We start from the raw sequence: 57,671 nt of genomic DNA on the forward strand, positions 1-57,671 counted from the left end.
GGCGCCCAGGCGGCCGGCAGCCTCCTGCTCGCCGGTGCCGGCGTCTCGCAGGGCATCGACGGCGGCGGTCTCGAAGCGGCCCAGCAGCTCACCGACCGGCTCGTTGATGGTAGTGATACCGGCGACAGCCACGGGACCGGGGATGATGCGCACCTGGTCGGCGGTGTAGCGCGGGTCCTGGGACTGCCACAGGGAGTCGGTGCCCCACCAGCGCAGGATGTCGGCGTCGACTACGGGGACAAAGGGCACGGGCTTGGGGTGCTTGCGGCACAGGTCGACGAACCAGGCGGCGTCGACGGGCTCCACGAGGGTGGAGGCGGCTGACGGGTAGCGCTCGGCCAGGGCGGCCAGGGCGGCGTCGGAGTCGATGACGGCGTCGTAGTCGGCGAAGAGGGTGGGAATCTCGCCGTGGTCGGCCTGACTCAGACGGGCCTCGATACGGTGCAGCAGGTCGATGAAGCGGTCGTACCAGCCCTCGTCGGCCCAGTCGGCGCGGGTGGCGGAGCGCCCATCGTGGGGGGCGACGCACAGCTCGGCGTAGCGAGTGGCCCACTGAAGGTAGGTCATCTCCTCGACGTCGCCGAAATACGGCTTGGCGGTTTTGGCCAGGGCGTCGATCATCTCCTGACGGCGGGCGGCCATGGCGGTCTCGTCACCGGCGAGCTCCTGGATGAGACGCGAGGCCCGGGCCGAGGAGTTGTCGATCTCGTAGAGGTCGGCGCGCAGGTGGGACAGGCCCGAGGTCATGCCGCCGATGGACTCCCCGGAGGCGACCCAGCCGCCCTCGATCCCGGAGTCCTCGGGGATCCCGGGGGTGTCGACGAGGAGCTGCTTGACGTCGTCGTTGGTCTTGGCCTCCAGGCACGTCATAGCGGCGGTGCCAATCATGACGCCGTCGACGGGGGCTGCGGCCGTTCCATAGGCCTCGGCCCAGCGGCCGGTGAGGTAGTCGGCGGCGCGGGCGGGCGTGCCGATACCGCCTCCGACGACGAGCACGGCATTGTTCACGGCGCGGATGGCGTCGTAGGTGGCCAGGAGCATGGTGTCCAGGTCCTCCCACGAGTGGTGGCCACCGGCGTGCCCGTCCTCGATCTGGATGATGACGGGGCTGTCGGGCACGGCGCGCGCGATGGCCAGCACCTGGCGGATCTGGTCCACGGTGCCGGGCTTGAAGGCGATGTAGGGGAATCCCTCGGCGTGAAGGCGCTCGAGCAAGGCGGTGGCCTCGTCGAGCTCGGGGATGCCGGCGGAGATGGTGATGCCGTCGATGGGGGCGCCACCGGCGCGCGCCTTGGACAGCAGACGCTGGGTGCCCAAGTGCAGGTTCCACAGGTAGCGGTCCATGAACATGGCGTTGAAGGCCGCGGTGCGCCCGGGTTCGAGCGCCTCCTCCAGGCCCTCGAGGTTCTCGGCCAGGACGGCGGGGGTGGTCTGACCGCCACCGGCGAGCTCGGCCCAGTAACCGGCGTTGGCAGCGGCCGCCACGATGGCGGGGTCCACGGTGGTGGGGGTCATTCCCGCCAGGAGGACGGCGCTGCGGCCGGTCAGGCGGGTGAAGGCCGTGTCCAGGGTGAGGCGCCCGTCGGGCAGTCGGGTGATGCGCGGCGCGAAGCGGGAGCGGTCGACGCTGGGCTGGGGGGCGGCGCCGGCGCGGTCGAGGTCGTCGATGGCCTTGGCGGTGCCCGCGGGCACGACGGTGGTGCCGGTTCCTGCCACGACTCCCTCGGTGAGCCGGACCAGGACGTTGCCCGGTCCCAGGTCCAGGACGGTGCGCACCGGGGCGGCCGATCCGGTCTTGAGTGCCCCGGTGACCAGACCGGGCCAGTCCACCGGGTCGATGAGCACGGCGGTGGCGAGATCCCGGGCGAGCTTCTCGTCCAGGTCGCAGGCGGCCGCCCATGCGGCGACGTCGTCGACGGCGCTGGCCAGCAGCGGGGTGTGGAAGGGGACCGAGGTGGTGAGGAACTCGGTGACCGGGGCCAGGACAGCGCCCCCGCGGCGGCGGTCCTTGCGGGCCTTGGCGCTGCGGGCAGCGGCGGCCTCCAAGGCGGTGACCACGCGCTCGAGGTCGGCCGGGCGCCCGGAGAGGATATGGGCCTGGAGCCCGTTGGAGACGCCTACGGAGATTCGTTCGGAACCCGGCACCCGGGCCAGGACGGCGTCGAGCACGCTGCGGGTCACGCCGCGCACCGAGAGCATGGGGGTGACTCCCCCACCGTGCCCAGGTCGAGGCGGCGGGTGGTGCGGGTGGCCGCGGCGCCGATGAGGCGGGCGATGGCGTGAACCTGGATGACGCCCTCGCGGTCCGAAGCCCGTACGGCGTCAAGGAGGCTGACGCCCAGGACGCCCTGGGAGTGGCCGATAGCGCCCACCGGGGCGTGGGCGGCGGTGTCGATGCCGGCTGCCGGAAGCGAGGCCAGGACGGCGTGCTGGGCCATGAGGATGCCGGGCACGGAGACGTCGGCGCCGTCGGCGGTGGTGCGGTGCTGCGCCACGACCGGCGCGGCCGCATCGTCCAGGAGCCGCGAGCCGCGCGGGGTCACGGTGAGCAGATCGGTGGCCACGGGAGCCAGGCGTTCGGAAACAGCCCGGTCCACGGCGACGACGTCGTCGGCCAGCGTCTGGTCCAGAGAGACCAGATCGGCGAGCGCCTGACGCCAAGGAGTGGCCTGGCCACCGAAGGTGATGATGTAGGGCTCGCCTCCGCTCAGGCGCTCAGCGATCGTGGTCGCGGGGCTGGGGGCTTGCGAGGTCGTGTGCACGGTAGTGGTGTCCTTCGGTGTTGCGACGGCGTGGTCGGAGGTCTCGGAACGGTTACCAGAACTGAGTTCGGATGAAGACGGAGGAACTGACGACGAGTGGGATCTAGAGGGGGATGTTGTCATGTTTCTTGGGCGAGTCGGGGCGGGCGTCGTTTTTGGCGCGCAGCGCGGCAAGTGAATCGACGATGACGCTGCGGGTGTCCTCGGGGGCGATGACGGCGTCGATCTCCCCGATGGCCACTGCCTTGTCCGGGTTGATAACGGCATCGGTGTACTCGGCCACGAGCCGCTCGTGCTCGGCGGTGGCGGCCTCCTCGCCCTGCTCGTCGCGGACCTTGATCAGGTCGCGGCGGTGGATGATGCCGACGGCGCCGGCGGCGCCCAGCACGGCGATCTCGGCCCCCGGCCAGCAGAAGTTGAGGTCGGCGCCGATGGCCTTGGAGCCCATGACGATGTAGGCGCCGCCGTAGGCTTTGCGCAGGACGATCGTCACCAAGGGAACGGTGGCGGTGGCGTAGGCGTTGATGACCTTGGCGCCGCGGCGGATGATGCCGGCGTGCTCCTGCTCGGCGCCGGGACGGTAGCCCGGGACGTCGACGAAGGTGACCACCGGCAGCCCGAAGGCGTCGCAGAAGCGCACGAAGCGGGCGAGCTTCTCGGAGGCGTCGACGTCCAGGGTGCCGGCGTCCACCAGTGGTTGGTTGGCGACGATCCCCACCGGGTGGCCCTCGAAGCAGGCGAAGCCGACCACGACGTTTGCGGCGAACTCCTCCTGGACCTGGACCAGCTCGCCGTGGTCGACGACCGCCGAGACCACCTCGACGACGTCGTAGGCCTGGCGGGTGGAGGCCGGGACGATCTCGCCGACGCTGCGGGCGGCCTCGGCGTCAGCCTGCGCGTCGGCATCGTCGTAGGCGTACAGCGGGGCGTCGACCTCGGCCGATGAGGGCAGATAGGCCAGGAAGCTGCGTACCTGTCCCAGTGCGTCCTCTTCGTCCTCGGCCACATAGTGGACGACACCGGAGACCGAGCCGTGGATCTTCGCACCGCCGAGGTCCTCGGCGCTGATCTGCTCGCCGGTGACGGCGCGTACGACGTCGGGGCCGGTGACGAACATGTGCGAGGCCTGGCGGGTGGCGATAACGAAGTCGGTCAGGGCCGGGCTGTAGACGGCGCCGCCGGCGCAGGGACCGAGGATGACGCTGATCTGCGGGACTAGGCCGGAGGCAGCGCAGGTGCGGTTGAAGATGCGCCCGTACTGGCGCAGGGCGCCCACGCCCTCCTGGATCTTTGCGCCGCCGGAGTCGATGAGTCCGATGACGGGAATGCGCAGGCGCAGGGCGTCGTCCAGGAGGCGGACGATCTTGTCCCCCTCGATGGTGCCCAGGGCTCCGCCGGAGACGGAGAAGTCCTGGGAGTAGACCGCTACCTGGCGGCCATCGATCTGTCCGAAGCCGGTCACGACGCCGGAGGGGCGGGCCTTGTCCCCCGCCCCGGAGCCGGTGTAGCGGCCGATCTCCAGGAAGGTGGAGTCGTCGAGCAGGTCGTTGATGCGCTCTCGGGCGGTGCGCTTGCCTTTGGCGTGCTGGCGGGCGGCGGCTCGCTCCTCGGCCTCCCGGTCGACGCGGGCGATGCGCTGGCGGAAGGCAGTGGTGGAGGGCGAGTCCGCCATGGTGGTTCCCTGCGCCGGTGTATCGGCGGCCGGGCCGGCGCCGGCGTTGGAGTCGGTGCTCACGGTTCAGGCCTCCTCGGAGTTGCTATCGGGGGTGCTCATGCGCACCAGGACATCGCCGGCGGAGACGGTGCGTCCAGCACCGACGGGGATCTCCGAAATGGTCCCGTCGCTGGGCGCGTGGACGTAGTTCTCCATCTTCATCGACTCCAGGACCACGAGCAGGTCGCCCTGGCACACCCGCTGGCCGGGCTCGACGCAGATACGGGTGACGATCGCCTGCATGGGGGCGGCGATGACACCGGGTTCGGAACTGGTGGCCTCGGTCTCGCCGGGGGTTCCTGCGCGGGCCGAGCGCGCGGCTCCGCCGGAGCGGCCGCGCAGCGGCTGGGCCCGGTTGCTGCGCGGGCTGAAGCCTCGCGCCGGGTTGGAGGGGGCGAGGATCCCGTCGGGCAGGGTCAGCTGCATGCGCCGGCCGTTGAGCTCGATGATGTAGCTGGAACGGGTGCGCGGATTGGCGACCGTCTCCGAAACGGCCGGGGAGTCGTCGGAGTCCGACAATGCCCCAGCCCCGGCCAGGTCGGGCAGAACCTCGTTCTCGATCCATCGGGTCGTTACCATCAGCCGCCCGGTCTCGTCGGGGGCGGTGAAAGCGGGGCGTCCCAGGACCTCTGCGTGCAGAGAGGTGCACACGGTGACGCCTTCAACGATCGTCTCGCGCAGTGCGCGCCGGGCCCGGGCGATGGCCTGCTCCCGAGTAGCGCCGGTGACGACGATCTTGGCGAGCATCGGGTCGAACATGGGGGTGACGACGTCACCCTCGGTGACCCCGGACTCGATACGGATGCCGGGCCCGGCCGGCCAGCGCAGGCGGGTGATGGCGCCGGTGGAGGGGGCCAGGCCACGGGAGGGGTCCTCGCAGGTGATGCGCAGCTCGAGGCTGTGGCCGCGGGGCTCGTTGAGATCACCGAGATGGCCTCCCTCGGCGATGCGCAGCTGGACCTCGACCAGGTCGGTGCCGGTGACCTCCTCCGAGACGCAGTGCTCCACCTGGAGGCGGGGGTTGACCTCGAGGAACCACAGGTCGTCCTCGGGGGTCAGGAGGAACTCGCAGGTGGCCACCCCGACGTAGTCGACTGTCTCCAGGAGGCGGCGGGAGGCCTCGACGAGACGGTCGTGAACGCCTTCGGGCAGGAAGGGGGCCGGAGCCTCCTCGAGGAGCTTCTGGTTGCGTCGCTGCAGGGAACAGTCACGGGTGGAGACGACGGCGAATCCGCCGTGGGAGTCCCGGGCGCACTGGGTCTCAATGTGGCGCGCGGCGGTGACGAATCGCTCCAGGATGAGGGTGCCGCCGCCCAGCGCCGCCGATTCGAAGGCTGGGGTGGAGCTGACCTCGTCGTCGTTGTGCAGGACGGTGATGCCGCGCCCTCCGCCGCCGTCGGTGCGCTTGAGAGCGACCGGGTAGCCGTGGGCGGCGGCGAAGTCGATGACGGTATCGGCATCGGTGACCGAGTCGGTGATGCCGGGGACCGGAGCTACTTCGGCCCGCTCTGCGGTGGCGCGGGCGCTCATCTTGTCTCCGAGGGCGTCCATGGCCTCGGGCGAGGGGCCGACCCAGGTGATGCCGGCCTCGATGATCGAACGGGCGAAGTCGGCGTCTTCGGACAGGAAGCCGTAGCCGGGGTGGATGGCGTCGGCGCCGGTGGCGCGGGCCAGTTCGAGAACGGCCGCCGCATCGGTGTAGGACGAGCCCTCGGGCAGTGCGTAGGCCTCGTCGGCGAGCTCGGCGGCCGGGCTCATGAGGTCCTCGGGCGTGTACGGGAGGATCGATGTCGCCCCGAGATCGCGGGCGGTTCGCACGATACGCAGTGCGATCTCACCGCGGTTGGCGATGAGGATGCGGGAGAGGGTCACCAAGAGTCTCCTTGCCTGGACGGTGCCGGGTTGGCGGCGGGGCCCTCCTTGGGCCGTGGATGATGGATCCGTGCCTTCCCTACAAGCGCAGGCGGACAGATCCGCTGAACGACGACGTTACGTGGTCAGGGCACCACAATCCATTTGTGGAAACCTCACAAAGACTGGGAGTTGCGTTGGTGTAACAACCGAGACCCCAGCAATGCTGCGGCATAACGGGCGCCTGGCAAAGGTGTCTCTCACCTCCTGAAGGCCTTTGAGGTTTCCCACAAGACTCAAGGTGAAGATCATCGCAGTGCACCCTTCGTCTCATCTACCTCATGAGTATCTCCTTTCTCGGGCCTGGGGCGGAGGCCATCATCAATGGTCGTGACTGCGATCGTGCCGGTGGGAAGAAGCCGCCTCACGCAGCTCGCGGATGGCGGCCAGGGCATCCTCGGCCCGGTATACCGCCGATCCGGCGACGAAGACATCGGCCCCTGCCTGCGCCGCACGCTCGATCGTCTGCGAGGTAATGCCGCCGTCGACCTGCACGCGCAGGTTGAGCCCCCTGGCTCCCACCAGCTCGCGTGCCCGGCGGATCTTGGACAGCATCGACTCGATGAAGGGCTGCCCCCCGAAGCCCGGCTCCACGGTCATGAGAAGGAGGAGGTCGAACTCCCCCAGTACGTCGGCGACGGCCTCCAAGGGGGTGGCGGGCCTCAGCGCGATCCCTGCACCGGCGCCGAGGCGGTGCAGCTCTCGGGCCAGACGCACCGGGGCCGTCGTGGCCTCCGCATGGGGGGTGACGATCTGGCAGCCGGCCTCGGCGTAGGCCGGGGCCCAGCGGTCGGCGTCGCGGATCATCAAATGGGCATCCACGGGCAGCGAGGTGTGGGCGAGCACCGCCTCGACCACGGGCAGTCCCCAGGACAGGTTGGGCACGAAGTGGTTGTCCATGACGTCGACATGGATGCCGTCGGCACCCTTGCCGGCGCCGGCGGCGCCCGTGACCCGGTCGAGCTCGTCGGCCAGATGGGCGATGTCGCAGTTGAGGATCGAGGGGTGAATGGCCGTCATCGGAATGCTCCTCAGATGTGCTTCATATGCATCAGCTAATACGCCGCAGCAGGGCGCAGAACATGGCGTCGGTACCGTCGAGGTGGGGCCAGAGCTGAAGCATCTCGCGGCCGGCTCCGGCCGGCGGTTGAGGGGCAAGGCGGGTCGCGATGTCTCCGGCGTGCAGGATCTCAGCGCTCAGGCCTTCATGCTCCAGGCGCCGGGTGACGTCGCGCACCACGAGAGTCGTCTCCAGCGTATGTGGTGAGCAGGTCACGTAGGTCACCACTCCCCCGCGCCGCACGGCGCGCAGTGCGCTGGCCAGCAGCTCTCGTTGGAGCTCGGCCAGGACGGTGACATCCTCCGGTCTCCGGCGCCACCGGGCCTCCGGTCGACGGCGCAAGGACCCGAGTCCCGTGCAGGGCGCGTCGACCAGAACCCGGTCGTAGCCGCCGGGCTCCTCACGCCCGAGGTCCCGTCCGTCCCCGCAGCGCACCCGGGCCACGTCCTGCGGCACTGCACGCAGGGCTGAGCGCACCAGGTCGGCCCGATGGGGGCTCACCTCGTTGGCGAGCAGGTGGGCGCTCTTCTGAGCGGCCCGTGCGGCCAGCAGAGCGGCCTTGCCCCCGGGGCCAGCGCACAGGTCGAGCCAGCGCTCGTCGCGACCCTCGAGCGGGGCCTCGGCGGCGATGAGCGCCACCAGCTGGCTGCCCTCGTCCTCAACCCCGGCCCGGGAGTCCCGGATCGCCTCGATCCTGGCGGGGTCCCCTCCTACCAGGACGACGGCGAGCGGGCTGATCCTCCCCAATCGGGGTTCAACATCGTGGACCCGGTCGGCCTTGCGAGCGACCTTGGCCAGGGCCTCAGGGGCGATGAGGCCGGGCCGGGCGCACAGGGCCACCTCGGGGTCGGCGTTGTCTGCATCTAGGAGCGCCTCCAGCTCCTCGGCGCTGCGGCCGTGGGTGACCAGCGCCTGGCGCAGCGCCTTGACGATCCACTTCGGATGGGACCGGATGCGAGCCAGCGCCGTTGTTTCATCGGGGGCGTGCTGACGCAGATCAGTCATCCAAGTGTCCAGGTCCTGGTCACTGAGCCGGCGCATGATCGCGTTGACGAAGGTGGCGGCGCCGCGCCCGCAGGAGTCGGCCGCCAGATCCACGGTGGTACTCACAGCGGCGTGCTGGGCCACCCTCATACCCATGAGCTGATGGGCCCCCAGGCGCAGCACATCGAGCACGGCCGGGTCGATCCGCTCCAGGGGCCGGTCCGTGCAGGTGGCGATCATCGCATCGTAGCGCCCCCGCAGGCGCAGGGTCCCATACGTCAGAGCGGTGGCGAAGCCGGCGTCGCGCCGGTCCAGATCGGCGGCGCCCAACAGCTCGGGCAGGAGGAGGTTGGCGAAGGCGTCGTCGCGGCGGACACGGGTGAGCACCTCCAACGCCACTCGACGAGCCGGGTCCGAGCGGCGCTGGGGCGAACGCTCGCTCCCCCTAGCGCCGCCCGGCCTACGGGGGCGTCGTCCCCGGCCACGTCTGTCCTCTTGACCGCCTCGGCCGCCGCGGTATTCGCCGTGACCGCCTGCCGTACTCCGGCGCGCCGGTCGCTCCCCCATCAGTTCATCCCCTCGCCGTCGTCGTTCGCGGGAGGTGGAGTCCCCAGGACGGTACCCGCCTCCGGACGGGCACCGCGGGCCCAGGCGTCAGCAGGCATCCAGCTGCGCCCGGCGGGCGCGACCAGCCCCAGGCGGACGGCGCAGCCACCGGTTCCCACGAGCACCTCACGCTTGGTGGCGCGCACCTGACCAGGGAGAAGGTCGGTGACATCCGGAACCGGGGTGACCGGCCCCAGACGGAACCTGGCTCCGAGGTAGGTGGTGTGAGCACCCGGTGCCGGGCTCACCCCCCGGATTCGACGGTCGACGGTCAGCGCCGGATCATCCCAACGGACCTCGCCATCGGCCGTGGAAAGCATCGGCGCCAGGGTGGCCAGCGCATCGTCCTGGGGCTCAGGACGCGCACTCCCCTCCTCGACCGAGTGCAGGACGTCGAGAACCAGAGGGGCACCGGCCCGCGCCAGTCGCTCCAGGAGGTCGCCACTGGTGTCGCCAGCGCCGATCGCCTCAGTGATACGGCCGTAGACGGGACCGGTGTCGAGGCCCTCCTCGAGGCGGAACACGCAGGCGCCGGTGATCTCCTCGCCGGCGATGATCGCCCGCTGAACGGGGGCGGCACCGCGCCAGGCCGGGAGCAGGGAGAAGTGGAGGTTCAGCCATCCGTGCCCGGGCACGTCCAACAGGTCCGCCGGAATCAGACGCCCGTAGGCGACCACGACGGCCACGTCGGCCCCGAGGCCGTGCACCCAGGCGCGCACGTCGGCAGCCGCCTCGCCCTTGAGGGTGGTCGGAGTGCGCAGGTCCAGTCCCGCCTCGCGAGCCGCTGTGGCCACCGGCGAGGGGTGTAGCGCACGGCCGCGGCCCTTGCGGGCGTCGGCCCGGGTGAGGACCCCCACGACGTCGTGCTCACTGGCGATGAGGGCCTCCAACGTGGGCAGGGCTACCTCAGGGGTTCCGGCGAAAAGCACACGCATGGGGCCGAGTCTACGGCTCCGCGCCGCCGAATGCCGGGTTCACCGCCGGTCCGGCGTGGGAAGCAGACCCAGGGCGATGAGCTCGGCCCGAAGGCGTCCCGCACCGATGAAATGGTGGGTGCGCAGGCCCAGCCGATCGGCGGCTCGGATGTTGACCTCCGAGTCGTCGACGAACAGGGTGCTGCCGGCCTCAAGATCGTAGCGCTGGAGGATCAGCTCGAAGACGGCGTCATCCGGCTTGGCAAGATGCTCGCGCCCGGAGACCACGATGCCGGTGAACCGTTCGAGCTGGGGCACCAGAAGCCTGGCCCGTTCGAAAGGACCGGCATCGAAGTTGGTCAGGCCGTACAGCGCTGTACCCGCCGCTAGGAGCTCGTCGAGCACAGCCGCTACGCCGGGAACGGGACCGGTGAGCGAGGCGGGGAAGCGCTCCCGGTACAGGGCGAGGATCTCCACCCAGTCGGGACGCTTGGGGTGAGCGCGCGCGTAGTCATTGAGTACCTGTTCGAAGGGCTCCCCCAGGTCCAGTCGCTCGTTCCAGGCGAGGAAGTCGCCGTCGGCCACGAACTCATCCCAGGCTTCGGCCGAGACGTATCCGGCCACAGCGGCCATCGGCTCCCAGGCGTACAGGACATTGCCGTAGTCGAGGACGACAGCGCTCACGGACTCGGAGGGAGGAAGCGACACCGCGGCGGGAGTCTGCGCGTTCATGCCTCGGATCCTTCCACAGTTCTCGCGCGAGAGCCCCGCAGAGGCGGACCTCGGTGAGACGCTCCGACGTTCATATAGCGTCCACCAGGGCCTGTTGCGGAAGGAGGGGCGTGGAGCGATCTCGGGGGCGGTGGGCCGCTTAGCAGGCTCTAATTCCAGTGGATGTTGACGCTGCCGGGCGGTTCGGTCGTGAATGGGTGGCTGGGGAGGTGTCCCTTTACGCGGGGTTGCGGCTTGTGGGTGTCGGGAGGCGGCAGGCCGGAGAGCCGCCTGTGTTGCGCCGGTCTTGATCGGGAACGTACTTCGTGATCGGGAACTGCGTTGTCCCGCAGACGACTGGGGGCGGACGCCAGTGGTTTGCGGGATAGGTACGTTCTGGATGGGAAACGCAGTTCTCGATGGGTGGCCGCCCGTTCCGTGCCGCTGTCGAGGCGGGCCAGTGCGGGCCAGTGCTGGCTAGTGGAGGTCGGGGCCGGTGCGGTGCTCGTCGCCTCCCGCCGCCTACCGACGCGGCGTCGCGGAAGCGCCCGCACGTCCTGGGCGACCCGGGGCAGCCAAGCCCGGCAGACTCTCACAACTTTACTAAGGTGCGAGCGAGTCGCCTGCAGACTGGGACGTGCGCAGAGATCCCTCGAGGTAGATTGCCACGCAGTAGGGCGAATATCACGTATCGATGACAGCTGCTTGACCAAGCTGCTTCAAACTCCCTCTTATCAAGGGTTTCCATTCCTCGACGATCCTGGTACGCTCGTACCAATCCGGTACAGGCGTACCACTTTAATCGTCAGGGCGCGTGATGCGCATCATGATCCATATCAACGACACAGTGCTGTGTCAGAGAGGACGTCATGGATCTTTCCGTGGGTTCCGAAATCGGGAGGCTTCGGCAGGTCATCCTGCACAGGCCTGGCAGTGAGATGCTCAGGCTCACTCCACAGAACAAGGACCACCTCCTGTTCGACGACGTCCTGTGGCTCGAGCGGGCCCAGGAGGAGCACGATCAGTTTGCGCGCGTGCTGACCGATCGCGACGTCGAGGTGTTCTACCTCAGCGACCTTTTGGCCGAGACTCTTGAGGTGTCCGAGGCCAGGGACTACATCCTGGACCGGGTCATCAACGAGAACGCCAACGGTCCCATTGCCGCTGAGCCGATGCGGGCCCTGGCTCAGGAGCTGTCCGGAACCGACCTGGCCGAGCTCCTCATCGCCGGCATTACCAAGGCCGAGTTGCTGGAGCGCACCTCATGCCCGGATTCCCTGGTGCTGGCCTCCATGAACGACGACGACCTGCTCCTGGCGCCGCTGCCCAACCACCTGTTCACCCGCGACACGTCGTGCTGGATCTACAACGGCGTGTCCATCAACTCGATGACGATGCCGGCCAGGCAGCGCGAGACCATCAACTACGAGGCGATCTACCGCTGGCACCCCCGCTTCGCGAACGCCGATTTCCCCGTGTGGTCCGAGGGTACCCAGGCCGGTCCCGCCACGGTCGAGGGTGGAGACGTGCAGATCATCGGCAACGGTGCCGTCCTGGTCGGGGTCTCGGAGCGCACCACCGCCCAGGGCATCGAGAGGCTCGCCAGCCGACTTTTCGCCGGAGGGAAGGCCAACCAGGTGGTCGCCGTCGAGATGAAACGGACGCGCGCGCAGATGCACCTGGACACGGTCATGACCATGGTCGATGCCGGCACCTTCACCGTCTACGGGGGCCTGGGGATGCTGCCGACGCTCACTGTGCGTCCGGGAGACGACGGACAGATCAGCGTCACCCGCAACGACCCGGAGGACATGTACCGTGTTATCGCCCAGGCACTGGGCATCGACGACCTTACCGTCCTCATCACGCCTCAGGACTCGATGGCCGCCGCGCGCGAGCAGTGGGACGATGGTTCCAACTCGCTGGCCGTCGCCCCAGGCGTCATCGTTGCCTACGAGCGCAATGTCAACACTAACGAGTACCTCACCTCCCGCGGTATCGAGGTCTTGACGATCCCGGGCTCGGAGGTCGGGCGCGGACGCGGCGGCCCGCACTGCATGAGTTGTCCGATTCTGCGAGACCCGGTCGCCTGATACGGTCCCTCGTCGGTGTCTTCGGCGTCAATGAAGAAAACCCATCACCCACTCAACTACCCAGAAGTAAGGAGTTCTTATGACCCACCCCCTTCACAACCGCAACTTCCTCAAGGAGCTCGACTTCACCGCCGATGAGTGGGGCATCCTGCTCCAGCTGGCGGCTCAGCTCAAGGAAGACAAGAAGACCGGCCGCGAGGTGAAGCGGCTGACTGGCAAGAACATCGCGCTCATCTTCGAGAAGACCTCGACTCGCACTCGCTGCTCCTTCGAGGTAGCCGCCTACGACCAGGGCGCCCAGGTCACCTACCTGGATCCCACGGGCTCGCAGATGGGCCACAAGGAGTCGGTGGCGGACACCGCCCGGGTCCTGGGCCGCTTCTACGACGGCATCGAGTTCCGCGGCAAGAAGCAGGAGCACGTCGAGGCTCTGGCCGAGCTTTCGGGCGTGCCGGTGTGGAACGGGCTGACTGACGAGTGGCACCCCACCCAGATGCTCGCCGACCAGATGACCATGTTGGAGCACTCGGGCAAGCCGATCGAGGAGATCTCCTTCGCCTACCTCGGGGACGCCCGCAACAACGTGGCCAACTCGCTGCTCATTTCCGGCGCCCTCATGGGAATGGATGTGCGGATGGTGGGACCATCCGAGCTGCAGACGCCTCCCGAGGTGGTGGCCCAGGCGGAGAAGCTGGCGGAGAAGAGCGGAGCCCGTATCCTCGTCACCGACGATGCCGCCGAGGGTGTCAAGGGAGTCGACTTCCTCTACACCGACGTGTGGGTCTCGATGGGTGAGCCCAAGGAGGTGTGGGACCAGCGCATCGCCCTGCTGCGTCCCTACCAGGTCAACGCCGAGCTGGTGGAGGCCACCGGCAACCCCGACGTCAAGTTCCTCCACTGTCTGCCGGCTTTCCACGATCGCAACACCACCGTGGGCGAGGATATCTTCAACAAGACAGGCATGGACGGTCTGGAGGTCACCGACGACGTCTTCGAGACCGAGCGCAACGTCGCCTTCGACCAGGCTGAGAACCGCATGCACACCATCAAGGCCGTCATGGTCGCAACCCTCGGAGAGTGGGACTGAGCCGTGAGAATCGTTGTTGCCCTCGGCGGAAACGCCCTTCTACGTCGGGGTGAGAAGCCTGACGCCAGCATCCAGATCCACAATGTCGAGGTTGCAGCGCGTGAGCTGGCCAAGCTGGCGGAGAAGCACGAGCTGGTCCTCACCCACGGTAACGGCCCCCAGGTGGGCGTCCTCGCCCTGGAGTCCGCCAACGATGAGCGGCTCTCGGAGCCCTACCCCTTCGACACCCTCGGTGCCCAGACCCAGGGCATGATCGGCTACTGGCTGCTGCAGGCCATGCAGAACGCCCTGCCGGGGCGCCACGTAGCTGCCATGGTCAACCAGACCCTGGTCCTGGCCGGCGACCCGGCCTTCTCCAACCCCACCAAGTTCGTCGGTGAGGTGTACTCCAAGGAGGAGGCTGAGAAACTGGCCGAGGAGCGGGGCTGGGTGGTCAAGCCCGACGGCGAGCACTACCGCCGCGTCGTCGGATCGCCCAAGCCGCAGCGCGTCATCGAGACCCGGTTGGTGCGCTCGCTCCTGGAAGCCGGTGCCATCGTCGTCTGCTCCGGTGGAGGCGGGGTCCCCGTTATCCGCAGCACCGAGGGCAAGCTCAGGGGCATCGAGGCCGTCATCGACAAGGACCTCACCGCGTCCGTCCTGGCCGAGGCGCTCGAGGCCGACGCCCTCCTCATCCTCACCGACGTCGATGGCGTCTACGAGGACTTCGGAACCGAGAACCAAAAACAGGTTCCGCGGGCAACGCCGGCAGCGCTGCGCGCCATGGGTCTTCCCAGCGGATCCATGGGGCCAAAGGTCGAGGCGGTGTGCCGATTTGTTGAACTGACCGGAGACATGGCGGCAATCGGTCGTCTTGAGGACGCCGTTTCCATCATCGAGGGTCAGTCGGGGACTATCGTGACCCCCGGAGGCAACTACGGTGGCCCCGACGATATCCATCCCCCAATTCCCGAGCAAATCGACACTCGCATTCGCAGAGCCTGACCGGCGCAACGGCATCGGTCCGTCAAGGAGGTGGTGATAACCGTCAACCACACATGACCATGCCAGGGTTCAACCTCATTCTTTTACACAGAAACTCCTGTGGCGACTTTTGAGGTTCCTTCAGGGTAAGATGAGAACGTTGAACCACAGACATATACATCTGTCTCAATTCACACACCATTCAACGAGCACAAGGGAGTGACTCACTCATGACGAAGATCGTCAACTCTTGGAACGACTTCGACCCGCTTAAGCACGTCATCGTCGGGCGCGCAGACTTCTCGGTTATTCCTCCCGAGGAGCCGGCCACCTCCGAGAAGGTGCCGATCGACTCCGAAATGCGCGGCATGTGGGGCCCCCGCCCCACCGCCACCGTCGAGGCCGCCAACGAGCAGCTCGACAACTACGTCAAGATCCTCGAGGGACTAGGCGTCAAGGTGGACCGGCCCACGCCGCTGCAGTGGAACCAGGCCATCCAGACGCCTGACTTCCGCACGGAGTCGGGCTTCACCCAGATGCCGCCGCGCGACATCCTGCTGACCATCGGTGACGAGATCATGTCGTCGGCCAACTCGTTCCGCTGCCGGTACTTCGAGTATCTCGCCTACTGGCCTCTCATGAATCAGTACTTCGAGGAGGACCCGGAGTTCAAGTGGACCCAGGCACCTCGCCCCCGGCTGACGGACAAGTCCTACAAGCACAACTACTACGACGAGCGGATCTCCCTGGAGGAGCGCCTCGAGCGCACCGCCGCTAAGGACTTCGTGACCACTGAGGTTGAGCCAATGTGGGACGCCGCCGACGTCATGCGCGTGGGTAAGGACCTGTTCATTCAGCACGGTCTGACCACCAACCGCAAGGCGATGGAGTGGTTCAAGCGCTACTACCCCGACCTGCGGGTGCACGCGGTGAACTTCCCCGGCGACCCCTACCCGATTCACATCGACGCTACCTTCGTGCCGCTGCGGCCCGGATTGATCATCAACAACCCGCACCGCCGCCTGCCCGAGGAGCAGCGCAAGATCTTCGAGGCCAACGACTGGCAGATCGTCGACGCCGCTCCCCCGGCCCACGAGGTTCCGCCGCCGCTGTGCTACTCCTCCGTCTGGCTGTCCATGAACTGCCTCGTTATCGACCACAAGACCGTGTGCGTCGAGGCCAGTGAGGTCCACCAGATGGAGCAGATGGACAAGTTGGGCATGAACGTCATCCCGGTTCCCTTCCGCGACGCCTACGCCTTCGGTGGTGGTCTCCACTGCGCGACGGCGGACGTGTACCGCGAGGGCGGCTGCGAGGACTACTTCCCCAACCAGGTCGCTGACCCGACTCTGGTCTGATCCCAGGCGGGTGCGGGGCGGCAGCTCATGGACCGGGCTGCCGCCCCGCACCGTTCCCCACTCGGTTCTCGCGATGCGGTTGCCATGCTCCCCATAGAGGCGGTAAGAGTCGGTCAAACCGCGCGAAGCTCAGCAAAGAGGCTGTGCCCTGCCGCGTGCGCCGGGAGAGAACTCAGGAGACACAACTGCCATGTCACAGACAACATCTACCGAATCTTCTATCACAGAGTACGTGATGAACAAGAAGCTTGGCGCCATCGCCATGCTTCTATCCGCCACTGGGATGGGGCTCGTCGGCACCATCAGCCGTGGCACGACTGCTGGTCTCGCTGACGCAGATAAGTCCGTTATCGGATCATTCCTGGCCTTCGGGCGCATGACCGTCGGCCTGCTCGGTTTCATCCTCATCCTGGTGCTGACCAAGAAGACCGGTCTGTTCCGGCGCACTCGCTTGAGCACCACCGTGATCCTGGGAGGGGTGAGTATCGGCCTCTCCCTGGGCTGCTACATCTCCTCAACACTGATGACATCCATCGCCAACGCCGTCTTCCTCATCTACACGGGGCCACTGTTCTGTGCGCTGCTTGCACGTATCTTCCGTAAGGAGAAGATCAGCATCCTATCGGGGATTTTCCTATTTTTGGTATTCGTCGGCATGCTGCTGACCATCGGCATCATCGACGTCAAGAACGGTAGCCTGACATTCGGCCTGGACCTGTCGACATCATCCTCTGAGTATCCGCAGAAGAAGCTGGGCGACCTTCTCGGCCTGCTGTCAGGAGTCTTCTACGGGCTGGCGATGTTCTTCTATGGCTATCGCAAGGATGTCGACTCAGTTGTGCGTGGAGTTTGGAACTTCTTCTGGGCGGCCTCTGCTACACTTGCGATGTCAATCATCCTGCGCCCATGGCACGGGGTTTCGTCCTTCACGACCACAAACTGGGCGTGGGCAACGGCCCTCTTCCTGGTGTGCGGTCTGTTCGCACTGGGATTCCTGGTGGTCGCTGGACGCAACCTCCCCGCCGTGGAGTATTCGACGATCTCGTACTGGGAGTGTCCGGTCGCTATTCTGTGCGGCCTCCTCGTGTGGGGCGAACGGCTCACTCCTGTGGGGATGGTTGGAGGACTGCTCATCGTTGGAGGTGGGCTGGCGCCTATCTTCCTGGACGCCCTCACTCGGAAGTCCCGCTTCTCTGACGCCTGAGCGCACTGCACTCCTGTCCGCCAGCGAGCAGGTTCAGCCCAATCGCAGGCGGACAGGAACTTGCAGCTATCATCCACATGTTCTTCATACACACGAGACCACACATTGTCGGCCATCTTCGTCGACCGAGCCGGAGCCATAGGCTATGAATACCGTCCATCCAGAAAGCATGAACGATTATTACTCGGATCCTGAGCGAAGTCGCGCGCTGAGGCGGGCTGCGACAGCAAGTTTTATCGGAAACTTCATTGAGTGGTTCGATTACGCATCGTACGGTTACCTGGCTACCGTCATCGGTCTTGCTTTCTTCCCTGAGGCAGACAAGTCCGTCCAGTTGATGTCGACATTTGCGGTATTCGCCATGTCCTTTATCCTGCGACCCGTTGGAGCTGTTGTGTGGGGTGCATGGGGGGACAGATGGGGGCGCCGCTGGGCCCTGTCCTGGTCGATTCTCATCATGTCGGGATCGACATTCTTCATTGGGCTTCTCCCGACGTACTCGGCGATCGGTATTGCTGGCGCCATTGGTCTGCTTCTATTGCGCATGATCCAAGGGTTCTCCGCATCGGGCGAATACGCGGGTGCCGGAACCTTCCTGGCCGAGTACGCACCTCCTTCCCGTCGGGGCATCTATACCTCGCTGGTTCCTGCTTCCACCGCATGTGGCCTGCTAGCCGGTTCTCTTATGGTCACAGGGGCGTTCTGGCTGTTGCCCGACGACGCTATGAATACATGGGGGTGGCGTATTCCATTCCTTCTAGCCGGTCCTCTGGGCCTCATCGGCCGCTACATCCGGGTGCATTTGGAAGACTCGCCCGCCTATCAGGAGATGCGGGCAGAAATGCCTCAGGAGGAGAAGTCGGAGAGCTGGTCTGAACCGCTGCGTCTGCTTCTGCGGGAGCACCTTCACGACACGCTTATTACCTTCGGGGTTTCCTGCCTTAACGCAGTCGCCTTCTACATGCTGCTGAGCTACATGCCCACCTACGTTCACGAGGAGCTCGGCTTCTCCCAGGATACTGCGACTCTTGCCACTTCTGCGATGCTCGTTGTCTACATCATTTCGATCTTCATTATGGGGCACCTGTCCGACTCCTTCGGAAGGCGCCGCATGCTCATTGCCGCTTGCGTCGCGTTTATTGTTCTCACCATTCCATTGTTCGTTGTCATGACGAAGGCCACTGGAATGCTCTTAGTAGTCATCCTGTGTCAGGTCGTTTTCGCCATCATTCTGACGGCTAATGATGGAACGCTTGCCACCTTCCTAGCGGAGTCTTTTCCGACTAACGTGCGTTACTCAGGATTCGCCCTGTCTTTCAATGGTGCCAACGCGCTTCTCGGGGGGACAACGCCATTCATTGTCACGTGGCTCATCAAGGTCACTGGGTCTCCCCTGGCGCCGGCGGTCTATCTCACGGTGGTTGCGCTGATTGCTATGGTGGCGATCTTCCAGTCCCGTACAATTCACGGTTCCGAGCTGACCGAGAAGCAGACTCATTCCTCAACCTGAGGACAATCACTCAAAACAATTGGTAACAAGTCGTATATAAGTTACTTGCACACGAGGTCATTATCACCGTCTTCTTACGGACAAGAAGGCCTGGTCGTCGTAGGATGATCGCCATGGCCGATACTGATGCAGACACCACTGCAGACGCAGTAAGCAACGACGCTTCCGCTCATGCACGTTCTCGAACTGAATCCCGAGTCACGCCGCGAGGTGAAGACCGGCGTCAGGCCATCATCGATGCTGCGGCGGCTATCATCCGCGAGTCGGGGCCGTCAGCGGTCAGCCACCGCAGCGTGGCCAAGCGCGCCGGATGCTCGCTATCGGCCACAACCTACTACTTCAATGGACTTGAAGACCTCCTTCACCAGGCGGGGCTGGTCAACATCGGATTGTGGGCCTCCCGTGCCGAGCGCGTCGCCGACCGGGTGGAAGCTTTCAAGGGGAGCCCGAACCTGTCCCAGAGGGTCCGCTTCATCCTCCAAGCCACCTTGCCGGCCCAAGGCGGGTATTTCGGCCACTATCTTCAGCTCATCTCGGCCAGCCAGGCCGCCCCAGTCAAGCATGCCTACCGGCAGGGCCGTCAGCGTCTCAACGCCGCTCTGCGCAGGGTGCTGCGTCAGCTGGACAGCCCGCTGGAGCCGGAGATGGTCATCGCAGTCGTGGATGGAGCCGCCGTGACCGCACTCAGCGAAGGGTGGAACGTCAAGTCCACCGCGGCGGGACTACTCACCGATCTCATCACCCTGGCGCACGGAATGCCGTCCTTTCAGGTTCCAGGCGCCTCGACGCGCTCCCCGGCGCCGGGGGAGCAGTCATCGGTGGCGGCGCAGTCGCGCAGCAGCGCCTACTAAAATCGATGTGTCACCGGGCTCTTTGGCTGTCTCTCACCACAGGCGGGTGGGATCCATTTCGACGCACACCTGTTCCTCTCGGCGGGCAGAACGGTCTCGCAGTCTTAACGCAAACGTCCTGGCAAGCGCTTTTCCCCGCGCCAAAGGCGCGCGTACCAGCGCTCTAGCCGCCCCGGCGGCAACCTGGCCGTTGACCGGCGGTGGTGCCACCGGTCCCAGTGTTTCAAAGCCGTCGGCCTCGGCCTGGGCCAGCAGAGTCTCCACACCGCGTTGCGGACCGTCCAGACGCGCTACCCGCCAAGCGGGAGGCAGATGCAGCTCGGCCCTTTCCATCAGATCCCTGCTGGCGAAACCCGCATGGTCCCACCTCACCAACGCCTGAGCCGCGACCGGATCGGGCCTACCCAGAAGAATGACACGTGCCGACGGTGCCGCCAGCACCGTCGCGTTTGTCCACTGCCGTAGCGCCTCACCGGCTGCCCCCAGCTCCGGACGCGAGGAAAGAGCTCCGCCATCGAGTAGCAGCACTGCCCGGTAGCCCCCCTCGGCCACGGGCTCTGCACCCGGTGTTGCCACCACGAGGCGCGGAGAATCGTCAACCTCATCCATGACACCATGAGTCTCCCTCGCGCCGGAGACTACGACCGGGAACCCAGGAAAGGCCCGTCCCAGCTCCTCCCCGGTACGGGCCGAGCCGACCGTTACCATTCTCAAGGCCTGGCCATCGCACTCGGGGCAAGTCCACCGCCCCACGGTCCGAGCGCACCATCTGCAGGTCGTGTGGCCCTGGTGGTCCATCGCCATCGGGCCACCGCAGGATGGACAATGGGCGGCGGTGCGGCAGCGGGCGCAGGCCACTAGTGGTGCGTAACCCGAGCGTGGCACCTGAATGAGAACCGGTCCGTTCTGCAGCGCGCGTCGCAGTGCCCGATGCGCCAAGGAGGGAATCCGGGCTGCCCCGGAGGCTCCCTCCCGGTCCAGCTCGGCGGGGCCGGGAACCTCGGCGCGTGGAACGACCCCGCGTACGACGCGCCGTGGCGCGATCAGGTCCCGGCACCATCCCTGGTTGACCAGAGACTGGGCCTCCACGGATCGGGAGAACCCGCCGATGAGCAGACCCGCTCCCTCGAGGGAGGAACGTAGAGCCAGGACCGTGCGAGCATGGGTGTACGGCGCGCGGGGCTCGGACAACCTGTTGTCCCCATCGTCCCAGATGACCGCCAGGCCTAGCCGACACACCGGCGCGAAAGCCGCCGACCTGGTTCCCACGACCACTCGGGCACGTCCGAGCAGCAACGATAGGAAGGCCCGATAACGGCGAGCCGGACCGTGCTCGGATGAAAGCACCACGACCGGCTCCTCCCCCAGCTCCTGACGGAGCCGGGCAGCGAGAGCCTCGGCCTGCTCGGTTGTCGCCATGACGATGATCGCACCCCGCGAGCCCGCCAGGCAGGCCCGTACAGCGTGAGCCAGGCATACCTGCCATGGCTCGATCGCGGGCTCTAGTTGGTCGCCACCGCCGCCACCATCTGCAGACGACGACGCCCCCTGATGCTCGTCGCTCGCCGGCAGAGCGCACCAGGCTGCCCTCGGCGCTGCGCCGTCGGCCAGCTGCTCCAGGAAGTCCGCACCCCCGTCGTAGTGCCGCCAGCCGCATGCGTCCTTCGGCCGCTCCCAGGAGGGAAAGTCCCGCGTCACCTTGTCCCGCTCATCCACCTCGGTCGAGGCGTGCCTGGCGGGAAGGGCCAGACGGACGACGTCCGAACGCGTCCCGGCGCTGCGAGTGGCAACGGCCTCGATGAGCCGGCGCGAGGCCTCCGGAAGGACCTGGAGATCGGAGACGACACGGCGCAATGGTGAGAGCCGACCGATGTGCGTCGTCGTGGCCCCCCGCTGCCAGATCCATCCCCGCATCTCCTGCTCTCCGAAACGGACCACCACACGGGTTCCGGGAAGGGCGTGCTGCGCCATCGCCGCGGGGACAGCGTAGTCGAAGGTACGATCCAGGTGCGGTACCGGGGAATCCAGGACGACTCTGGCGACCGGGTCGGCGACTCCGGCGACCGTCACCGTGCGCTCGCCAGGTTCGGGCAGATCCAACAGCTCGCCCTGCCTGCTCACGCCGCTACGGCGCACGAGCCCCGCCGACTCGCCGAGGGTGAGAGCATCGTCGTCGTGCTCAGTTGCCATAGAGCCTCTGGAACTATCCTGCGCCGGTGCGCGAGTCGTCAGACGGCCCGGCGCAGGGCTTCGGCGCGGTCTGTGGCCTCCCAGGTGAAGCCGGGACGCCCGAAGTGCCCGTAGGCGCTGGTGGCGCGGTAGATGGGGCGCAGCAGGTCAAGGTCGCGCACGATGGCCGCTGGGCGCAGATCGAAGACCTCGGTGACGGCTGCCAAGATGCGCTCCTCCGGAACGGTCGCCGTCCCGAAGGTTTCCACGTAGACACCCACCGGATGGGCCGAGCCGATGGCATAGGCCACCTGAATCTCACAACGCCTGGCCAACCCCGCGGCGACAACGTTCTTGGCCACCCATCGCATGGCGTAACTGGCTGAACGATCCACCTTCGAAGGATCCTTACCGGAGAAGGCTCCTCCGCCGTGACGGGCCATACCGCCATAGGTGTCCACGATGATCTTGCGTCCCGTGAGCCCCGCATCACCCGCCGGGCCCCCGATGACGAACTGTCCCGAGGGATTGATGAGGACCTCGGCGCCGGCGGTGGCGAGCTCGGTACCCGCCTCGGCCTCGGCCGCCAGCACCGGGGCGATGACCTCGGCCTGGAGGGCATCGGTGAGCCAGGTGCGCGTGCAGTCCTCATCGTGCTGGGTGGAGATGACCAGGTTCTCCAGGCTCACGGGACGCCGGCCGTCGTAGCCGATGGTCACCTGGGTCTTGCCGTCGGGACGCAGGCCCGGGACGATCCCCTGCTTGCGCACCAGTGCCAAGCGCTCCGCCAGACGGTGTGCCAGGTGGATGGGAAGAGGCATGAGGGCGGCGGTGTCATCGCAGGCGTAGCCGAACATGAGTCCCTGGTCGCCGGCGCCCTGCAGGTCGAGCGGATCGATGTCCCCGGTGTCCTGGCGGGCCTGAAGGGACTTGTCGACTCCGGCGGCGATGTCCGGGGACTGCTGACCGATCGACACCGAGACACCGCAGGAGCGGGCGTCGAAGCAGACCTCCGATGAGGTGTACCCGATGGCGGAGATCTCCTGGCGCACGATCTGCGGGATCTCGACGTAGGCCCGCTCGGTGGTCACCTCTCCGGCAACGTGCACCAGGCCAGTCGTCACCATCGTCTCGACCGCGACCCGTGCGGCGGGATCCTGTTCAAGGATGGCGTCGAGGATCGCATCGGAGACGCGGTCGCATACCTTGTCCGGGTGCCCTTCAGTGACCGACTCGGAAGTGAACAGACGCAAGGAGGAATTCATCCGCCCATCGTAGTCACCACCACAACCGATCCATGGTGACGTTACCCACGAAAGTGCTCTGCGGGCTATCAGGAACCGTCCATCAAGTCCGCAGTGAGGCCGATGAGGAGACGGGCGACCTCCATCTTGCTGCCCTGTCCGCGAACCACCTCCGAGCCCCGGGCATCGAGGACCACGACCGCGTTGGGCACGTCGCCGAAACCGAGGTCCTCCCCCACCGCGTTGACCGCCAGGAGGTGGGCACCCTTCCGGCGCGCCTTGGCCGCGCCATGGAAGAGCACGTCTCCGTCGTCGTCCCCGGTCTCGGCGGCGAACCCGACGACGACCTGACCGGCCCGGGGCGGATCCGTCACCAGTCCGGCCAGAATGTCCGGGTTGGTGGTGAGTTCGATGGACATCGGGGCCTCGTTGCGGCGACCCGACGTGGTCGGCGCGCTCTTCTTGATCTTGGTGGTCGCCGCGGCGAGCGGCCGGTAGTCGGCGACAGCGGCGGCCATGATGACGGCATCGGCATCGCGGGCGGCCTCCCGAACCGCGCGAAGCATGTCGTGCGCGGTACCAGCTGCGACAACGGCGACACCCGCCGGCAGAGCATCGAGCAGCTCCGAGGCGACGTGCGCCTGTACCAGCGTCACGCGGGCGCCCTGCTCGACGGCGGCCACCGCCAGGGCGCACCCCTGGCGGCCGGAGGACCGGTTTCCGAGGTAGCGCACCGGGTCGATGGGCTCACGGGTGCCACCGGCGGAGATGACGACGTGCCGTCCTGTGAGGAGCCTGCTGCTCCCATCCGGTTCGACTGCGTCGTCGTTCCCGAACTCCCCTTGGAGGACGGCTAGCGACCTGGAGACGATCTGCTCGGGCTCGGGCATGCGTCCCACCCCGGAGTCCTTGCCGGTCAGGCGGCCGCGGTCCGGCTCAATGACCGTCAGGCCACGCTCGCGCAGCACTGCCACGTTGTCCCGGGTGGCGGGATTGAGCCACATACGGGTGTGCATGGCCGGCGCCAGGACCACGGGAGCGCCGGTCGCCAGGATCGTCGCGGTCAGCAGGTCGTCGGCTCGTCCGGCACGTGCGCGCGCCAACAGGTCCGCCGAGGCCGGCGCCACCAGGACGAGCTCGGCCCACTCGGCCACGGCCACGTGCTCGACCGCCGCCGGGTCGTCGAAGACGCCGGTGGATACGGCCTGACCGCTGACCGCGGCCAGTGCCGGTGCCCCGATGAACCGCAGCGCAGACTCAGTGGCCACTACTTTGACCTCGTGTCCGGCCTGACGCAGTAGTCGGATGACGAAGGGCGCCTTGTAAGCGGCGATGGATCCAGCTACGCCGACAACTACGCGCCGCGGCCTGCCGGAGGCGGCCGCGGCGCGCTGACCCGCAGTGGTGTGCGGCTCGTCCATGCGAGCGCGACTCAGAACTGGATGTCGTCGAGGCTGGTGGGCGTCTCGCCCTCCTGGAGAGAGACGGGGGCGTCCAGCGAGATATCGCTGAACATGTCGGCCTCGGCGGCACGACGGGCCTCCTCGGCCTCGATTCGACGGGCGCGGGCGACGTCTCCGGGGATGACCTCGAGCTTGTCCTCGGCGATCTCCCGCAGGGCGATACCCAGCGACTTCTCACCGATCTCGGAGTCGACCAGCGGCCCGAAGAACTCGAACTGGTTGTCCTCGAGCTGCTGGGTGTAGGTGTTGATCTGGCGGGCGCGCTTGGCGGCCTCCACCACGAGCCCGTACTTGGAGTCGACCTTCTCCAGAAGGTCGTCGATCGGCGGGTTGGTAATGCCCTCGGGCTGGGGAGAGGTTCCGAGCATGTGCATGCCTCCGGTTCAATCTCGATAGTTCTAAACCAAGATATTCTAACTGCCGAGTCCCATGAGCCGGGCGAGCTCATCGGTGGCGCTCGCCACGGTGTCGTTGACGACGACGTGATCGAACTCGTCGGCCGCAGCGAGTTCGGTACGGGCCGTGACCAGGCGGCGCTCCTGTTCCTCGGGTTCCTCGGTGTCCCGGTCCGCGAGCCTGCGGACGAGCTCATCCCAGCTCGGCGGGGCGAGGAAGACGAGGCGGGCCTGGGGCATGGCCCGGCGAACCTGGCGAGCACCGGCCAGGTCGATCTCCAGGAGTGCGGGACGTCCGGCGTCGAGTTGGTGCTGTACGGGGCCACGGGGAGTGCCGTAACGGTGCGCACCATGGACCAGCGCCCACTCCAGCATCTGCCCTGAGGCGATGAGGCTGTCGAGCTCCTCCTCGCTCACGAAGTGGTAGTGCACGCCATCGATCTCGCCGGGACGGGGCTCGCGGGTGGTGGCGGAGATCGAGACGAAGAGATCGGGGTGGCGTCTGCGCAGTTCGGTGACCACGGTTCCCTTGCCCACCGCCGTTGGTCCTGCCAGGACAGTCAGACGAGCGAGAACGGGAGCGGACGAGGCAGCGGCGTCGGTCATGGTCACATCATGACCTACCGGACGCCGCCGGCACGAGCCGGCGTCTCACCAGGTGTCTTATCGGACGTCTCAGCCGAAGCGCTCTACCAGTGCGGCCCGCTGATTCGCCCCCAGGCCCCGTACCCGCCGGGACTCGGCGATACGAACATCCTCGAGGATGGCGTCGGCTGTTGTGGTCCCTACTCGTGGAAGGGAGACAAGCAGCGCCCTGACCTTCATCTTGCCCAGGACCTCATCGGTCTCCGAGGCAGCGAAGAACTCGGAGAGCTTGAGCTCCCCGCTCTTGAGCTCGGATTTGATGCGAGCGCGCTGCGATCGTGCAGCTGCGGCCTTCTCCAGCGCTTCAGCTCGTTGCTCAGGTGTCAGTGTAGGAAGCGTCATGGTGGTCTCCTCCCCCAGTCCAATGCCAGTGACCCGCACCACAAGCATAAGTCGGGTTGGATGCACTCGCATTCGCAGGGGCCGGTATCACGGCACTGACTTCGTGTTCCCGCACACACGTCGATCGTGCACTGTCGGGCTGCATCAGCGCAGGGCAGCGGCCGCCTCATGCGTTGCGGCCAGCGCGGCCGCCCGCAGCGCCTCGATGGAGGGACCCGCCTTGAGTACCCCGCGTGAGGTGGAGGCCAGAACGTGACGACGAGCCGGCCCGAACACGGATTCCAGCTCGGTCGCCCCCGCGCCCTGTGCACCGACACCGGGCGCCAGCAGCGGACCATTGGCGCGCAGCAGATCGATCCCCAGACGGGAGACTGCCTCCCCGACGGTGGCGCCGACAACCAGCCCGATGCTGCCGAGTCCACCCTCACCGCGAGCAGCGGCGTTGGATGCGGTGACCCCCTCCACGACTTCCGCGGCCACGGCCCGCTCGCCGCTGACGGCGTGCTGGACGGTGGTCCCTTCGGGATTGGAGGTCAGAGCCAGGACGAAGACGCCCCGCCCTCCCGCCTCTGCCAGGTCAAGTGCGGGGGCGAGGGAGCCGTAGCCCAGGTAGGGCGAGACCGTGATGGAGTCGGCGGCCAGGGGCGCGCCGTCGGACAGGTAGGCCTGGGCGTAACCGGCCATTGTGGAACCGATGTCGCCGCGCTTGACGTCGAGGACCGACAGGGTGCCGACATCCCGCAGGGCCGCCAGAGTCTCTTCGAGGACCGCGATGCCGGCGCTGCCGTGGCGTTCGAAGAATGCGGACTGAGGCTTGACGGCGGCCACGCGCCCGCCGACGGCGTCGACGGTCCGCAGGGCGAAGTCCCGCAAGCCCGCGGCCGAGTCGGTCAGACCCCAGGCCTCGAGCAGGCTGGGATGAGGGTCGATCCCGACGCACAGGGGACCCTGATCATCCATGGCATCGGCCAGGCGCGCACCAAAGGGACGGCGGGACCGACTGGGCTGATGACTCGTGGTGGAACTCATCGGTTCTCCTTCTCAGTAGCGGTACCGTGCGTGAGGTGCGCACCCCGCCGGGATTGGCGGGCGGCGATGTGCTCCTGGAGGCTGCGGACCCGGAAGGGACCGCGCAGCTGGGCCTCGAGGGCCTGGACCGCCGCCTGGAGCTGCTGAACGGTGGTGATGATGGGCCGATCGGCGCCGGTGGTCGCCGCCCGGATGGAGTATCCGTCGGCACGAGCCCCCTGCCCCTTGGGGGTGTTGACAACCATGTCGATGGCACCGGACTCGATGAGCCCCGCGATCGTCTGCTCGCCGTGGATTCCAACGCCCTGGCTGATCTTGCGCACCGCCGTGGCGTCGATCCCGTTGCGGCGCAGCACCTGGGCCGTCCCGGCGGTGGCCAGGACCGTGAAGCCGAGCTCGGCGAGCCGGGCCACCGGCAGGATGATGGCGCGCTTGTCCCGGTCGGCAACGGAGACGAACAGTGTTCCCTCGGTGGGCAGGCCCCCGTAGGCGCCCGCCTGGGACTTGGCGAATGCCCGGGGGAAGTCGACGTCATAGCCCATGACCTCCCCGGTCGAGCGCATCTCGGGTCCCAGGATTGTGTCGACGACGCGCCCCTCGGTGGTGCGGAACCGTTTGAAGGGCAGGACCGCCTCTTTGACAGCGATTGGGTCGTCCGGATCGGTGACGGTGGCGTCGGACTCGGGCAGGTTGCCGGAGCGTCGTAGAGAGGCGATCGTCTCCCCCGCCATGATGAGGGCCGCCGCCTTGGCGAGTTGTACGCCGGAGGCCTTCGAGACGAAGGGGACCGTGCGGGAGGCCCGGGGGTTGGCCTCGATGACGTAGAGGACATCGGAGACCAGGGCGAACTGGATATTGAGCAGCCCGCGAACGCCCACCCCGGCAGCGATCGCCTCGGTGGAGCGCCGGATGCGGGCGATCTCAGTGTCGGACAGAGTCATGGGCGGCATGACGCAGGCCGAGTCGCCGGAGTGGATCCCCGCCTCCTCGATGTGCTCCATGACCCCGCCGAGGAACAGCTCGGTTCCGTCGTAAAGGGCATCGACGTCGATCTCGATGGCGTCGTCGAGGAAACGATCGATGAGAAGCGGCCCGGTCCCGTAGACGCCTCCGGGCTCACGGCCGGCGCGCTGGAGGTAGTCGTCCAGTCCCTCGGCGTCATAGACGATCTCCATACCGCGCCCGCCCAGCACATAGCTGGGGCGCACCAAGACCGGGTAGCCAATGCCGCCGGCGACCGATCGGGCCTGCTCATCGCTCAGGGCGGTGCCGTGCGCCGGTGCGGGCAGCCCGGCGCGCTGGAGGACGACGCCGAAGGCCTCGCGGTCCTCGGCGGCGTCGATGGCCTCCGGGCTCGTCCCCAGGATCGGAACCCCGGCCTCGGCTAGCCTGGCGGCCAGGGACAGAGGCGTTTGCCCGCCGAGCTGGACGATGACGCCGGCCACGGGGCCCGCCGCCAGCTCGGCCTCGTAGACCTCGATGACGTCCTCGAAGGTCAAGGGCTCGAAGTAGAGCCGGTCGGAGACGTCGTAGTCGGTTGAGACGGTCTCGGGATTGCAGTTGACCATGACGGTCTCGTACCGCTCGGATAGGGCCATCGTGGCGTGCACGCAGGAGTAGTCGAACTCGATGCCCTGGCCGATACGGTTGGGACCCGATCCCAGGATGATGACGGCCTCGTGCTCGCGGGGAGCGACCTCTGTCTCCAGGTCGTAGCTGGAGTAGAGGTAGGGGGTGCGCGAGGCGAACTCGGCGGCGCAGGTGTCCACGGTCTTGTAGACGGGGCGCAGGCCGAAGGCGTGGCGGACCTCGCGCACCGTGTCCTCACTGATGTCTCTCAGGGCGGCGACCTGGACGTCGGAGAATCCGTGGCGCTTGGCCAGGGCCAGGACCTCGGGGGTAAGGGCTTCGGCGTCCTCGACCTCCTGAGCGACCTCCTGCAGGAGCAGCATCTGGTCCAGGAACCAGGGGTCGATGCGGGTGGCCTCGTGGAGCTGAGCGATCGTGGCACCTCCGCGGACGGCCTGCTGGAGGTCGACCAACCGGTGCTCGCCGGGGGTGGCGATGGACTCCAGCAGCTCAGCGGTCTGTTGCACGGTGGGAACCGGGCCGTCCCAGTGGAAGACGGTGCCCTTCTTGTCCAGTGAGCGCATGGCCTTCTGGAGGGCCTCGGTGTAGGAGCGGCCGATCGCCATGGCCTCCCCCACCGACTTCATGGTGGTGGTCAGCCGGGCATCTGCTCCCCGGAACTTCTCGAAGGCGAAGCGCGGGACCTTGACGACCACGTAGTCCAGGGTCGGCTCGAAGGAGGCCGGGGTGGAGGAGGTGATGTCATTGGGGATCTCATCGAGCGTGTAGCCCACGGCGAGGCGGGCGGCAATCTTGGCGATCGGGAAGCCGGTGGCCTTGGAGGCCAGGGCGGAGGATCGTGAGACGCGCGGGTTCATCTCGATGACGATGATCCTGCCGGTGGCCGGGTCGACGGCGAACTGGATGTTGCAGCCGCCGGTATCGACCCCGACCTCGCGGATGACGGCGATGCCGATGTCCCGCAGCCGCTGGAGCTCCCGGTCGGTGAGGGTCAGGGCCGGGGCGACCGTAACGGAGTCGCCGGTGTGCACCCCCACGGGGTCGACGTTCTCGATGGAGCAGACGACCACCACGTTGTCGGCGGCATCCCGCATGAGCTCCAGCTCATACTCCTTCCATCCCAGGATCGACTCCTCCAGGAGCACCTCGGTGGTGCGCGAGGCCGCCAGTCCGGCCCCGGCGATGCGGCGCAGGTCCGCGTCGTCGAAGGCGACGCCGCTTCCCAGACCGCCCATCGTGAAGGAGGGGCGCACGACAACCGGGTAGCCGCCCAGGGCATCCACTCCGGCGCGGCACTCGTCCATGCTGTGGGCGATGACGCTGCGGGCGACCTCGGCGCCGCAGCGCTCGACGACGTCCTTGAACTCGTCACGGTCCTCCCCGGCGTTGATGGCCGCGGCGGAGGCGCCTATGAGCTCGACGTCGTACTCCTCGAGCACACCGCGTTCGACCAGGTTCATGGCGGCATTGAGGGCCGTCTGCCCGCCCAGGGTGGGCAGGAGTGCGTCGGGCCGCTCCTTGGCGATGATGGTGGTCAGGATCTCGGGAGTGATCGGCTCGATGTAAGTGGCGTCGGCGACGTCGGGGTCGGTCATGATCGTGGCCGGGTTGGAGTTGACCAGGATGACGCGGATTCCCTCGCTGCGCAGGACGCGGCAGGCCTGGGTGCCGGAGTAGTCGAACTCGCAGGCCTGCCCGATGACGATGGGTCCCGATCCGATGACTAGGACGGAGCTGATGTCAGGTCGAGCAGGCATGTCAGTTCTTGTCCTCGCGGTCCTGGCTCTGGCGGTGTTCACGCATCAGGCGGATGAATCGGTCGAAGAGGTGCTCGGCGTCGTGGGGGCCGGCGGCGGCCTCGGGGTGGTACTGCACGGAGAAGGCCGGCAGGTCCAGCGCCCGTAAACCTTCGACGACGCCGTCGTTGAGTCCCAGATGGGAGACCTCCACCCGGCCGTAGCGACCGTTGTCGAAGGGGGCCACGGAGGGGGCGTCAACGGGCGCGTCGACGGCGAAGCCGTGGTTGTGGGCGGTGATCTCCACCTTGCCGGTGGCGCGGTCCAGGACGGGCTGGTTGACGCCTCGGTGCCCGTAGGCCAGCTTGTAGGTGCCGTAGCCCAGTGCCCGTCCCAGGAGCTGGTTGCCCAGGCAGATGCCGAAGAAGGGGATACGCGCGTCGAGCACACCGCGCAGGAGCTCGATCTCCGCCTCAGCGGTCCCCGGGTCTCCAGGACCGTTGGAGAACAGGACACCGTCGGGCCTGAGGGCGAGGATCTCGGAGAGGGTCGTGGACTGGGGCAGGACGTGGACGCGTACACCGCGTTCGGCGAGCTGCCACGGGGTGCGCGACTTGATGCCCAGGTCGATGGCGGCCAGCACGGCGATCGGCTCGCTCCCCTCGGCCGGCCCGCTGGGTTCGACGACGTAGCCCGAGGGAGTCGTCACTTCCGCGGCCAGCGCGCGGCCGGTCATGGGCGGCTCGCTGCGCACGGCCTCCAGGCAGATGTCGATACAGGCCCGGCTGGGGCCGCCGGGGTCGGTAGCGCCGGCCGGCAGGGCATCCCCGGAGAAGATGCCGCCGCGCATGGCGCCGGCCTCGCGCAGGTGCCGGGTCAGCGCCCGGGTGTCGACCTCGCAGATTCCGACGATGCCGGCGACCTGCAGGTCGTCCTCCAGCTCCCGGCGGGCGCGCCAGCTGGAGGCCCGCCGGGCCGGTTCGCGCACGACGTAGCCGGCTACCCAGATACGGTCGGACTCGGCGTCTTCGTCGTTGACCCCGGTGTTGCCGATGTGCGGTGCCGTCTGCACCACGATCTGGCGGTGGTAGGAGGGGTCGGTCAGTGTCTCCTGGTACCCGGTCATCCCAGTGGAGAAGACGATCTCACCGATGGTGCGTCCTTGAGCCCCGTAGCTGCGGCCCCGAAGGGCCCAGCCGTCCTCCAGGACGAGGAGGGCGGCTGGGCGGCGGGTTGATTCAGGCATTGGTCGAGCCGGCCGGAGCCTCGACAGGAGCCCCGTCCAGGACGGTGGGGCGGCCGTGGAGGAAGGTGGCCATGACCTGTCCCGGCAGCTCCATGCCCGCGTAGGGGGTGTTGGTGGAGCTGGTCCACTGGGCGGCGCCGTCGACGGTGCGCCGCACCTCGGGGTCGACCACCGTGATGTTGGCCGGGGCACCGGCCTCGAGCTCGCGCCCCTGATCGCTCAGACGCCCGATGCGGGCCGGTGCCGAGGACATGGTCCGGGCGATGTCGCGCCAGGTCATACGGCCGGTGCTCACCATCGTCTCGATCAGAACGCTCAGAGCCGTCTCCAGTCCCGTCATGCCGAAGGCCCCGGCCTGCCACTCGCAGTCCTTGTCCTCCAGCGGGTGGGGGGCGTGGTCGGTTCCCACGACATCGATCGTGCCGTCGGCCAGGGCCTGGCGGACGGCCTCGACGTCCTCGGCCGTGCGCAGCGGAGGATTGACCTTGTACAGGGGCGAGTAGGTGCGGGCCATCTCATCGGTCAGCAGGAGGTGGTGCGGGGTGACCTCGGCGGTGATGTTGATGCCTCGGGCCTTGGCCCAGCGGATGATGTCGACGCTGCCTGCGGTGGACAGGTGGCACACGTGCAGACGCGAGCCGACGTGCTGGGCGAGCAGCACATCGCGGGCGATGATCGACTCCTCGGCCACGGCCGGCCATCCGCGCAGACCCAGCTCGGCTGAGACGGCTCCCTCGTGCATCTGGGAGCCTTCGGTGAGACGGGGATCCTGGGCATGCTGGGCGATGACGCCGTCGAAGGACTTGACGTACTCAAGGGCCCGGCGCATGAGGACGGGATCGGAGACGCACTTGCCATCGTCGGAGAAGACGCGCACTCGGGCAGCCGAAGTGGCCATCGCCCCCATGTCGGACAGGTGCTCTCCGGCCAAACCGGCGGACACGGCGCCCACGGGGTGGACGTCGACCCAGCCGGCCTCGCGCCCCAGCCGCAGGACCTGCTCGACGACACCGGCGGTGTCCTGCACAGGAGTGGTATTGGCCATCGCGAAGACGGCGGTGTAACCGCCTACCGCCGCGGCGCGGGTACCGGTGTAGACGGTTTCGGCGGATTCCCCGCCGGGTTCACGCAGATGGGTGTGAATGTCAACGAGCCCGGGCAGGGCGATGAGACCGTTCAGGGCGTGGCGCACGGCGTCGGCAGGGGCCTTCGCAGCGGCGTCGGGGCCGATGGCGGTAATGACGGTATCGGTGATGAGGATGTCGGTGGGGTCCTCGCCGTAGGGGCGGACACCGGTCAGAAGGTGGGAGGTCACAGCTGGTTCCCTTCGTCAGCGAGGAGGAGGTAGAGGGCGGCCATGCGCACGGAGACGCCGTTGCCGACCTGCTCGATGATGCGTGAGCGGGGGTCGTCGGCGGCCTCGGCGGTGATCTCGAGACCGCGATTCATGGGGCCGGGGTGCATGACGATGGCATGCTCCGGCATGGCCCGGCGCCGGGCGGAGTTGAGGCCGTAGACGTTGGAATACTCGGCAGGGCTCGGGAAGAAGCCGCCGCCGGCGGCACTCATGCGCTCGCGCTGGACGCGCAGCATCATGACGGCATCGGGGCGGACCTCCTCGATCGCCTCGTCAAGGTTGTAGGAGACCTCGCAGGGCCAGTTCTCCATGCCGATCGGCAGCAGCGTTGGAGGGGCCACGAGGGTGACCTGGGCGCCGAGAGCCGTCATGAGGTCCACATTGGAACGGGCCACCCGGGAGTGCAGGACGTCTCCGACGATAATGACGCGGGCCCCCTCCAGGTCGCGTCCTCGGGGCGCGGGATCGCCTTCCGCCGTGGCGGGTGCTCCAGGGGCGTACCACCGGCGCAGGGTCATGGCGTCCAGGAGGGCCTGGGTGGGGTGTTGATGGGTGCCGTCACCCGCGTTGAGAACGGGCACGTTGATCCAACCGGCGTGGGCCAGCAGGTGCGCGGCGCCGCAAGCCGAGTGGCGCACGACGACGGCATCCGCCCCCATGGCCATGATCGTCTGGGCGGTGTCCTTGAGGGACTCCCCCTTGGACAGCGAGGAGCCCTTGGCGGAGAAGTTGATGACGTCGGCGCTCAGACGCTTGGCGGCTGCCTCGAAGGACAGTCGGGTCCGGGTGGAGTCCTCGAAGAAGAGGTTGACGACGGTCTTGCCGCGCAGGGTGGGCAGCTTCTTGACCGCCTGGCTCTGAGTGGCGGCCATGGCCTCAGCAGTGTCCAGGACCATGACCGCCTCGTCGTGGGTCAGGTCCTTGGCGGAGAGCAGGTGCTTCATCGGGTGGCCTCCTGGTCGGCGCGCTCGCTCGAACGCTCAGTGGGGACGTCTGCGGGAACGATGGTGACGGCGTCGGTGGAGGCGCCGAGCTCGGTCAGAGAGACCACGACCTTCTCGGTACGGGAGGTCGGCAAGTTCTTGCCCACATAGTCTGCGCGGATGGGCAGTTCCCGGTGGCCACGGTCCACGAGAGTGGCCAGCTGTACGGCACGGGGACGGCCAATGGCGCCCAGAGCGTCGAGGGCAGCCCGAATGGTGCGCCCGGAATAGAGGACATCGTCCACGAGGATGACTGTCTTGCCGTCGATGCCGCACTGCGGGATCTTGGTGGGGCGGGGCACACGGATGGGGTGGCGTCCCAGATCGTCGCGATACATGGTGATGTCCAGCGTCCCGACCGGGACTCCAGTGCTCGCGGTATCCCACTGCTCCGTCTGCTCGCTCCGCCGCATCCCCTCCGCCGAGGCGACGGCGAGCGCCTCGACGAGTCTGTGCGCGAGGGGTACTCCTCCGCTGGGGATCCCCAGGACGACGACGTCCTGGGTTCCGCGGTTGCGCTCCAGAATCTCGTGCGCGATACGGAACAGGGAGCGTGCTATCTCGGGGGGACCGAGGATCTCCTTGCCCAGGGATGGTGCGCCGGAAGCGCCTGACGAACGTTCGGCCATTGCAGGCCTCCTTCCCCGCCTCTCCGGACGGACTTAAAGGATGTTGGTCGCCCGTGAGTTTACGTCGCCGCAGCGGGCTCCGCACGGCAGAACGGCGCTTCTCTCCGAGACGAATATCACGGCAACGCGTACCGGACCGACATGTCACCTGGTACGGACCCCGTCGGGGAATGCTCCCCGTCTACAGAATATCCGTAACAATGTCATACTCTTGGCACAATGCCGTGGCGCCGTCGGGCGCCGAGTACGGGATCGTCGACGCATATCGAGAGCTTGAGAAGTGAGTGCCGGATCCATCTGAGCTCAGTTGAGAACTGAACGATTCCGTCAGGCTGGACAAGGACCGGCGTTACTGCTGCGTCAGTGACTTCTTCTCAAGCAAGGAACGATATGACTCTCCCTACCCGACGTTCGATCATCACCGGCCTCGGTGCCGGGACCGGCCTGGCCGCTGCCGGTCTGCTTCCCCAATCCCCCGCCATTGCGGACGATTCGGCCCATGACTTCGGCTCTCCCATCTTCGATGAACAGTTCTCCCAAGGGTCCGATTTCTCCCCAAGCCGCTGGCGGGACAACCGTTCCGAACCCGAAACATGCGCGAGTTACGACTGGGGGGTCTTCACCCATGACACCCACAGCGTCAGCGACGGCGTAGGGCATCTTCTCTGGCGCAAGCGGGCGACGCCCCTGAAAGGGTTCCAGAACCGCTTCGACAAGGAGGAGACGATCCGCTATGTGAACCAGGCCTTCGTCACTACGGAGGGCCTCTTCTCCTTCGTTTACGGATCCCTGGAGACCAGGGCTCGTTTCCCCCAGTCCCATCAGGGCCTGTTCGCCGGGATCTGGCTGCGGGCCGACGATGGCAAGAACGGGGGCGAGATCGATGTCGTCGAGACCTACGGTGGTGGGAGCGCCACGGGCATCGCCGAGTCGACCGTCCACTACGGTCAAGCCGGGGGCAAGGGAAGCAACCTGGGGGTCTCGCCGAAACCCGATCTCACCGCATGGCACACCTACGGGATGGAGAAGACCCCCGAGAGCATCCGGTTCTTCTTCGACGACCAACCGTATCATGAGGTGCGGCGCTCGGACTCCCCGCAGGAGTTTGACACCTGCTTCGGCGCAGGCGCGCCATACCACATCTGCCTGACCACGCACACCGGCAGCATCCACCGGGGGAGGCTGAACCATGAGGGTTTCACGCAGGCCCAGGTGGACATCGACTACATCGTTGTCCGTGCAATGAGCCAGTAGCTGGTTCGCCGTCCTCTCGACTGCGGTCGGTTCCCGAGGAGCAGGTCCCGCGGGTCGAGGGGACGGCGTCCGGTCAACAGCTCATAACTGGCGTTGCCCGGAATCGCGCTCATGCGACATATTCTCCTGCTGTTGACGAGGACAGTGGATTAAGATCACGAATCCTGAGCAGGAGAATGACATCTATCACGATGAGGCCAATGGCCCATGCCAGGCTAAGAGACATCACTCTCTTCGTTTCGTCTCGGAACAGGAATGAATACGTGACCGCAACCGGAACCACATGAAATAGGTTCGCGACAACGAGGGCGGACGATGTAGCCCTCGCTTCCAGCCACCCCGAGCGCAGGTAATAGTATTTACCATATGCCATCGAGCAGAATCGTGTCGAAAAAGAAAGGCTCGCCAACCACAGAACCACTGTGATGATCGGGCACAAAGCTAGCGCCATGATCCACAGCATTACGACGAAGCCGTGCAGGCCATCGACATATAGAAAACCTAACATAATCGCCTGAAGCGCTGCGTCAATTAGAGCCAATGCGGCTCCGAATGTACCGTCGCTCCGCGTTCTGACTCGACGACTCTGAAGCTCTGCGCGCGGATCGGGCTGATGTTGCGTGGCAACGAAAGGTGAGATCGAGCGACCGACCATCGGGAGAGTGGTCGACCTGCCATCCCAGCCTTCGTCAGAGGTGCGGGACCGGTACTGATCGATCATGCCATTCCCACCGAGACATCGCCCGCGCCTCCAGCTGCATTGAGCGCCTTGAATTTTGCCAGAAGAACATGCGCGGCAAGCAGCAAGAAAATAGATATCGCATAGACCCAGAATGTCGGCTCCCAGGATTCGATGAAGATTCTCCCGATATCCTTCAAGTAAACTATGTCGATCAGAGTGAGAAGGGGAACAACTCCTAGTACGGCACTGGTTGTCAGCGATGCTGAGATCAACCCCCTTGGCTGGAGCGTTATCATTATCGCCGTCCGAGCGATTGAGGTGATGATCCCGACAACTCCGGATGAAATTTCCGTCCGGCGATTCGCGACGCGTCGTCGCGTCCCGATGAAGACGGGTCCGGGCCACTTGCTGGGGCGTTGGGAAGGAAAATGATTCACAGGTTGCTCCGGCATCAACGGATGGGCTCAACCCAGGTTAGGGCAGAACACTCGTCCGAACATAACTCGCGGCATGGGAACAACACCCCATGCCGCGAGCCCGGAGAACGATGGCTTTAGCGCAACGTGTCCGCGAGGTCGCCGATACGCCCCAGCAGCCCCCCGAGGTACCTGGGTGACTCGTCGGTGGAGAGCATTCGACTGAGCGTCATGGCCTCATCCACTGCGACGGGCGCATCCACCTCATCGTTATAGACGATCTCCCAGGTGGCGACCCGAGCGATGGCGCGGTCGACGGCCGGCATGCGGCCCAGCGTCCAGCCCTGGGCGTAGGTCTGGATCGTCTCATCGACGTCAGCCAGGTGATCGCACACACCGCTCAGTATCTCCCGGGTGTAGGCGGGGGCCTCGGTGTGGTTGGCCGAGCTGACGGCCCGCAGCTGCGCGAAGGAGCGAAGCTCCTCGGCGGCGTCGGTGGCCAGCATTCCGCGTTGGTCGGCCTCGAAGAGGATCTCGATCGCACGCCGACGTGCCTTGGTGCGGGCGGTGACCGGGTGACGCGATGCTGGGCTCGAGCCGGATGAGCCCTCCTCGGAGTGCTCTGCCATCAGTCGTTGACGCGGGAGATGTAGGAGCCGGAACGAGTGTCGACCTTTACCTTGTCTCCGGTGTTGAGGAACAGCGGAACCTGGATTTCGGCACCGGTCTCGACGGTGGCGGGCTTGGTGCCTGCGCTGGAGCGGTCACCCTGAAGGCCCGGTTCAGTGTGGGAGATCGTCAGGACCACGGAGGCCGGGAGCTCGACGAACAGAACGGAGTCCTCGTGGAAGGCCACGATGACGTCCTGGTTCTCCAGCATGAAGGTAGCAGTATCCCCGACGGTGGCCGCCGGGACATAGGTCTGCTCGTAAGACTTAGTGTCCATGAACACGTAGTCGTCGCCGTCCTTGTAAAGGTACTGCATGTCGCGTCGGTCGACTGTAGCGGTCTCGACCTTGAGGCCCGCGTTGAAGGTCTTATCCACGGTCTTGCCGGACAGGACGTTCTTGATCTTGGTTCGCACGAAGGCGGGGCCCTTGCCGGGCTTGACGTGCTGGAACTCCACTACCTGCCACAGCTGGCCCTCGAGGTTGAGCACCATACCGTTCTTCAGGTCGTTCGTCGTTGCCACGAGGGTTTCCTCACTGTTGCGTTGCGTCTAGGACGCGCCGATTTTACCGCGGTGCTCGACACTCTCCTCGCGACAGGAGTGTCACGCCCGTCACGAGTTTCGGGAAGAATCGGACCTCACGGCTTCGATGATTTGCTCCCCGGCCTCATCGGGGGTGGTCGAGGTGGTGTCGACAACGACGTCGGCCAACTCCCGGCACCGGGTCCAGCGCTCATGGAGCATCTGGACGAACTGGTGGTGGACGGCTCCCAGGGCCACAGACCGGGGGGCGTCGAGACCGTTGCGGGTGGCCAGAACCCGGGTGGTACAGGTCAGGGCCACGACGCGGTGGACCCGCCCGTTGCCGAGCCGCAGGTCTGCAAGGCGCTGGCGTATCCGCGGGTCTCCCAGGCATCCCGAGCCCAGGGCGACGATGGCGCCCTCGACCCGCGCACGTTCCAGGAGCCGAAGCGCAGTGTCGGCCTCGACGCGGCGGTACTTGCCCTCCGGCACTGCTACGAGCGCCAGGTCGGGGCTGGTTCCCAACTCCTCGGCAACGCTGCGGGCCAGATCGAGCACGGGCAGGCCCGCAGCGCGCCCAAGGACGCGTCCCACGCTGGAGCATCCGGCTCCAGGAGGACCGATGAGAACCAGCGCCCGGTGCTCGTGAGGGCTCACGCCCGTGTCCCCTCACCGGCCGATCCGGCTGGGTCGGTGACGGTCTCGTGAGCCCTGATCAGGACGTCCTCATCGGGTGCCTGCACCCTCACAGGCCTGGCGATGTCGTCGAGCAGAACAAGCCGCAGCCTGCCGCCGCGCACCTTCTTGTCGCTCATCATTGCCGCCTTGAGCTCCTCCCACCGACCGCGGCCCTCGGCGAACGAGATGGGCAGGCCCACTGCCTCGAGGCTCTGACGGTGCAGTGCCAGTGCGTCGCTGCTCAGGTTGCCGCTGCGGTGGGCGACCTCGGCGGCGAAAACGCAACCGACGGCCACGGCCTCGCCATGGCGCCAGGAGTAACCGGTGACCTTCTCGATGGCGTGGGCGTAGGTGTGCCCGTAGTTGAGGATCTCCCGCAGACCGGCTTCGGTGAGATCCTCCCCCACGACAGCGGCCTTGACCGCGATCGAACGGGCGACCAGGTCGGCTAGGACAGGCGAGTCCCAGGCCAGGCAGTCGGCGGGCTCGCCCAGAACACGGTCGAGGATGACCGGGTCGGCGATGAGTCCGCACTTGATGACCTCGCCGAGTCCGGACCGCAGCTCGGCGGCCGGCAGGGTGGACAGTGTCTCCAGGTCGGCGATGACGGCGGCAGGCGGGTGAAAGGCTCCCACCAGGTTCTTGCCGGCCGGAGTGTCGATGCCGGTCTTTCCACCGACGGCAGCGTCCACCATGGCCAGCAGGGTGGTGGGCGCTTGAACCACCGGGACCCCCCGCAGCCAGGTGGCGGCCGCGAAGCCGGCCAGATCCGTGGTCGCTCCACCGCCCAGGCCGATAACGAGCCCGTCGCGCCCCAGGCGGAAGGAACCGAGTCGTTCCCACAGGTACTCCAGGACGCGTGCCTTCTTGGCCGCCTCGCCGTCGGGTACCTCGAGCAGCAGCACGCGCAGCCCCTGGGAGATCAGTTGCTTCTCGGCGTCTGCTGCGCGGTCGGCCAGGACCTTGGCGTGAACGATGGCGACTCCTCCCGCACCCGCACCCGGAGTGTCCCGGACGATGTCTGCCAGATCGGCCAGGCGTCCGTGGCCGATGAGCACGTCATAAGGGTGCTCGCCGGTGACGCCTACGCGCTGCGGGCCGTCGTCGCCTGCTGCCGGAGAGGGCTGGATCCGGGCTAGCTGAGACGCAGTCGTGGTTCGGCCGGTGGCGGAGGGGGATGCCGAGGCTGTCTGGGAGCTTGCGGGCCGCGGGGGCTCCGGGGCCCCAGTCCGGTTGCTTTTCGCCAACATGGGTGTCAGGACGCCAACCGCCTGAGGTGCTTGAACCCCGAGTGCGACGAGGATGAGGGCGGCGACCTGCTGGGGGCTCAGCCCGTCGGTGGGTATGGTGAGGGTGGCCACCTCGGAGTACAGCGGTGAGCGCTGGGCGTGGAGGGCCTTCATCCGGGCCAGGAGCCCGTCGTGATTCTTGCTGTTCTGCCGAGCGGCTCGGGTCTGGTCGGAGTCCGCGTCGGGGGCCATGAGGGGGCGCCCGGTGCCGTCGCCCACGTGGCTGGCGGCCGTGCTCGGGGAGGCAGTCAGATGGATGACGGTGTGACCGCGCAGCAGCTCGCGGTTCTCGGGCCATAGGACCGCTCCCCCGCCCAGGGCGATGACGCCCTGAGCAGCCGCCGGGGAGTCCAGGACGGCCCGCATGGCCCGGTGCTCGCGTTTGCGGAAGCCCTCCTCCCCCTCGGAGGCGAAAATCTCGGGGATCGTCATGCGGGCGCGACGCCGGATCTCGGCGTCGGTGTCGGTCACCTGGACGCCGAGCGCCTGGGCCAGGAGCCGGGCCTGGGTAGTCTTGCCCGCGCCGGGCAGTCCCACCAGCACCAGGGGCAGCTGATCGTCGCGCAGAGCGATGGTCGGAACGCGCTTCCAGGTCATGATCGTGTCTCCCTCACCGTTGAGTTCAGCGTCGACACCAGTATCGCCCTCACCGGCCGACTCATCACCCGGTTCACCACTGCGTCCTCTCGGCGAGTCGGGTCAGGTAGGCCTGAAGATTGCCCCTGGCCTCGGCCACCGAGTCGCCGCCGGTCTTGTCCAGCAGGAGATCGGCCAGGACCAGTGCGGTCATGGCCTGGGCGATGACCGCACCGGGGACGACGGCGCACACGTCGGAGCGCTGGTGCAGCCCGGTGGCGGCCTCGCCAGTGGCCAGGTCGATGGTGCGCAGGGCCCTGGGCACCGTCGAGATCGGTTTGAAAGCGGCTCGCAGCCGGATCTCGGAGCCGTTGGAGATACCTCCTTCGATGCCGCCGGCACGGTTGGTGGCACGTGCGACCTCACCATCGCGCACTGAGAGGATCTCGTCGTGCGCGGCCGAACCGCGCCGGGCCGCCTCGGCGAAGCCGTCACCGATCTCGACACCTTTGACGGCCTGGATGCCCATGAGCGCGCCCGCCAGCCGGGCGTCGAGCCGGCGGTTGGCGCAGACGTGGGTGCCCAGCCCCACCGGGACACCCGTGGCAACGACCTCGACGACGCCGCCGAGCGTGTCCCCATCCTTCTTGGCGGCGTCGATCTCGGCGACCATGGCGGCACTGGTGGCGGAGTCGGTGCAGCGCACCGGGTCGGCGTCCAGGCGCTCGGTGTCCCGGGCGGTCGGTGGGGGAACATCGTCGGGCAGGACGACGGAGCCGATGCGTACGACGTGGCTGACCAGCCCGATGCCGGCGACCTGGGCCAGGACGGCCTCGGCCAGCGCTCCCAGCGCGACCCGGGCGGCCGTCTCACGGGCGGAGGCCCGTTCCAGGACCGGGCGGGCATCGTCCAGATCGTACTTGAGCATGCCGGACAGGTCGGCATGTCCGGGCCGAGGACGGGTCAGGGGACGGTTGCGGGCGATCTCGCGCTCGTCGCCGGTACCGGCGTCGATGAGCAGGTCGCGGGGATCGACGGGATCAGCGCTCATGACCGTGGACCACTTGGGCCATTCCGAGTTGCCGATCTGCAGCGCGATCGGGCTTCCGATGGTGCTGCCATGGCGGATCCCGCCCAGAACCCGCAGCTCATCGCGCTCGAAGGACTGGCGGGCGCCACGCCCGTGCCCCAGACGCCTGCGGGCCAGCGCTGCCCTGATGTCCTCACTGGTAATCCGCACGCCTGCGGGCACGCCCTCCATCACCGCGGTCAGAGCCTCGCCGTGGGACTCCCCGGCCGTCATCCATCGAAGCATGAGACAGATACTCTCACACGCCCATGGCGTCTCCGGCGTCCCTCCTCGGCGTCAGGAGGGGTGCGAGTCAGTCGGCGTTGGTGGCCGACGGCGTCGCCAGGGCCGGCAGGAGCGCGGCGCGCATGCCCTCGGTGTCGGGCTGCCGCCCGGTCATGAGCCGGACTTGGGGCACGGCCTGGTGCAGGAGCATGAGCCATCCCGGGGCGACGGTTCCCCCGCCGCGCTCCCAGGCCTCGGCGATGGGGGTGGGCCAGGGAGCGTAGACGACGTCGAGCATGACGGCTCCTGGACGGGTTCCGCCCGCGGGACCCACGGCCTCGTCGAGAACAGCGGCCAAGGGATCCGCCGCCCCCGCGGGGAGGGTGGAGACGACGACGTCGGCCGCGGCCAGGTGCCGCGCCACCTCGGCGTTGGAGGCAGGGTCGGCCGGCTTCCAGGTGAGGGCCTCGATGTCCAGCCCCATGCGGTGCGCGGCGCTGAGCGCCCGCCCAGGGCCGGCATGGCGGCGTGCCGCGACGGTGATATGGCCTGCTCCGAGCTCGCCGAGCGCAGCCAGGGCCGAACAGGCGGTGGCGCCCGACCCGAGAACGACGGCGTCACCGGCACGGAGGCGGTTGATCACCGGGTCTCCGGTCTCCCGGAGCGCGCCGACGATGCCGGCGACATCGGTGTTGAAACCCGCCAGGAGCGCCTTTCCCTCGCCGCTGCGCTGGACGACCACCGTGTTGACCGCGCCGACGGCCTCGGCCAGGGGATCGACGACGTCCAGGTGCGCCAGAATCGCCTGCTTGTGGGGCATCGTGACACTCAGACCCGCCCAGACGGGTTCGGCCTCCACCGGGGCCGCCAGCTCGCAAAGCAGGGCGGGAAGTTCCTCGGGGGCCGTCTCGCGGCGCTCGTAGCGCCAGTCGCTCAGGCCCAGTTCTGCGTAGGCGGCCCGGTGAAGGACTGGAGACAACGAGTGGTTCACCGGCTGGCCGATGACGGCGGAGCGCCATCGGGCCGCCGCGCCGACCGCGTCAGCCACTCTTCTTACCCCCGTTGCACGTATCCTTGTTCTTCGCGCAGTAATCGTTGAGCTTCTTGGTGTTGGCGGCCTGCTCCTCGCTCGTGGAGGAGAACAGGGTCTCACCGGTGTCGAGGTTGACCGTCACGAAGTAGAGCCAGCTTCCGGCCGGCGGGTTGAGCACGGCCTTGATGGCATCCTCGCTGGGGCTGCCGATGGGGCCGGGCGGCAGCCCTGGGTGCACGTAGGTGTTGTACTGGTTATTGGGATCGGTCGCCTCCTCCGGCGCCGGGATCCCGCCACTACGCCCCAGGCCGTAGAGCACCGTGGAGTCCATCTGGAGCTTTCCCTGAGTCTCCCCGTCGACCTGCGCCAGGCGGTTCTCGATGACCCGGGCCGCCTGCCCGTAATACTTCGGCGGGACCTCGCGCTCGACGATGGAGGCCTTGGTCAGGACGACGTGATAGTTCTCCTTGGGAACCTTGAGATTGCTGAGCTGGGTCATGGTGCGGGAGACCATCTGCTTGACCAGATCGGTAGGAGTTGCGCTCTCCGTGACGTCGTAGGTCCCCGGAGCGAGCCAGCCCTCAACGTTGCCGCCCGCCTCGGCCGGCAGACCGATGGCGGCGGTGTCGGCGTAGGCGGCCTCGATCTGCTCATCGGTGAAATTGCTGACCTGCTTGAGCCGGTCTTTGATGATGTCCTTGGTGTTGCCGGCCGAAACCGTCAGGGTGTGGTCGCCCTTGGTCTCGGGATCGAGCAGAGCCTGGAGCGCGGCGTTGGCGGACATCTTCTTCTTGAGCTTGTAGGTGCCCGGCTGAATCGTGTTGCCCTTCGGGTTGTTCTTGGCCGCGTTGGTGAAGGCCTTGCCGGAGGCAACGACGCCCTTCTCCTGGAGGATGTCGCCGATATCCAGTCCGGAGGCCCCCTCCGGAATCGTCACCGTGACCTCGCCCTCGCCATTGCCGCGGTAGTCGTCGGCGTGAGTGGCCTGGGCGGAGGCGTCACGCATGATTCCGATGGCCTTGTAGCCCAGGACGCCGACGGCCACGAGGGTAATGACGATGACGAGGCTCGTCAGCCCGTGCCGGCGCCGCTTGCGCTGACGGCGCTCGACCTTCTCCATACGCCGCTGCTTGCGGCTTTTGGGCTTCTCTGTGGCGTCACCAGCATCTTCGTCGCGCTGGATGCCGAGCTCGGCGAAGAAATCGTCGTGGCTCACGCTCTGCCTCTCTTGATCGGGTGGACTCGCTCACCGGCCGGCACCCCGGACGTTCGCTCGGTGGTGATGGCCTGCTCAAGGATGACGACCGCGGCCGCTTGGTCGACGATACCGCGAAAGCTCCTCTCTTTCAGACCGGCCGCATGCAGTTCCCGGTGAGCAGTGACGGTGGTGAGCCGCTCATCGACCAGCCGGACGCACACCTTCGACGGCAGACGGCTCGCCAGGTCCCGGGCCCACCTGCGGGCGTCCCTGGTCGAGCTCGAGCTGCCGCCGCCCAAGTGCTTGGGCAGGCCGACGATCACCTCGAAGGCACCGTACTCCTCGACGAGGTCAACGGCCTCGTCGAGATCAGCACCATAACGGTCCCGCCTGAGAGTTACCACAGGAACGGACAGAATCGCGTCCTGATCGCAACGCGCGACACCAATACGCGCCTTCCCGACGTCGAAGGCGAGTCGTACTCCGGGGCGCAGTCCCCCGGCATCCGGATGAGCCGATGAGTCTGTCACGTGATCTGCTACGGCAGTCTGGGGTCGGATCGCCGAATCAGGCCCGGAGCTGGTCGGCGACGGCGCGCAGCGCCTCGTCCAGGGCGTCGGGGTTCTGCCCGCCTCCCTGAGCCAGGTCGTCCTTGCCGCCACCACCTCCGCCCAGTACCTGGGCCGCAGTACGCACCAGAGCTCCGGCGCGAACGCCCTTGTCTCGGGCGGCGGGGTTGGTGGCGACCACCACCACCGGGCGTGAGTTCAGGACTGCGCCGACGGCGACGACGGCGGGCTCGGAGTCGCCGAGCCGGCTGCGGGCGTCCAGGGCCAGAGAACGGACGGCGTCGGCGGAGCCGACGGAGCCGAGGTTGGCCGAGGCGAGCCGGATCTCGCCCAGGCGGGCGGCATCGGAGACGATGCTGGCGGTGCGCGCCGACAGGGCGGCCTGCTCGGCCGCTGCCAGGCGTTTCTCGGCGTCCTTCAGGCGCGTCATGAGCCCCTCGACGCGCTCGGGCAGGTCCTCGGGACGGCCCCCGACCATTGTGGAGAGCTGGGAGACCAGCGCGTGCTCCTTGGCCTGGTAGCCATAGGCGCCGTCGCCGACGAGGGCGTCGATGCGGCGCACGCCCGAGCCGATCGAGGACTCGCCCACAACCGCGATGCGGCCGATATGGCCCGTAGTCGGTACGTGGGTACCGGCGCACAGCTCCTTGGACCAGTCGCCGCCGATGGAGACGACCCTCACCTTCTTTCCGTACTTCTCCCCGAACAGGGCCATGGCGCCCGCAGCCCGGGCGGCGTCGATGTCCATGACCTCGTCGGTGACGGCCAGGTCCTCGGAGAGCTTGGCGTTGACCCGCTCCTCGATGCCGGTCACCTGGTCACCGACCAGGGCCGAGCCGTGGCGGAAGTCGAAGCGCAGGCGGGAGGGGGAGTTCTCGCTGCCCGCCTGGGTGGCGTTGTCGGAGACGATCTCGTGGAGCGCCTTGTGCACCATGTGGGTGGAGGTGTGGGCGCGCGCGATCGCCAGGCGGCGGGCCGTATCGATCTGGGTGAAGGCCTTCTCCCCCACCGCGATCGTGCCCTCGGTCAGGCTGCCGCGGTGGACGTGCAGGCCCTTGACGGGAGCCTGGACGTCGTTGACCTCGACGGTGCCCCCGTCGGCCAGTCGGATCGTGCCCTGGTCGGCGAGCTGGCCGCCCATCTCGGCCCAGAAGGGGGTCCGGTCCAGGACGACTTCGACCTCCGCCGGGGCAGTGACGACACTCTGCGGGACGCCGTCGACGAGCACCCCGGTGACGACGGCCTCGGCGGAGGAGTCGGTGTAGCCCAGGAAGGTCGAGCCGCCGCCCATCTCCTTCTCCAGCTCTCTGAAGACGCGGATGTCGGCGTGTCCGGTCTTCTTGGCGCGCGCGTCGGCCCGGGCGCGTTCCTTCTGCTCGTTCATGAGGCTGCGGAAGGCGCTCTCATCGACGTCGACCCCCTGCTCGGCCGCCATCTCTAAGGTGAGGTCGATGGGGAAGCCGTAGGTGTCGTGCAGCTCGAAGGCGCTCTTGCCGGACACCAGTGGGCGTCCGGTCCCACCTGTTTTTTTCTTGGCCGCGGCCACCGCGGTGTCCAGGATCGTGGTGCCCGCGGCCAGGGTGCGTCGGAAGGCGTCCTCCTCGCCGTAGGCGACCTCGGCGATGGTGCGCCAGCCGGTTTCCAGCTCGGGGTAGGAGGCCTTCATGGCGTCCTTGGAGGCGGTCAGCAGGGTGGGCATCGCGGCCTCGTCCACACCAAGCAGACGCATGGAGCGAACGGCCCGGCGGATGAGTCGGCGCAGGACGTAACCGCGTCCGTCGTTGCCGGGGCGCACGCCGTCGGAGATGAGCATGAGAGCCGAGCGCACGTGGTCGGCCACGACTCGCATGCGCACGTCGTCATGGTGCGCCTCGCCGGCCTCGGGGCCGGCGGCGCCGCGACCGTAGACCTTGCCGGAGAGCTCCTCGGCGGCCTTGATGACGGGGAGGACCTCGTCGATCTCATACATGTTGGGCTTGTCCTGCATGATGAAGGCGAGGCGCTCCAGGCCGGCACCGGTGTCGATGGCGGTCTGGTCGAGCTTGCCCAGGAGCTCGAAGTCGTGCCCCTTGCCCTCTCCGCGCAGGAACTCGTCGAAGACGAGGTTCCAGATCTCCAGGAAGCGGTCGCCCTGTGTGTCGACGGCGGGGCCACCGTCGGGACCGTAGGCGGGACCACGATCGTAGTGGATCTCGCAGCAGGAGCCGGCCGGTCCGGGCTGCCCGGTTGACCAGGAGATGTCCTTGAAGGGAAGCAGTTGGATCCGCTCGGCGGGCACCCCGATCTCGCGGGTCCAGTAGTCGAAGGAGACCTGGTCCTCCTCCCAGATCGTCATCCACAGACGGTCCCCGTCTAGGCCGTAGCCGCCCTCCTCGCGGCTGCCGGTCAGCAGGCCCCAGGCGTAGGAGATGGCCCCCTCTTTGAAGTAGTCGCCGAAGGAGAAGTTGCCGTTCATCTGGAAGAAGGTGCCGTGGCGCGTGGTGATGCCGACGTTGTCGATGTCGTTGGTGCGGATGCACTTCTGCACCGAGGCCGCCCGAGGCCAGGGGGCCTCCTCCGTGCCCAGGATGTAGGGGATGAAGGGCACCATGCCGGCCACGGTGAACAGGATGGAGGGCTCGGGGGACACCAGAGAGACCGAGGGACGGATCTCGTGCTCGTTCGCGGCGAAGTAGTCGAGCCAGCGGCGGCGGATCTCGGATGTGCGCATGGGGTCCTCATCTGTTCGAGGGGTGCCCGGGCGCTCGGCGCTGGGGCCTTGCACCGGGGCGTGTGGATAGTGTGGTGTGGTCGACCGGCGGGACTGGTATCCAGTTGGTTTCCAGGTGGCCGTACGACGTGCGAGCCGGTCGGATTGCTACAGGCGAGCCTACTCCCACGCCGGGGCGCCCCGAACCTCCGATGGGTCCGGGGCGCCCCGGCGTCAGATGAAGTACAGGCGTCAGCGCGAGTAGTACTCGACGACCATCTGCACGTCGCAGGTCACGGGAACCTCGTCGCGCTTGGGACGGCGCACCAGCGTGGCAGAGAGCTTCTCGAGGTCCACGTTGAGGTAGTCCGGGACGGGGGGCAGCACGTCGCGGTGGGCACCGGCGGCGGCGACCTGGAAGGGCACCATCACCTGGGAGCGCGGGCGGACCTGGATGGTCTGGCCGGGCTTGACGCGATAGGAGGGACGGTCCACGACCTTGCCGTCGACGAGGATGTGGCGGTGGACCACGTCCTGGCGGGCCTGGGCGATAGTACGGGCGATCCCGGAGCGCAGGACGAGGGCGTCCAGACGCATCTCGAGCAGCTCGACGAGAGACTCACCAGTCAGGCCCTGGCCGCGACGGGCCTCCTCGAAGACGCGCTGGAGCTGAGCCTCGCGGATGCCGTACTGGGCGCGCAGGCGCTGCTTCTCCTTGAGGCGGACGGCGTAGTCGGACTCGGTGCGGCGGCGGGCGCGGCCGTGCTCGCCGGGACCGTAGGGACGGCGCTCGAAGTAGCGCACGGCCTTGGGGGTCAGCGGGATGCCAAGGGCGCGAGACAGGCGCACCTGACGGCGGGAGCGTGAAGAGCTCATGTGTTTCTTTCCTGTCGGATTGGTGGTCGCACGCCGTGGGCTGGTGCCGACGGCGCGGGGTCAGCCGCGGTTCGGGCCGGGACCCCAGGAGGTCTGCATCGTCATCGAACGGTGGTACCGGTAGGCGCCGCCGATCATCTTCGATGTGGACAACTCGAGAACTGTAGCGTGCTCGTCAGCGAAAACCCATGTCGAAATCGCCTGGTGTGAGGCGGTCCTCAACCCTGTCCCGCTCCCGCTTCAATCCTGGGCGGGGCCATCATCGTCACCGTTCCTCAAGGATGCGTCGGACGGCCTCGAGGCGGGAGGCCAGCTGCTTCTCGAATCCGTTGCCGCTGGGGCGGTAGTACCGACTGCCCTCGAGCCCCTCGGGCAGGTACTGCTGACCGACGACAGCGTGCGGGAAGTCATGCGGGTAGCGGTAACCCTTGCCGTGCCCGAGTCCCTCCGCCCCGGTGTAGTGGGCGTCGCGCAGGTGTGCGGGCACGGCTGAGGTCTTGCCTGCGTTCACGTCCGCCAGCGACTCGCTCAGGGCCATGGTGACCGCGTTGGATTTGGGGGCCGTGGCCACGGCGATCGCGGCCTCGGCCAGGATGAGGCCGGACTCCGGCATCCCGATCATGGCGACCGCCTGCTGCGCGGCCACGGCAGTGGACAGTACTCCGGGATCGGCCAGACCGACGTCCTCGGCGGCGTGGATGACGATGCGTCGGGCGATATACCGGGGGTCCTCCCCGGCCGCGATCATGCGTGCCAGGTAGTGCATGGTGGCGTCGGGATCGGAACCGCGCATCGACTTGATGAAGGCGCTGATGACGTCGTAGTGCTGATCGCCGGTGCGGTCGTAGCGCACCGCCGCCACATCGGCGGCCTGCTCGACGTCGGCCACCTCGATCAGGGGCAGTGAGTCGGCGTCCGCTTCCCGCGCCAGAACCGTGCCTGCGGCGGCCTCCAGCACGGTGAGGGCCTTGCGGGCGTCAGAGCCGGCCATGCGCACGATCTGCTCGCGAGCCTCCTGGCTGAGCTGGGCAGCTCCGGCCAGGCCGCGCTCGTCGGTCAGGGCGCGATCGATCAGGCGCCCGACGTCGTCCGCCCCCAAGGGGTGGAGCGTCAGGAGCAGGGAGCGGGACAGGAGCGGCGAGACGACGCTGAAGGACGGGTTCTCTGTGGTGGCGGCGATGAGTGTGACCCACCGGTTCTCCACGCTGGGCAGGAGGGCGTCCTGCTGGGAACGGGAGAAGCGGTGGACCTCGTCGATGAACAGGACCGTTTCCTCCCCCGCCGCCAGGCGCCGTCTGGCATCGGTGACGACGGCGCGCACATCCTTGACGCCCGCGGTCACCGCCGACAGCTCCACGAATCGTCGCCCGCTGCCCCGCGCCACCAGGTAGGCCAGCGTCGTCTTCCCGGTTCCGGGAGGCCCCCACAGGATGACGGATGACAGGGATGCGCCCGGATGCCGCGCGGTGGCGCTTCCCTGAGCGCCCGCGCGCGGGTGCTCCATCGTCTCTGATGGCTCGACAAGGCGCCGCAGAGGCGATCCGGGGGTCAGCAGGTGTGCCTGCCCCTGAAGCTCGTCCAGCGAGCGGGGTCGCATCCGCACGGCCAGGGGCGCGCGGGAATCCGCAGGGAGCCCGGCGTCATCCGTGCCGGCAGACTCGAACAGGTCCATGGGACGACCCTAACCTCCCCCACCCCCGACTCCGCTGGAACTGGCGGTCGCCCTGGTGGCTGCGACGGCTACTTGCCTGGTCCGGCGTCGATGCGGATCCGGCAAGCACGACGGGAGTCACGGCTCCCGGCTTGGTCAGAGCAGACTGATGTCTCCTGCGCCCTGACGCACCACCTCGGGAACATCATCGGTCAGGTCGACGACGGTGGTCGGTTCTCCCTGACCCACTGGACCTTCAATGACGACGTCGATGAGGTGGCCGAGGGACTCCTCGATCTCCCACCCGTTGGTCTCCGGCTCCTCCTTGCCGGGGCGGATGAAGGTGGAGGACAGGATGGGGGCACCGAACTCGGCCACGAGGGCCTGGGTGATGGCGTGGTCCGGGATGCGCACGCCCAGCGTGTGCTTCTTGGGGTTGAGCGTCATCCGGGGAACGTCCTTGGTGCCCTTGAGGATGAAGGTCCACGGCCCCGGGGTGAGGCGCTTGATGAGCCTGAAAGCGTTATTGCCCACGATGGCCAGGGGGCCCACCTGGGCGAAGTCGGCGCACACGAAGGTGAAGTTGTGCTTCCCGTCGAGCTGGCGGATGGTGCGGATGCGGTCCAGGCCCTCCTTGTTCCCCGGTGCGCAGGCTAGGGCGTAGCCGGAGTCGGTGGGATAGGCGACCAGACCGCCGTCGCGCAAGGTACCGACGACCTTCTCAACCAGGCGGATCTGCGGGTTCACGGGGTGGAGCTCGATGTAGCGTGACATGACCCCACCCTACCCCTGGTGACTGCGCTCACACAGCCTTCCGGGTCATGCATCGAGTCAATTGAGATTGAGTCAGACGTGCCGGCGACCTCGTCCGACGACGGTCAGAACGAAGGCGCAGGCAGCTCCTGCTAGCGCCACGGCTAGGGTGATGAGAAAGATGATCTGATAGCCCGCATAGGCGTCGTGGCGGTGGGACTCCACGATGCCGGAGGTCATCGAGTTGCCCCAGATAATGGAGGCGTAGGCGAGGAACGAGGCGACCGCCATAGCCGAACCATTGATCTCCTCGGGCAGGTCGAGCTCGGCGATCGGAGCCAGGATGACCGACTTGCCCATGAAGACACCCGCTGACATGACGATGAGGAGGATGATTGCGGGCCACATCATCGTCTTCGATGACGGCAGCATGTACACCGCTGCGGCGCTTACCCCGACGACGGTCAGCGCTGCCGTCATCATGGCCGCTGACGACTTGAAGACGTAGTCGGCGACGAACCCCGCCGGGATGCAGATAAGGGCGCCGACGAGGCTGGTAGTCGCAGCCCCGAACAGTCCGGCCACGCCGTCGGAGACGTTGTAGACGAGCTTGAGGTAGGGGGCCGAGGAGTAGATGAGGTTGACATAGGCCCAGTACAGGCACATGGCCGCCAGCCCGGCCAGCCAGATGCGCGGACGAGTCATGACCTTGAGCAGCCCAAGGAGGGCGGCCGCGTTCGCCGAGGTGTTGTCCTGGTGGGCGATCGCGTTCCTCGGCACGAAGTGGAGCAGACAGGCGATCAGCGGGGCGAGCAACAGGGAGTAGCCGACCGCGAAGCCGATGATGATGACCTTCCAGTGCTGAGGAAAGGCCCAGACACAGCCGACGACGATCATGGCCAGGATGAACTCCACGCTGCGTCTGATCGCCTCGAAGAAGCCCATGACCATGCCTCTGCCGCGGCGGCGATCGTCTCGGGAGATGAAGGTGAGGCCATTGACCACCGCCGGCCATCCGATGGCATCCCAGACCGCCCAGGAGAACGCGATGGCGAGCATCGTCGTGAACGACAGCCCCGGTGTCAGGTAGAGGACCAGCAGTGTGACAAGTCTCCAGGCGCACCACGTCACCAGGATCGAGCGGATGGTGAAGCGGTTGTTGATCCATCCGGCCGGGACATACATGTACATGGCCAGACCGATAACGCTCATCATGGCGCCGAAGCCGTCAATGCCGATCCCCAGCACGTCGGAGACCTGCAGCATGAGGGAGCCCTTGAGCGCCTCGAAGGCGGCGTACACGAGCTGGCCGGAGAGCGCGATGCTGAGGAACGCGCCAACGCGGTCACGGCGCAGAAAGGCCGGACGCCTCCGGGCAGCGGCGCCTTCGGGCAGATCGGCGAGATGCTCGCCCGTCCCCTCTGAGACGATGGCGGCAGACGAATCAGGGGATGACTCGGATGTGGACGCAGTCATGGGACCAGGTCCGTCCTTTCAAGGGATGATGTCAGCGATGTGTACTGCGGAGAAGTCAGCGGCGAGGAATCTGATGGGCGATGTCGGAGAAGATGCCGGTGGCACCCCAGTTGAAGAGCTCGTTGGCCCGGCCGAGCGAGTTGACGGTCCAGACGTTGACGCCGTAGCCCTCGGCTCGAAAGGTCTGAACCTGTTGCCGGGTCAGGCCGGAGTCCTCTGGGTGAATGTAGTCGGCTCCCACGATCTGAAGCGTGCTCCTCCAGTCGTCTGAAAGAGTGCGACTCCTGTAGAGGCAACCCACGGGCACGTGTGGAGCGCGCTGCTTGAACAGGTGGAGCAGAAGATGACTGAAGGAGGAGACAATGACCTCCGCACCGGGACGCAGGCGTTCGAGCTGGGCGATCACACCGTCGATGAGACGCAGCGTCGCCTCTCGCCCGGTCCCATTGGGCTTGATCTCGATATTGGCGTTGAGGCCGGTGGCGTTCATGAGATCAATGAGGTTCCGCAAGGTCGGGAGCGATTCGCCCTTGAATCGGGGGGAGAACCAGCCTCCGGCGTCGATGCCCGCCAGGTCGGCGACGGTCAGGTCGTCATACCGGCCAGCCCGGTTCGTAGTGCGATCCAGGGTCGAGTCGTGGCAGATGATGACCGTTCCGTCGGCGATGATGTCAACGTCCGCTTCCACCCAGCCCACCTGGTGGTCCACTGCGCAGCGGAAGGCAGCCATAGTGTTCTCCGGGGCGAGCGAGCTCAGACCACGATGCCCGATGATCATGCGCTCGCCGTCGGACACGAGCCCATCACTGTCTGAGGTCGCCGACGACATGGCTGGAATGCTACATGAGCGGCGGCAGCCCTCGGGTGGTTCGGGTCAGGGTGTGACCCGGACGGTGTCGACCGTGGGGGCGACCTTGAAGGTCACGGTGGGACCGGCCGTGGTCTCCAACGATGTCATGGTGGTCCCCCTGGCCGTCCACCTGGACAAGGCCGGCTCCGGCGGCCTGTCGTCTGATGGCAAGAAGTTCGACGTGCACCTGGCCTGGGACCGCAATGATCGTTTTAGTGGTGCTGATGGTGTGCGATTGGTGGACCTTGATGCCGGCACCGTCCAGGAGACCTTCAAAGCCTCCTCCCAAAGCACGAGCCTGACGGACAAGGAGCCCGATGATGCTACGTTGCACGCCCTGTTCAAGCCGGTCGACGCCAGCACCATCAACGTGCTGGTGCCCGAGTCGGGCCTGTTCGAGGGCGTGCCGGTGGTACGCGACGGCAAGCTGTCCGAGGAGGCCAAGAAGGCGCTGGAGAACACCTACGACACCGAGAGCAGCCCGGACCCGGTGGCGCTGGAGACTTTCACCGCCTCAGTGGACGGAGCCTCCGACACCCGGGTGACGGGCAAGTCGGTGACCATCACCCTGGCCTCCGACGTCCTGTTCGACTCAGACTCAGCCGACCTGAGCGCCCAGGCCGACACTGCGCTGAAGAAAGCGGCCGACCAGCTGTCCACCTACCCCGGTGGACAGGTCACGATCGTGGGCCACACCGACGACGTCGCCGACGACGCTCACAACCAGGATCTGTCCAACCGCAGGGCCCAGGCCGTGGCCGACCGGCTGGGGCAGCTGACCAGCATGTCGGCCTACAGTGTGAGTGTCTCGGGCAAGGGTGAAAGCGAGCCGCGGGTGCCCAACGACTCCGATGAGAACCGTCAGCTCAACCGCCGCGTGGAGATTACCCTGGTGCCCACAGAGTCCACCTCAACCAAGTCCGATGCGGGCAAGGACCCGTCTGGCAAGGGCGGTGGCGATCTTCCTAAGGCCGAGGGGCCGGTCGCGAAGGGCAGTGAGGGAGTCACGGTCAAACGAGGCAGCGGGGAGGACAAGCTGACCTTCGTGCTCAAGGAGGTGTCCCGCCGTGGGAAGTACCTCGTCGGTGAGGTCAAGGCTACCGGCGGTCCCGGAGGCACCAACGTCGGCCCGGCGGACTGGCTGCAACCGACCCAGCTGGCCGGAAGCGCCCGTGGTGAGGAGGACACCAAGCTGCTGGGCGCGATCACGGGGCTGAGCCTGCTGACCGCTCAGACGCGCTAATACCCGGTCGACTACACCACCGCCAAAGGGGCCCACCACCCCCTGAGCGAGATCACTGCCGACAACAAGCTCGGTGACGGCGACGCCACCACCCTGACAGTAGTGTGGCCCGACACCGGGCAGGACACCGTCACCCTTGACCTCGAACCCTCCAAACGCCCCACCCGCCCCAACAACCCCTTCCGCCTCACCGACATTCCCGTCAAAAGATGAGTGAAAGCCACCGTCGATCGGCTGCGGTACGTGCTCTCAACGACTGGGACGCGGCGTCCAAGCCGGTTTGCCAGTTCTGGGACGGCTGGGCTGTCACAGCACCTGACCAGCGCATTCTTTCCGGATCCGGCAGCACGACGCGCTCTTCCGAGCATTGACATCAAGACAGATTGATATAAAATCTCCTACATGCGAAAGGTCGCGACGCCGCCGGAGGCTCCTCTCGGGGATGACTCCGCCGTGGTGCAGCTGTTCAAGGCTCTCGCTCACCCCATGAGGGCGAGCATCGTCTATCGCCTCATCAGCTCACCGGCCGACGTCACCGAGTTAGTGGCGTTCCTCGGCGTGTCCCAGCCCCTGGTCTCTCATCACTTGCGGGTACTGCGCGACGCCCACCTGGTCGAGTCGGTCCGCGACGGCAGGCGGCAGAGCTATTCCCTCATCGACGACCATGTCGCATCGATCTTCATCGACACCCTTGAGCATACGAAGGAGCACGATCATGACTGCCACCACTGAGCACCGCCCCGCCGAGGCCCACCGCCACACTCACGGCCCGAATTGCGGCCACCTCGCCGTCATCCATGGCGACCACGTGGACTACATCCACAACGGCCACGCTCACCACGAGGACAACGGCCATTACGACGAGTGCGACGTCTGCTCGTGCGAGCATTGCTCGGACTCCTGCGCCGTGTGCGAGTGCGAGGACTGCTCCTGCCCGACCTGCAACCACAATACCTGCTCGTGTGAGCACTGCTCGGACTCCTGCTCCTCGTGCACCTGCGAGGACTGCTCCTGCCCGACCTGCACGCACGCCGCCTAATCGATTCAGTCGGTAGCCCCTGTACGCGCGCCGCTTGCGGTGTACTGCTGTGGTGGCCTTCTGCCGGAGGAAGCTCTTCGGCAGAAGGCCACCGCGGGTTTCACGGTGCCGCAGCGAAAACGGGACGAATACTGGCAGACGGCGATGAGCGGCGGAGAAAATGAGGATCAGGTCTGAACAGGTTTGCGCCGGTGCACCCTCGCAACGATCATGAGCCCATGAGTAGCCCCTTCCCCATTCCCGACGCCTTTGCGCACGTCGCGCCGCCTGTTCCCGGTGTCCGTCTGGGAGAACCGCTGGGGCAGGGAGGCTTCGCCACCGTCTACGCCGGGGAGCAGATCTCGCTGCAACGTCCGGTGGCCGTCAAGATCGACTCCCGGCCGTTGCACGACGAACGCAACCGTCGACGCTTCATGCGGGAGATGGCGGCCGCCAGCCGCATCAGCGGGCACCCGCACGTGGTCTCGCTGATCGACTCCGGAGTCCTACCAGACGGGCGTCCCTACCTGGTCATGGAACGCTGCGACGGAGGCTCCTTGGCCCAGGTCCTGGAGAGCGGCGAACTCAGCGCCGCCGAGGCCGTCAGCATCGTCTCGGCCGTCTCTTCCGCCCTGGGGGCCGCTCACCGAGCCGGGGTCCTCCACCGCGACATCAAACCCGGCAACATCCTCATCGACGCCTACGGAAGCCCGCGCCTGAGCGACTTCGGCCTTGCCGCCATCCAACGCGAGGGCATCGAGTCCTCCGTCACCCTGGAGACGATGACACCGGACTTCGCTCCACCGGAGGCCTTCACCCTGGCCGAGCCCTCACCCAGCGGCGACGTATGGTCGTTGGGGGCTGTTCTGTTCACGCTTCTCACCGGACGCGGTCCTCGTCGCACTGCCGACGGCGGGGCGCTGAGTCTGCCGGAGATCATCAACCGCCTGTCCGTGCCCGCGGACACCTCGGATCTGCGTATCCCCGAGGCATTGCGCCCGCTCCTCGACCGGGCGCTGCACCCCGACCCGGCGCAGCGCTACCGCGACGGCAACGAGCTCGCCGAGGCGCTGGCCCGAGTCGGCGATATCCCGCGCTCGGCGATCGCTGTTCCTCCCGCAGTGATGCGGACGCCCCTTCCAGCCTCCGCCCCAGTACCGGCCTCCGAGGCAAGACGCTCGGGCAGGGCCTTCGCGCTCCTGGCGCTCGGCGTGACAGCAGGCGTCGTCATTTCCGCCGTCGTCCTTGCGAGTACGAACCTGGTTCCGTCGGCGTCCTCGGCGAACCGGACCGCCCAGCGGGCCTCGGCCTCAACCGTCCCGAGTGCCAAGAGCCTTGAGAAACGGGGGGCCGGCGGCGAAGCCACGGCCACGGCTCGGCCAGATGCCCGCAGCCCCGAGAAGGCCTCGCCGTCTGCGACGCCCGCCCCTACTCCCGCGCAGGTCAACGCTCAGGGCATCCCCTACTCAGATGACATGCCCTGGCCTCTGGGGACCTGTCTGAGCCGGGCCACCTCAGTCGTGGGCGGCACGAGCGTGAGCCAGGTCGACTGTTCCCAAGCCGACTGGATTGTCTTCGCCGGTGGCACCTTCGACCCGACCACGAACGCTTCCAGCGCCTCCGAGGCGCTAACGGATGACCCGCAGGTCAAGGTCACCTGCACCAGCACCTACGCCAAGCGCTACGGACTCGACCTGTCCACCAGCTACTCGATCAACACGCTCGGTCCCAGTGATGAGGAGTGGGCCGCGGGCAATCGCGGTTTCGCCTGCGTCCTGGGCCGGTTATAAGTCTGCAGCGGTCTCACGTGCCCCGCCGTGCGCGGGGCCCGCACCGACAAGGACCCAGCCCTGCATCTCCTGGCGACCCTGGACCAGGCCACGGGCACTGTGCTGATCCAGGGGCGAGTCACCGGCCGGTGCCGGCGAAGACTTCCTCGATGAAGGGATCGACCAGCCCGTGGTAGGCCTCTGGGGCGTCCCGCCGCACGCAGTGGCCGACGCCGTCGAGCAGCACCAGGCGCACGAGCGGATTGGTCACTTCAGAGGGGTCAGGAGCCATGTCGCCGCGGCGGGGTGCCAGGTAGAGCGTCGGCGTCCTCAGCCGGTTGATCGCGCTGACGAGGTCGGCCTCGCCGAGATAGGTGCCTTCGCGGATGTAACGGCGGTCGACCCGCCTCTTGCACGCGGCCCAGCCCTCGATCTCGGATTCGCTCCATGAGGTCTCGCGCCTCATGCGTTCCCGCTCGGCCGTGCCGCCGTCGGCGAAGGCGTCCAGGAACCGCTCCTGATGCTCTACGAACCAGGGGGCCGGGGCCCAGTGCCCGGTGGGACGCGCGACGTCCTCCAGGACCAGTGCCCGAACCAGCTCGGGCCAGG

At 67.2% G+C, this 57,671-nt stretch carries 47 protein-coding genes and 1 pseudogene (1 of these 48 running past the window's edge); 12 read left to right on the forward strand and 36 right to left on the reverse strand.

Features of this window, described 5'->3' with window-relative positions; translation table 11 throughout:
- From HMPREF0975_RS04650 to HMPREF0975_RS04685, 7 genes and pseudogenes are all read right to left on the reverse strand, one after another.
- Positions 1–2,762, reverse strand: a pseudogene (locus HMPREF0975_RS04650) (fatty acid synthase subunit beta domain-containing protein); the annotation flags it as partial.
- A gap of 103 nt (positions 2,763–2,865) precedes the next feature.
- Positions 2,866–4,434, reverse strand: coding sequence for an acyl-CoA carboxylase subunit beta (locus tag HMPREF0975_RS04660; RefSeq protein ID WP_232212468.1), 1,569 nt, complete (start codon positions 4,432–4,434; stop codon positions 2,866–2,868).
- A 66-nt stretch (positions 4,435–4,500) separates the two neighbouring features.
- Positions 4,501–6,348, reverse strand: coding sequence for an ATP-binding protein (locus HMPREF0975_RS04665; RefSeq protein ID WP_009232988.1), 1,848 nt, complete (start codon positions 6,346–6,348; stop codon positions 4,501–4,503).
- Positions 6,349–6,708: 360 nt separating this feature from the next.
- Positions 6,709–7,407 carry a ribulose-phosphate 3-epimerase gene (rpe, locus tag HMPREF0975_RS04670; protein WP_009232989.1) on the reverse strand — a complete coding sequence of 233 codons (699 nt, stop codon included), beginning with the start codon at positions 7,405–7,407 and terminating at the stop codon, positions 6,709–6,711.
- Between the two features lie 31 nt (positions 7,408–7,438).
- Positions 7,439–8,830: a transcription antitermination factor NusB gene (locus HMPREF0975_RS04675; RefSeq protein WP_083840713.1), complete on the reverse strand. Its 1,392-nt coding sequence runs from the start codon at positions 8,828–8,830 to the stop codon at positions 7,439–7,441.
- Between the two features lie 167 nt (positions 8,831–8,997).
- Complete coding sequence (gene fmt / locus HMPREF0975_RS04680) at positions 8,998–9,972, reverse strand: methionyl-tRNA formyltransferase (protein ID WP_009232991.1); 975 nt, start codon at positions 9,970–9,972, stop codon at positions 8,998–9,000.
- 39 nt (positions 9,973–10,011) lie between these two features.
- Entirely contained in the window at positions 10,012–10,683 is a 672-nt protein-coding gene (locus HMPREF0975_RS04685) for an HAD-IA family hydrolase (protein ID WP_009232992.1), read from the reverse strand.
- A gap of 848 nt (positions 10,684–11,531) precedes the next feature.
- Between HMPREF0975_RS04685 and arcA the strand changes: the two genes are divergently transcribed.
- The 7 genes from arcA to HMPREF0975_RS04720 all read left to right on the forward strand — a co-directional run bounded on the left by arcA (position 11,532) and on the right by HMPREF0975_RS04720 (position 19,728).
- A complete protein-coding gene (gene arcA / locus HMPREF0975_RS04690) occupies positions 11,532–12,755 on the forward strand; it encodes an arginine deiminase (RefSeq protein ID WP_009232993.1) in 1,224 nt (407 codons plus the stop codon).
- 79 nt (positions 12,756–12,834) lie between these two features.
- Positions 12,835–13,842, forward strand: coding sequence for an ornithine carbamoyltransferase (gene argF, locus HMPREF0975_RS04695; protein WP_009232994.1), 1,008 nt, complete (start codon positions 12,835–12,837; stop codon positions 13,840–13,842).
- 3 nt (positions 13,843–13,845) lie between these two features.
- Positions 13,846–14,826 carry a carbamate kinase gene (gene arcC / locus HMPREF0975_RS04700; protein ID WP_009232995.1) on the forward strand — a complete coding sequence of 327 codons (981 nt, stop codon included), beginning with the start codon at positions 13,846–13,848 and terminating at the stop codon, positions 14,824–14,826.
- A 209-nt stretch (positions 14,827–15,035) separates the two neighbouring features.
- Entirely contained in the window at positions 15,036–16,163 is a 1,128-nt protein-coding gene (locus HMPREF0975_RS04705; protein ID WP_003784343.1) for a serine/threonine protein kinase, read from the forward strand.
- 190 nt (positions 16,164–16,353) lie between these two features.
- Positions 16,354–17,367 (forward strand): DMT family transporter, encoded by a 1,014-nt coding sequence (locus HMPREF0975_RS04710; RefSeq protein ID WP_034473317.1) that lies wholly within the window; start codon positions 16,354–16,356, stop codon positions 17,365–17,367.
- A 145-nt stretch (positions 17,368–17,512) separates the two neighbouring features.
- Positions 17,513–18,877, forward strand: a complete 1,365-nt coding sequence (locus HMPREF0975_RS04715) for an MFS transporter (RefSeq protein WP_009232997.1) — start codon at positions 17,513–17,515, stop codon at positions 18,875–18,877.
- Between the two features lie 254 nt (positions 18,878–19,131).
- On the forward strand, positions 19,132–19,728 hold the full coding sequence (locus tag HMPREF0975_RS04720; protein ID WP_232212469.1) for a TetR/AcrR family transcriptional regulator: 597 nt from the start codon (positions 19,132–19,134) through the stop codon (positions 19,726–19,728).
- Positions 19,729–19,761: 33 nt separating this feature from the next.
- Here HMPREF0975_RS04720 and HMPREF0975_RS04725 read toward each other — a convergent pair whose 3' ends face one another.
- The 12 genes from HMPREF0975_RS04725 to pyrR form a co-directional block, all read right to left on the reverse strand.
- Complete coding sequence (locus HMPREF0975_RS04725; RefSeq protein WP_009232999.1) at positions 19,762–21,918, reverse strand: primosomal protein; 2,157 nt, start codon at positions 21,916–21,918, stop codon at positions 19,762–19,764.
- 38 nt (positions 21,919–21,956) lie between these two features.
- Positions 21,957–23,162, reverse strand: a complete 1,206-nt coding sequence (gene metK, locus HMPREF0975_RS04730) for a methionine adenosyltransferase (protein ID WP_009233000.1) — start codon at positions 23,160–23,162, stop codon at positions 21,957–21,959.
- Positions 23,163–23,230: 68 nt separating this feature from the next.
- Complete coding sequence (gene coaBC / locus HMPREF0975_RS04735) at positions 23,231–24,562, reverse strand: bifunctional phosphopantothenoylcysteine decarboxylase/phosphopantothenate--cysteine ligase CoaBC (RefSeq protein ID WP_009233001.1); 1,332 nt, start codon at positions 24,560–24,562, stop codon at positions 23,231–23,233.
- An 11-nt stretch (positions 24,563–24,573) separates the two neighbouring features.
- Positions 24,574–24,972 carry a DNA-directed RNA polymerase subunit omega gene (rpoZ, locus tag HMPREF0975_RS04740; protein WP_009233002.1) on the reverse strand — a complete coding sequence of 133 codons (399 nt, stop codon included), beginning with the start codon at positions 24,970–24,972 and terminating at the stop codon, positions 24,574–24,576.
- Between the two features lie 45 nt (positions 24,973–25,017).
- A complete protein-coding gene (gene gmk / locus HMPREF0975_RS04745; RefSeq protein ID WP_049939444.1) occupies positions 25,018–25,605 on the reverse strand; it encodes a guanylate kinase in 588 nt (195 codons plus the stop codon).
- A 69-nt stretch (positions 25,606–25,674) separates the two neighbouring features.
- Positions 25,675–25,986 (reverse strand): integration host factor, actinobacterial type, encoded by a 312-nt coding sequence (mihF, locus tag HMPREF0975_RS04750; RefSeq protein ID WP_034473323.1) that lies wholly within the window; start codon positions 25,984–25,986, stop codon positions 25,675–25,677.
- Positions 25,987–26,130: 144 nt separating this feature from the next.
- Positions 26,131–27,015, reverse strand: a complete 885-nt coding sequence (gene pyrF, locus HMPREF0975_RS04755) for an orotidine-5'-phosphate decarboxylase (protein ID WP_009233005.1) — start codon at positions 27,013–27,015, stop codon at positions 26,131–26,133.
- The gene (carB, locus tag HMPREF0975_RS04760; protein WP_009233006.1) at positions 27,012–30,362 is read right to left on the reverse strand and encodes a carbamoyl-phosphate synthase large subunit; all 3,351 of its coding nucleotides are present in this window, start codon (positions 30,360–30,362) and stop codon (positions 27,012–27,014) included. Before carB ends, pyrF begins: the two co-directional genes overlap by 4 nt.
- A gap of 1 nt (position 30,363) precedes the next feature.
- On the reverse strand, positions 30,364–31,587 hold the full coding sequence (gene carA, locus HMPREF0975_RS04765; protein WP_009233007.1) for a glutamine-hydrolyzing carbamoyl-phosphate synthase small subunit: 1,224 nt from the start codon (positions 31,585–31,587) through the stop codon (positions 30,364–30,366).
- Complete coding sequence (locus HMPREF0975_RS04770) at positions 31,580–32,902, reverse strand: dihydroorotase (protein ID WP_009233008.1); 1,323 nt, start codon at positions 32,900–32,902, stop codon at positions 31,580–31,582. Before HMPREF0975_RS04770 ends, carA begins: the two co-directional genes overlap by 8 nt.
- Entirely contained in the window at positions 32,899–33,888 is a 990-nt protein-coding gene (locus HMPREF0975_RS04775) for an aspartate carbamoyltransferase catalytic subunit (RefSeq protein WP_009233009.1), read from the reverse strand. Before HMPREF0975_RS04775 ends, HMPREF0975_RS04770 begins: the two co-directional genes overlap by 4 nt.
- Positions 33,885–34,556 carry a bifunctional pyr operon transcriptional regulator/uracil phosphoribosyltransferase PyrR gene (gene pyrR, locus HMPREF0975_RS04780; RefSeq protein ID WP_009233010.1) on the reverse strand — a complete coding sequence of 224 codons (672 nt, stop codon included), beginning with the start codon at positions 34,554–34,556 and terminating at the stop codon, positions 33,885–33,887. Before pyrR ends, HMPREF0975_RS04775 begins: the two co-directional genes overlap by 4 nt.
- 390 nt (positions 34,557–34,946) lie before the next feature.
- Here pyrR and HMPREF0975_RS04785 point away from each other — a divergent pair, with 390 nt between their 5' ends.
- Positions 34,947–35,810 carry a glycoside hydrolase family 16 protein gene (locus HMPREF0975_RS04785; protein WP_009233011.1) on the forward strand — a complete coding sequence of 288 codons (864 nt, stop codon included), beginning with the start codon at positions 34,947–34,949 and terminating at the stop codon, positions 35,808–35,810.
- Positions 35,811–35,919: 109 nt separating this feature from the next.
- Here the strand turns inward: HMPREF0975_RS04785 and HMPREF0975_RS04790 are convergent, their stop codons facing one another.
- From HMPREF0975_RS04790 to HMPREF0975_RS04860, 16 genes are all read right to left on the reverse strand, one after another.
- Positions 35,920–36,531, reverse strand: a complete 612-nt coding sequence (locus HMPREF0975_RS04790) for a hypothetical protein (RefSeq protein ID WP_049939446.1) — start codon at positions 36,529–36,531, stop codon at positions 35,920–35,922.
- On the reverse strand, positions 36,528–36,788 hold the full coding sequence (locus HMPREF0975_RS15475) for a hypothetical protein (protein WP_009233014.1): 261 nt from the start codon (positions 36,786–36,788) through the stop codon (positions 36,528–36,530). Before HMPREF0975_RS15475 ends, HMPREF0975_RS04790 begins: the two co-directional genes overlap by 4 nt.
- Positions 36,789–37,045: 257 nt before the next feature.
- A complete protein-coding gene (nusB, locus tag HMPREF0975_RS04795) occupies positions 37,046–37,537 on the reverse strand; it encodes a transcription antitermination factor NusB (RefSeq protein ID WP_009233015.1) in 492 nt (163 codons plus the stop codon).
- Entirely contained in the window at positions 37,537–38,100 is a 564-nt protein-coding gene (gene efp, locus HMPREF0975_RS04800; protein ID WP_009233016.1) for an elongation factor P, read from the reverse strand. Before efp ends, nusB begins: the two co-directional genes overlap by 1 nt.
- A 90-nt stretch (positions 38,101–38,190) precedes the next feature.
- A complete protein-coding gene (locus tag HMPREF0975_RS04805) occupies positions 38,191–38,757 on the reverse strand; it encodes a shikimate kinase (RefSeq protein ID WP_009233017.1) in 567 nt (188 codons plus the stop codon).
- The gene (gene aroB, locus HMPREF0975_RS04810) at positions 38,754–40,664 is read right to left on the reverse strand and encodes a 3-dehydroquinate synthase (protein ID WP_009233018.1); all 1,911 of its coding nucleotides are present in this window, start codon (positions 40,662–40,664) and stop codon (positions 38,754–38,756) included. Before aroB ends, HMPREF0975_RS04805 begins: the two co-directional genes overlap by 4 nt.
- 73 nt (positions 40,665–40,737) lie before the next feature.
- Positions 40,738–41,958 (reverse strand): chorismate synthase, encoded by a 1,221-nt coding sequence (gene aroC / locus HMPREF0975_RS04815; RefSeq protein WP_009233019.1) that lies wholly within the window; start codon positions 41,956–41,958, stop codon positions 40,738–40,740.
- Between the two features lie 67 nt (positions 41,959–42,025).
- Entirely contained in the window at positions 42,026–42,985 is a 960-nt protein-coding gene (locus HMPREF0975_RS04820) for a shikimate dehydrogenase (RefSeq protein WP_009233020.1), read from the reverse strand.
- Positions 42,978–44,186 carry an endolytic transglycosylase MltG gene (mltG, locus tag HMPREF0975_RS04825; protein WP_009233021.1) on the reverse strand — a complete coding sequence of 403 codons (1,209 nt, stop codon included), beginning with the start codon at positions 44,184–44,186 and terminating at the stop codon, positions 42,978–42,980. The genes HMPREF0975_RS04820 and mltG overlap by 8 nt, the downstream gene beginning before the upstream one ends.
- The gene (gene ruvX / locus HMPREF0975_RS04830) at positions 44,183–44,698 is read right to left on the reverse strand and encodes a Holliday junction resolvase RuvX (protein WP_009233022.1); all 516 of its coding nucleotides are present in this window, start codon (positions 44,696–44,698) and stop codon (positions 44,183–44,185) included. Before ruvX ends, mltG begins: the two co-directional genes overlap by 4 nt.
- Positions 44,699–44,735: 37 nt before the next feature.
- Positions 44,736–47,447 carry an alanine--tRNA ligase gene (gene alaS, locus HMPREF0975_RS04835; protein WP_009233023.1) on the reverse strand — a complete coding sequence of 904 codons (2,712 nt, stop codon included), beginning with the start codon at positions 47,445–47,447 and terminating at the stop codon, positions 44,736–44,738.
- A 231-nt stretch (positions 47,448–47,678) separates the two neighbouring features.
- On the reverse strand, positions 47,679–48,302 hold the full coding sequence (gene rpsD / locus HMPREF0975_RS04840) for a 30S ribosomal protein S4 (protein WP_003782217.1): 624 nt from the start codon (positions 48,300–48,302) through the stop codon (positions 47,679–47,681).
- Positions 48,303–48,567: 265 nt separating this feature from the next.
- Positions 48,568–49,974, reverse strand: coding sequence for a replication-associated recombination protein A (locus HMPREF0975_RS04845; protein ID WP_009233024.1), 1,407 nt, complete (start codon positions 49,972–49,974; stop codon positions 48,568–48,570).
- 135 nt (positions 49,975–50,109) lie between these two features.
- Positions 50,110–50,727: an L-threonylcarbamoyladenylate synthase gene (locus tag HMPREF0975_RS04850; RefSeq protein ID WP_009233025.1), complete on the reverse strand. Its 618-nt coding sequence runs from the start codon at positions 50,725–50,727 to the stop codon at positions 50,110–50,112.
- 72 nt (positions 50,728–50,799) lie between these two features.
- Positions 50,800–52,182 (reverse strand): MFS transporter, encoded by a 1,383-nt coding sequence (locus HMPREF0975_RS04855; RefSeq protein WP_009233026.1) that lies wholly within the window; start codon positions 52,180–52,182, stop codon positions 50,800–50,802.
- Positions 52,183–52,237: 55 nt separating this feature from the next.
- A complete protein-coding gene (locus HMPREF0975_RS04860; protein ID WP_009233027.1) occupies positions 52,238–53,011 on the reverse strand; it encodes a glycerophosphoryl diester phosphodiesterase in 774 nt (257 codons plus the stop codon).
- Between the two features lie 73 nt (positions 53,012–53,084).
- On the opposite strand from HMPREF0975_RS04860, the gene HMPREF0975_RS04865 reads away from it, so the two are divergent.
- The 4 genes from HMPREF0975_RS04865 (at position 53,085) to HMPREF0975_RS04875 (ending at position 57,083) form a co-directional block, all read left to right on the forward strand.
- On the forward strand, positions 53,085–54,275 hold the full coding sequence (locus HMPREF0975_RS04865; protein ID WP_198009142.1) for an OmpA family protein: 1,191 nt from the start codon (positions 53,085–53,087) through the stop codon (positions 54,273–54,275).
- A gap of 402 nt (positions 54,276–54,677) precedes the next feature.
- Positions 54,678–55,007: an ArsR/SmtB family transcription factor gene (locus HMPREF0975_RS04870; RefSeq protein ID WP_009233029.1), complete on the forward strand. Its 330-nt coding sequence runs from the start codon at positions 54,678–54,680 to the stop codon at positions 55,005–55,007.
- Entirely contained in the window at positions 54,991–55,314 is a 324-nt protein-coding gene (locus tag HMPREF0975_RS14690; RefSeq protein WP_009233030.1) for a hypothetical protein, read from the forward strand. The genes HMPREF0975_RS04870 and HMPREF0975_RS14690 overlap by 17 nt, the downstream gene beginning before the upstream one ends.
- A gap of 218 nt (positions 55,315–55,532) precedes the next feature.
- Positions 55,533–57,083 (forward strand): serine/threonine-protein kinase, encoded by a 1,551-nt coding sequence (locus tag HMPREF0975_RS04875; RefSeq protein WP_009233031.1) that lies wholly within the window; start codon positions 55,533–55,535, stop codon positions 57,081–57,083.
- A 118-nt stretch (positions 57,084–57,201) separates the two neighbouring features.
- Here the strand turns inward: HMPREF0975_RS04875 and HMPREF0975_RS04880 are convergent, their stop codons facing one another.
- Positions 57,202–57,671 carry the 3' portion of an alpha/beta fold hydrolase gene (locus HMPREF0975_RS04880; protein WP_009233032.1) on the reverse strand. 298 nt of this gene lie beyond the right edge of the window, so the window shows 470 of its 768 coding nt (coding positions 299–768); the start codon falls outside the window, past its right edge; the stop codon is at positions 57,202–57,204.

The sequence above is a fragment of the Actinomyces sp. oral taxon 849 str. F0330 genome, from assembly GCF_000239715.1.
GTDB lineage: Bacteria > Actinomycetota > Actinomycetes > Actinomycetales > Actinomycetaceae > Actinomyces > Actinomyces johnsonii.

Excerpts from the sequence above, each read along its gene's own strand:
- HMPREF0975_RS04660 (WP_232212468.1), bottom strand. The coding sequence starts at position 4,434 with ATGGCGGACTCGCCCTCCACCACTGCCTTCCGCCAGCGCATCGCCCGC.
- rpe (WP_009232989.1), bottom strand. The coding sequence starts at position 7,407 with ATGACGGCCATTCACCCCTCGATCCTCAACTGCGACATCGCCCATCTG.
- fmt (WP_009232991.1), bottom strand. The coding sequence starts at position 9,972 with ATGCGTGTGCTTTTCGCCGGAACCCCTGAGGTAGCCCTGCCCACGTTG.
- HMPREF0975_RS04685 (WP_009232992.1), bottom strand. The coding sequence starts at position 10,683 with ATGAACGCGCAGACTCCCGCCGCGGTGTCGCTTCCTCCCTCCGAGTCC.
- arcA (WP_009232993.1), top strand. The coding sequence starts at position 11,532 with ATGGATCTTTCCGTGGGTTCCGAAATCGGGAGGCTTCGGCAGGTCATC.
- argF (WP_009232994.1), top strand. The coding sequence starts at position 12,835 with ATGACCCACCCCCTTCACAACCGCAACTTCCTCAAGGAGCTCGACTTC.
- HMPREF0975_RS04705 (WP_003784343.1), top strand. The coding sequence starts at position 15,036 with ATGACGAAGATCGTCAACTCTTGGAACGACTTCGACCCGCTTAAGCAC.
- HMPREF0975_RS04710 (WP_034473317.1), top strand. The coding sequence starts at position 16,354 with ATGTCACAGACAACATCTACCGAATCTTCTATCACAGAGTACGTGATG.
- HMPREF0975_RS04715 (WP_009232997.1), top strand. The coding sequence starts at position 17,513 with ATGAATACCGTCCATCCAGAAAGCATGAACGATTATTACTCGGATCCT.
- HMPREF0975_RS04725 (WP_009232999.1), bottom strand. The coding sequence starts at position 21,918 with ATGGCAACTGAGCACGACGACGATGCTCTCACCCTCGGCGAGTCGGCG.
- metK (WP_009233000.1), bottom strand. The coding sequence starts at position 23,162 with ATGAATTCCTCCTTGCGTCTGTTCACTTCCGAGTCGGTCACTGAAGGG.
- coaBC (WP_009233001.1), bottom strand. The coding sequence starts at position 24,562 with ATGGACGAGCCGCACACCACTGCGGGTCAGCGCGCCGCGGCCGCCTCC.
- rpoZ (WP_009233002.1), bottom strand. The coding sequence starts at position 24,972 with ATGCTCGGAACCTCTCCCCAGCCCGAGGGCATTACCAACCCGCCGATC.
- gmk (WP_049939444.1), bottom strand. The coding sequence starts at position 25,605 with ATGACCGACGCCGCTGCCTCGTCCGCTCCCGTTCTCGCTCGTCTGACT.
- mihF (WP_034473323.1), bottom strand. The coding sequence starts at position 25,986 with ATGACGCTTCCTACACTGACACCTGAGCAACGAGCTGAAGCGCTGGAG.
- pyrF (WP_009233005.1), bottom strand. The coding sequence starts at position 27,015 with ATGAGTTCCACCACGAGTCATCAGCCCAGTCGGTCCCGCCGTCCCTTT.
- carB (WP_009233006.1), bottom strand. The coding sequence starts at position 30,362 with ATGCCTGCTCGACCTGACATCAGCTCCGTCCTAGTCATCGGATCGGGA.
- carA (WP_009233007.1), bottom strand. The coding sequence starts at position 31,587 with ATGCCTGAATCAACCCGCCGCCCAGCCGCCCTCCTCGTCCTGGAGGAC.
- HMPREF0975_RS04775 (WP_009233009.1), bottom strand. The coding sequence starts at position 33,888 with ATGAAGCACCTGCTCTCCGCCAAGGACCTGACCCACGACGAGGCGGTC.
- pyrR (WP_009233010.1), bottom strand. The coding sequence starts at position 34,556 with ATGGCCGAACGTTCGTCAGGCGCTTCCGGCGCACCATCCCTGGGCAAG.
- HMPREF0975_RS04785 (WP_009233011.1), top strand. The coding sequence starts at position 34,947 with ATGACTCTCCCTACCCGACGTTCGATCATCACCGGCCTCGGTGCCGGG.
- HMPREF0975_RS04790 (WP_049939446.1), bottom strand. The coding sequence starts at position 36,531 with ATGATCGATCAGTACCGGTCCCGCACCTCTGACGAAGGCTGGGATGGC.
- HMPREF0975_RS15475 (WP_009233014.1), bottom strand. The coding sequence starts at position 36,788 with ATGATAACGCTCCAGCCAAGGGGGTTGATCTCAGCATCGCTGACAACC.
- nusB (WP_009233015.1), bottom strand. The coding sequence starts at position 37,537 with ATGGCAGAGCACTCCGAGGAGGGCTCATCCGGCTCGAGCCCAGCATCG.
- aroB (WP_009233018.1), bottom strand. The coding sequence starts at position 40,664 with ATGACCTGGAAGCGCGTTCCGACCATCGCTCTGCGCGACGATCAGCTG.
- aroC (WP_009233019.1), bottom strand. The coding sequence starts at position 41,958 with ATGCTTCGATGGATGACGGCCGGGGAGTCCCACGGCGAGGCTCTGACC.
- alaS (WP_009233023.1), bottom strand. The coding sequence starts at position 47,447 with ATGCGCACATCCGAGATCCGCCGCCGCTGGCTCGACTACTTCGCCGCG.
- rpsD (WP_003782217.1), bottom strand. The coding sequence starts at position 48,302 with ATGAGCTCTTCACGCTCCCGCCGTCAGGTGCGCCTGTCTCGCGCCCTT.
- HMPREF0975_RS04845 (WP_009233024.1), bottom strand. The coding sequence starts at position 49,974 with ATGGACCTGTTCGAGTCTGCCGGCACGGATGACGCCGGGCTCCCTGCG.
- HMPREF0975_RS04850 (WP_009233025.1), bottom strand. The coding sequence starts at position 50,727 with ATGTCACGCTACATCGAGCTCCACCCCGTGAACCCGCAGATCCGCCTG.
- HMPREF0975_RS04855 (WP_009233026.1), bottom strand. The coding sequence starts at position 52,182 with ATGACTGCGTCCACATCCGAGTCATCCCCTGATTCGTCTGCCGCCATC.
- HMPREF0975_RS04860 (WP_009233027.1), bottom strand. The coding sequence starts at position 53,011 with ATGTCGTCGGCGACCTCAGACAGTGATGGGCTCGTGTCCGACGGCGAG.
- HMPREF0975_RS04870 (WP_009233029.1), top strand. The coding sequence starts at position 54,678 with ATGCGAAAGGTCGCGACGCCGCCGGAGGCTCCTCTCGGGGATGACTCC.
- HMPREF0975_RS14690 (WP_009233030.1), top strand. The coding sequence starts at position 54,991 with ATGACTGCCACCACTGAGCACCGCCCCGCCGAGGCCCACCGCCACACT.
- HMPREF0975_RS04875 (WP_009233031.1), top strand. The coding sequence starts at position 55,533 with ATGAGTAGCCCCTTCCCCATTCCCGACGCCTTTGCGCACGTCGCGCCG.